The 54,174-nt window shown below is 72.8% G+C and carries 57 protein-coding genes and 2 pseudogenes (1 of these 59 only partly in view); 31 read left to right on the top strand and 28 right to left on the bottom strand.

Translation table 11 applies throughout. The features are described from left to right. Positions 1-1,506 carry the 3' portion of an FUSC family protein gene (locus tag ACWEQO_RS28210; protein WP_452985721.1) on the top strand. Its footprint begins 735 nt before the window's first position, so only the last 1,506 of its 2,241 coding nucleotides appear in the window; its start codon lies beyond the left edge, outside the window; it ends in the stop codon at positions 1,504-1,506. 61 nt (positions 1,507-1,567) lie between these two features. On the opposite strand, the gene ACWEQO_RS28205 is transcribed toward ACWEQO_RS28210, so the two are convergent. The 3 genes from ACWEQO_RS28205 to ACWEQO_RS28195 all read right to left on the bottom strand — a co-directional run bounded on the left by ACWEQO_RS28205 (position 1,568) and on the right by ACWEQO_RS28195 (position 3,628). Next, entirely contained in the window at positions 1,568-1,996 is a 429-nt protein-coding gene (locus ACWEQO_RS28205; protein ID WP_361461043.1) for a hypothetical protein, read from the bottom strand. 83 nt (positions 1,997-2,079) lie between these two features. Then, positions 2,080-2,976: a SigB/SigF/SigG family RNA polymerase sigma factor gene (locus ACWEQO_RS28200; protein ID WP_452985716.1), complete on the bottom strand. Its 897-nt coding sequence runs from the start codon at positions 2,974-2,976 to the stop codon at positions 2,080-2,082. 202 nt (positions 2,977-3,178) lie between these two features. Beyond that, positions 3,179-3,628: an ATP-binding protein gene (locus ACWEQO_RS28195; RefSeq protein ID WP_361461038.1), complete on the bottom strand. Its 450-nt coding sequence runs from the start codon at positions 3,626-3,628 to the stop codon at positions 3,179-3,181. 125 nt (positions 3,629-3,753) lie between these two features. Between ACWEQO_RS28195 and ACWEQO_RS28190 the strand changes: the two genes are divergently transcribed. Both ACWEQO_RS28190 and ACWEQO_RS28185 read left to right on the top strand, forming a co-directional pair. Next, positions 3,754-3,975: a hypothetical protein gene (locus tag ACWEQO_RS28190; protein WP_452985715.1), complete on the top strand. Its 222-nt coding sequence runs from the start codon at positions 3,754-3,756 to the stop codon at positions 3,973-3,975. Between the two features lie 270 nt (positions 3,976-4,245). Next, positions 4,246-4,701, top strand: a complete 456-nt coding sequence (locus tag ACWEQO_RS28185) for a cyclic nucleotide-binding domain-containing protein (protein WP_452985714.1) — start codon at positions 4,246-4,248, stop codon at positions 4,699-4,701. Between the two features lie 58 nt (positions 4,702-4,759). Here the strand turns inward: ACWEQO_RS28185 and ACWEQO_RS28180 are convergent, their stop codons facing one another. After that, positions 4,760-6,127 (bottom strand): MFS transporter, encoded by a 1,368-nt coding sequence (locus tag ACWEQO_RS28180; RefSeq protein ID WP_452985713.1) that lies wholly within the window; start codon positions 6,125-6,127, stop codon positions 4,760-4,762. Positions 6,128-6,204: 77 nt separating this feature from the next. Then, the gene (locus ACWEQO_RS28175) at positions 6,205-6,822 is read right to left on the bottom strand and encodes a LysE/ArgO family amino acid transporter (RefSeq protein WP_202280974.1); all 618 of its coding nucleotides are present in this window, start codon (positions 6,820-6,822) and stop codon (positions 6,205-6,207) included. Positions 6,823-6,891: 69 nt separating this feature from the next. On the opposite strand from ACWEQO_RS28175, the gene ACWEQO_RS28170 reads away from it, so the two are divergent. From ACWEQO_RS28170 to ACWEQO_RS28160, 3 genes are all read left to right on the top strand, one after another. Beyond that, the gene (locus ACWEQO_RS28170) at positions 6,892-7,788 is read left to right on the top strand and encodes a LysR family transcriptional regulator ArgP (protein ID WP_361461026.1); all 897 of its coding nucleotides are present in this window, start codon (positions 6,892-6,894) and stop codon (positions 7,786-7,788) included. Positions 7,789-7,906: 118 nt separating this feature from the next. Beyond that, on the top strand, positions 7,907-8,152 hold the full coding sequence (locus tag ACWEQO_RS28165; protein ID WP_361461023.1) for a WhiB family transcriptional regulator: 246 nt from the start codon (positions 7,907-7,909) through the stop codon (positions 8,150-8,152). A gap of 105 nt (positions 8,153-8,257) precedes the next feature. Then, positions 8,258-8,608 (top strand): DUF488 domain-containing protein, encoded by a 351-nt coding sequence (locus tag ACWEQO_RS28160; protein WP_361461020.1) that lies wholly within the window; start codon positions 8,258-8,260, stop codon positions 8,606-8,608. 41 nt (positions 8,609-8,649) lie between these two features. On the opposite strand, the gene ACWEQO_RS28155 is transcribed toward ACWEQO_RS28160, so the two are convergent. Next, the gene (locus ACWEQO_RS28155) at positions 8,650-10,332 is read right to left on the bottom strand and encodes an FAD-binding dehydrogenase (protein ID WP_452985712.1); all 1,683 of its coding nucleotides are present in this window, start codon (positions 10,330-10,332) and stop codon (positions 8,650-8,652) included. Between the two features lie 17 nt (positions 10,333-10,349). Next, on the bottom strand, positions 10,350-11,009 hold the full coding sequence (locus ACWEQO_RS28150) for a TetR/AcrR family transcriptional regulator (protein ID WP_452985711.1): 660 nt from the start codon (positions 11,007-11,009) through the stop codon (positions 10,350-10,352). A 278-nt stretch (positions 11,010-11,287) separates the two neighbouring features. On the opposite strand from ACWEQO_RS28150, the gene ACWEQO_RS28145 reads away from it, so the two are divergent. Then, complete coding sequence (locus ACWEQO_RS28145) at positions 11,288-12,082, top strand: MBL fold metallo-hydrolase (RefSeq protein WP_452985710.1); 795 nt, start codon at positions 11,288-11,290, stop codon at positions 12,080-12,082. A gap of 286 nt (positions 12,083-12,368) precedes the next feature. Here ACWEQO_RS28145 and ACWEQO_RS28140 read toward each other — a convergent pair whose 3' ends face one another. After that, entirely contained in the window at positions 12,369-13,241 is an 873-nt protein-coding gene (locus ACWEQO_RS28140) for a universal stress protein (RefSeq protein WP_361461010.1), read from the bottom strand. 182 nt (positions 13,242-13,423) lie between these two features. Here ACWEQO_RS28140 and ACWEQO_RS28135 point away from each other — a divergent pair, with 182 nt between their 5' ends. The 3 genes from ACWEQO_RS28135 to ACWEQO_RS28125 all read left to right on the top strand — a co-directional run bounded on the left by ACWEQO_RS28135 (position 13,424) and on the right by ACWEQO_RS28125 (position 16,888). After that, positions 13,424-14,101: an AIM24 family protein gene (locus ACWEQO_RS28135; RefSeq protein WP_452985709.1), complete on the top strand. Its 678-nt coding sequence runs from the start codon at positions 13,424-13,426 to the stop codon at positions 14,099-14,101. 96 nt (positions 14,102-14,197) lie between these two features. Then, entirely contained in the window at positions 14,198-15,157 is a 960-nt protein-coding gene (locus tag ACWEQO_RS28130; RefSeq protein WP_452985708.1) for a threonine/serine dehydratase, read from the top strand. Positions 15,158-15,277: 120 nt separating this feature from the next. Continuing rightward, positions 15,278-16,888 carry a serine/threonine-protein kinase gene (locus tag ACWEQO_RS28125; RefSeq protein WP_361461001.1) on the top strand — a complete coding sequence of 537 codons (1,611 nt, stop codon included), beginning with the start codon at positions 15,278-15,280 and terminating at the stop codon, positions 16,886-16,888. A 34-nt stretch (positions 16,889-16,922) separates the two neighbouring features. On the opposite strand, the gene ssuE is transcribed toward ACWEQO_RS28125, so the two are convergent. The 6 genes from ssuE to ACWEQO_RS28095 form a co-directional block, all read right to left on the bottom strand. Next, positions 16,923-17,474: an NADPH-dependent FMN reductase gene (gene ssuE / locus ACWEQO_RS28120; protein ID WP_361460999.1), complete on the bottom strand. Its 552-nt coding sequence runs from the start codon at positions 17,472-17,474 to the stop codon at positions 16,923-16,925. A 95-nt stretch (positions 17,475-17,569) separates the two neighbouring features. Further along, the gene (locus ACWEQO_RS28115; RefSeq protein ID WP_361460996.1) at positions 17,570-18,004 is read right to left on the bottom strand and encodes an OsmC family protein; all 435 of its coding nucleotides are present in this window, start codon (positions 18,002-18,004) and stop codon (positions 17,570-17,572) included. 63 nt (positions 18,005-18,067) lie between these two features. Then, positions 18,068-19,429 carry an LLM class flavin-dependent oxidoreductase gene (locus ACWEQO_RS28110; protein ID WP_452985707.1) on the bottom strand — a complete coding sequence of 454 codons (1,362 nt, stop codon included), beginning with the start codon at positions 19,427-19,429 and terminating at the stop codon, positions 18,068-18,070. 64 nt (positions 19,430-19,493) lie between these two features. Continuing rightward, positions 19,494-20,615, bottom strand: coding sequence for an NrtA/SsuA/CpmA family ABC transporter substrate-binding protein (locus ACWEQO_RS28105; RefSeq protein ID WP_361460991.1), 1,122 nt, complete (start codon positions 20,613-20,615; stop codon positions 19,494-19,496). A gap of 97 nt (positions 20,616-20,712) precedes the next feature. Then, positions 20,713-21,456 carry an ABC transporter ATP-binding protein gene (locus ACWEQO_RS28100; protein ID WP_452985706.1) on the bottom strand — a complete coding sequence of 248 codons (744 nt, stop codon included), beginning with the start codon at positions 21,454-21,456 and terminating at the stop codon, positions 20,713-20,715. After that, entirely contained in the window at positions 21,453-22,367 is a 915-nt protein-coding gene (locus tag ACWEQO_RS28095) for an ABC transporter permease (protein WP_361460985.1), read from the bottom strand. Before ACWEQO_RS28095 ends, ACWEQO_RS28100 begins: the two co-directional genes overlap by 4 nt. A 634-nt stretch (positions 22,368-23,001) precedes the next feature. Between ACWEQO_RS28095 and ACWEQO_RS28090 the strand changes: the two genes are divergently transcribed. From ACWEQO_RS28090 to ACWEQO_RS28080, 3 genes and pseudogenes are all read left to right on the top strand, one after another. Beyond that, a complete protein-coding gene (locus ACWEQO_RS28090) occupies positions 23,002-23,655 on the top strand; it encodes a GntR family transcriptional regulator (protein WP_452985705.1) in 654 nt (217 codons plus the stop codon). A 92-nt stretch (positions 23,656-23,747) separates the two neighbouring features. Then, a pseudogene (locus tag ACWEQO_RS28085) lies at positions 23,748-24,749 on the top strand (LLM class F420-dependent oxidoreductase). A 98-nt stretch (positions 24,750-24,847) separates the two neighbouring features. Beyond that, positions 24,848-25,273, top strand: coding sequence for an SsgA family sporulation/cell division regulator (locus ACWEQO_RS28080; protein WP_452985704.1), 426 nt, complete (start codon positions 24,848-24,850; stop codon positions 25,271-25,273). Positions 25,274-25,285: 12 nt separating this feature from the next. Here the strand turns inward: ACWEQO_RS28080 and ACWEQO_RS28075 are convergent, their stop codons facing one another. The 3 genes from ACWEQO_RS28075 to ACWEQO_RS28065 form a co-directional block, all read right to left on the bottom strand. Beyond that, positions 25,286-25,783 carry a DUF6328 family protein gene (locus tag ACWEQO_RS28075; RefSeq protein ID WP_452985703.1) on the bottom strand — a complete coding sequence of 166 codons (498 nt, stop codon included), beginning with the start codon at positions 25,781-25,783 and terminating at the stop codon, positions 25,286-25,288. A gap of 109 nt (positions 25,784-25,892) precedes the next feature. Continuing rightward, the gene (locus ACWEQO_RS28070; protein ID WP_452985702.1) at positions 25,893-26,876 is read right to left on the bottom strand and encodes an aldo/keto reductase; all 984 of its coding nucleotides are present in this window, start codon (positions 26,874-26,876) and stop codon (positions 25,893-25,895) included. A 67-nt stretch (positions 26,877-26,943) separates the two neighbouring features. Next, positions 26,944-27,654, bottom strand: coding sequence for a ribonuclease H family protein (locus tag ACWEQO_RS28065; protein WP_361461665.1), 711 nt, complete (start codon positions 27,652-27,654; stop codon positions 26,944-26,946). Between the two features lie 379 nt (positions 27,655-28,033). Here ACWEQO_RS28065 and ACWEQO_RS28060 point away from each other — a divergent pair, with 379 nt between their 5' ends. Next, positions 28,034-29,005 (top strand): SGNH/GDSL hydrolase family protein, encoded by a 972-nt coding sequence (locus ACWEQO_RS28060; RefSeq protein ID WP_452985701.1) that lies wholly within the window; start codon positions 28,034-28,036, stop codon positions 29,003-29,005. 49 nt (positions 29,006-29,054) lie between these two features. Here ACWEQO_RS28060 and ACWEQO_RS28055 read toward each other — a convergent pair whose 3' ends face one another. Then, positions 29,055-29,537, bottom strand: coding sequence for a VOC family protein (locus ACWEQO_RS28055; RefSeq protein ID WP_361461670.1), 483 nt, complete (start codon positions 29,535-29,537; stop codon positions 29,055-29,057). A gap of 225 nt (positions 29,538-29,762) precedes the next feature. Here ACWEQO_RS28055 and ACWEQO_RS28050 point away from each other — a divergent pair, with 225 nt between their 5' ends. Then, on the top strand, positions 29,763-30,416 hold the full coding sequence (locus ACWEQO_RS28050) for an ATP-dependent Clp protease proteolytic subunit (RefSeq protein ID WP_361461673.1): 654 nt from the start codon (positions 29,763-29,765) through the stop codon (positions 30,414-30,416). Between the two features lie 2 nt (positions 30,417-30,418). Next, positions 30,419-31,021, top strand: coding sequence for a ClpP family protease (locus ACWEQO_RS28045; RefSeq protein WP_361461676.1), 603 nt, complete (start codon positions 30,419-30,421; stop codon positions 31,019-31,021). 26 nt (positions 31,022-31,047) lie between these two features. Here ACWEQO_RS28045 and ACWEQO_RS28040 read toward each other — a convergent pair whose 3' ends face one another. Next, positions 31,048-31,491 (bottom strand): helix-turn-helix domain-containing protein, encoded by a 444-nt coding sequence (locus tag ACWEQO_RS28040; RefSeq protein WP_452985700.1) that lies wholly within the window; start codon positions 31,489-31,491, stop codon positions 31,048-31,050. Positions 31,492-31,683: 192 nt separating this feature from the next. Between ACWEQO_RS28040 and ACWEQO_RS28035 the strand changes: the two genes are divergently transcribed. Continuing rightward, on the top strand, positions 31,684-32,571 hold the full coding sequence (locus tag ACWEQO_RS28035) for an RNA polymerase sigma factor SigF (protein ID WP_361461681.1): 888 nt from the start codon (positions 31,684-31,686) through the stop codon (positions 32,569-32,571). A 100-nt stretch (positions 32,572-32,671) separates the two neighbouring features. Here the strand turns inward: ACWEQO_RS28035 and ACWEQO_RS28030 are convergent, their stop codons facing one another. Continuing rightward, positions 32,672-33,127 carry an ATP-binding protein gene (locus ACWEQO_RS28030; protein ID WP_361461683.1) on the bottom strand — a complete coding sequence of 152 codons (456 nt, stop codon included), beginning with the start codon at positions 33,125-33,127 and terminating at the stop codon, positions 32,672-32,674. Positions 33,128-33,289: 162 nt separating this feature from the next. Here ACWEQO_RS28030 and ACWEQO_RS28025 point away from each other — a divergent pair, with 162 nt between their 5' ends. The 3 genes from ACWEQO_RS28025 to ACWEQO_RS28015 all read left to right on the top strand — a co-directional run bounded on the left by ACWEQO_RS28025 (position 33,290) and on the right by ACWEQO_RS28015 (position 35,737). Next, a complete protein-coding gene (locus ACWEQO_RS28025) occupies positions 33,290-33,874 on the top strand; it encodes a PRC-barrel domain-containing protein (RefSeq protein ID WP_361461684.1) in 585 nt (194 codons plus the stop codon). Then, complete coding sequence (locus ACWEQO_RS28020; RefSeq protein ID WP_452985699.1) at positions 33,874-34,323, top strand: PRC-barrel domain-containing protein; 450 nt, start codon at positions 33,874-33,876, stop codon at positions 34,321-34,323. Before ACWEQO_RS28025 ends, ACWEQO_RS28020 begins: the two co-directional genes overlap by 1 nt. A 145-nt stretch (positions 34,324-34,468) precedes the next feature. After that, a complete protein-coding gene (locus ACWEQO_RS28015) occupies positions 34,469-35,737 on the top strand; it encodes a streptophobe family protein (RefSeq protein ID WP_361461690.1) in 1,269 nt (422 codons plus the stop codon). 40 nt (positions 35,738-35,777) lie between these two features. On the opposite strand, the gene ACWEQO_RS28010 is transcribed toward ACWEQO_RS28015, so the two are convergent. Beyond that, entirely contained in the window at positions 35,778-36,188 is a 411-nt protein-coding gene (locus ACWEQO_RS28010) for a hypothetical protein (RefSeq protein ID WP_361461692.1), read from the bottom strand. A gap of 286 nt (positions 36,189-36,474) precedes the next feature. Then, positions 36,475-37,467 (bottom strand): L-glyceraldehyde 3-phosphate reductase, encoded by a 993-nt coding sequence (mgrA, locus tag ACWEQO_RS28005; RefSeq protein ID WP_361461733.1) that lies wholly within the window; start codon positions 37,465-37,467, stop codon positions 36,475-36,477. A gap of 126 nt (positions 37,468-37,593) precedes the next feature. Here mgrA and ACWEQO_RS28000 point away from each other — a divergent pair, with 126 nt between their 5' ends. Both ACWEQO_RS28000 and ACWEQO_RS27995 read left to right on the top strand, forming a co-directional pair. After that, complete coding sequence (locus tag ACWEQO_RS28000; RefSeq protein ID WP_452985698.1) at positions 37,594-38,478, top strand: LysR family transcriptional regulator; 885 nt, start codon at positions 37,594-37,596, stop codon at positions 38,476-38,478. 64 nt (positions 38,479-38,542) lie between these two features. Next, a complete protein-coding gene (locus ACWEQO_RS27995; protein ID WP_361461698.1) occupies positions 38,543-39,058 on the top strand; it encodes a mycothiol transferase in 516 nt (171 codons plus the stop codon). Here the strand turns inward: ACWEQO_RS27995 and ACWEQO_RS27990 are convergent. After that, a complete protein-coding gene (locus tag ACWEQO_RS27990) occupies positions 39,040-40,119 on the bottom strand; it encodes an adenosine deaminase (protein WP_452985697.1) in 1,080 nt (359 codons plus the stop codon). The two genes, ACWEQO_RS27995 and ACWEQO_RS27990, sit on opposite strands and share 19 nt — an antisense overlap. 191 nt (positions 40,120-40,310) lie before the next feature. On the opposite strand from ACWEQO_RS27990, the gene ACWEQO_RS27985 reads away from it, so the two are divergent. Further along, positions 40,311-40,772: a pyridoxamine 5'-phosphate oxidase family protein gene (locus ACWEQO_RS27985; RefSeq protein WP_361461704.1), complete on the top strand. Its 462-nt coding sequence runs from the start codon at positions 40,311-40,313 to the stop codon at positions 40,770-40,772. 50 nt (positions 40,773-40,822) lie between these two features. Here ACWEQO_RS27985 and ACWEQO_RS27980 read toward each other — a convergent pair whose 3' ends face one another. The 3 genes and pseudogenes from ACWEQO_RS27980 to ACWEQO_RS27970 all read right to left on the bottom strand — a co-directional run. Continuing rightward, entirely contained in the window at positions 40,823-42,205 is a 1,383-nt protein-coding gene (locus ACWEQO_RS27980; protein WP_452985696.1) for a phospholipase, read from the bottom strand. 98 nt (positions 42,206-42,303) lie between these two features. Then, positions 42,304-43,212 (bottom strand): glycoside hydrolase family 19 protein, encoded by a 909-nt coding sequence (locus ACWEQO_RS27975; protein ID WP_361461709.1) that lies wholly within the window; start codon positions 43,210-43,212, stop codon positions 42,304-42,306. A gap of 201 nt (positions 43,213-43,413) precedes the next feature. After that, positions 43,414-43,638 (bottom strand): annotated as a pseudogene (locus ACWEQO_RS27970) (LLM class flavin-dependent oxidoreductase); the annotation flags it as partial. A gap of 29 nt (positions 43,639-43,667) precedes the next feature. Between ACWEQO_RS27970 and ACWEQO_RS27965 the strand changes: the two are divergent. From ACWEQO_RS27965 to ACWEQO_RS27955, 3 genes are all read left to right on the top strand, one after another. After that, entirely contained in the window at positions 43,668-44,168 is a 501-nt protein-coding gene (locus tag ACWEQO_RS27965) for a LysR family transcriptional regulator substrate-binding protein (RefSeq protein ID WP_361461712.1), read from the top strand. A gap of 66 nt (positions 44,169-44,234) precedes the next feature. Next, positions 44,235-44,678, top strand: coding sequence for an SPW repeat protein (locus ACWEQO_RS27960; RefSeq protein ID WP_361461714.1), 444 nt, complete (start codon positions 44,235-44,237; stop codon positions 44,676-44,678). A 157-nt stretch (positions 44,679-44,835) separates the two neighbouring features. Further along, complete coding sequence (locus ACWEQO_RS27955; protein WP_361461717.1) at positions 44,836-45,099, top strand: GlsB/YeaQ/YmgE family stress response membrane protein; 264 nt, start codon at positions 44,836-44,838, stop codon at positions 45,097-45,099. Positions 45,100-45,192: 93 nt separating this feature from the next. Here ACWEQO_RS27955 and ACWEQO_RS27950 read toward each other — a convergent pair whose 3' ends face one another. Further along, on the bottom strand, positions 45,193-45,978 hold the full coding sequence (locus ACWEQO_RS27950) for a GNAT family N-acetyltransferase (protein WP_361461720.1): 786 nt from the start codon (positions 45,976-45,978) through the stop codon (positions 45,193-45,195). 141 nt (positions 45,979-46,119) lie between these two features. Between ACWEQO_RS27950 and ACWEQO_RS27945 the strand changes: the two genes are divergently transcribed. From ACWEQO_RS27945 to ACWEQO_RS27930, 4 genes are all read left to right on the top strand, one after another. After that, a complete protein-coding gene (locus ACWEQO_RS27945; RefSeq protein ID WP_452985695.1) occupies positions 46,120-46,605 on the top strand; it encodes a nucleoside deaminase in 486 nt (161 codons plus the stop codon). 123 nt (positions 46,606-46,728) lie between these two features. Beyond that, entirely contained in the window at positions 46,729-48,300 is a 1,572-nt protein-coding gene (locus ACWEQO_RS27940; protein ID WP_361461735.1) for an alpha/beta hydrolase, read from the top strand. Positions 48,301-48,372: 72 nt separating this feature from the next. Then, on the top strand, positions 48,373-49,467 hold the full coding sequence (locus ACWEQO_RS27935) for a baeRF3 domain-containing protein (RefSeq protein WP_361461726.1): 1,095 nt from the start codon (positions 48,373-48,375) through the stop codon (positions 49,465-49,467). Positions 49,468-49,739: 272 nt separating this feature from the next. Further along, the gene (locus tag ACWEQO_RS27930) at positions 49,740-51,188 is read left to right on the top strand and encodes a PP2C family protein-serine/threonine phosphatase (RefSeq protein WP_452985694.1); all 1,449 of its coding nucleotides are present in this window, start codon (positions 49,740-49,742) and stop codon (positions 51,186-51,188) included. Between the two features lie 20 nt (positions 51,189-51,208). Here ACWEQO_RS27930 and ACWEQO_RS27925 read toward each other — a convergent pair whose 3' ends face one another. Beyond that, positions 51,209-52,702, bottom strand: coding sequence for a DNA-binding protein NsdB (locus ACWEQO_RS27925; RefSeq protein WP_452985693.1), 1,494 nt, complete (start codon positions 52,700-52,702; stop codon positions 51,209-51,211). A gap of 234 nt (positions 52,703-52,936) precedes the next feature. Between ACWEQO_RS27925 and ACWEQO_RS27920 the strand changes: the two genes are divergently transcribed. After that, the gene (locus tag ACWEQO_RS27920) at positions 52,937-54,076 is read left to right on the top strand and encodes an aminoglycoside phosphotransferase family protein (RefSeq protein ID WP_452985692.1); all 1,140 of its coding nucleotides are present in this window, start codon (positions 52,937-52,939) and stop codon (positions 54,074-54,076) included. The last annotated feature ends 98 nt before the right edge of the window (positions 54,077-54,174 follow it).

Raw genomic sequence — 54,174 nt, 5'->3', positions numbered from 1 at the left:
CGCCGGATCGCGGACGCCGAGATCGCCGCCGAGCGGCTGGGCCTGCTGCTGCTGTCCGCCCGCAGCGCCGAACGCGCGGACACGCTGACCCTGCACCTTCCGGGCGCTCCCGCTCCCGAGGCGGGCCGGGCGGCACCGGACGAGGCCGCCTCCGCACTGCGCCGCGATCTGCTCGCGCTGCGTACGCTGGTCCTGCTCGCCGGGCCCGAGGCGCCGGGGACGGCGGTCACCGCCGTGCGCAACCGCCTGCTCGCCTACCGGGACGAGGAGAACCTGCCGTCGTGTTCCCCGGCCCTCCAGGACGTGTTCCGGGCCGTCGGCGAGTCGGCCCGCTCGGTGATGGGCCTGCGGATCGCCCTGGGCGGCCCGCAGGACGAGTCGGACGACACTCCCGCCGCGGCCCGCTCCCGGGAGGAGCTGGACGCCGAGGACGCCTCCATCGACGCCGGGAAGGACCGGACGGCCGAGGAGGAGACGGGGCTGCGACGGCCCACCACCCGAGCCGCCGTACAGGTCACCGTGGGTTCGTCACTGGCCATCGTCGGCGGTGAGCTGCTGTCCGCCGAGCGCTGGTACTGGGCGGTCCTGACGTGCTGGATCGTCTTCATCAACACCTCGTCGACGGGCGAGATCCTGGTCAAGGGCTACCGGCGGCTGCTGGGCACCGTCCTCGGCGTGGTCGCCGGCATCGCGCTGGCCACGGTGGTGGGCGGGCACACCTGGCCGACGTTCGGCCTGATCCTGGTGCTGATCTTCGCGATGTCCTACACGGCGCCGCTCTCGTACACGCTGATGTCGTTCTTCGTGACGGCGATGGTGGGGCTGCTGTACACGCTGTTGCACACCTACAGCTGGGAGGTGCTGGTGCTGCGCGTGGAGGAGACCGCGCTGGGTGCGGCCTGCGGGGTGGTCGCCGCGGCCCTGGTCCTGCCGGTGCGCACGGACCGGCGCACGAACGAGCTGCTGGGCACCGTGCTGGAGCGGCTCACCGAGGTCACCGAGGCCGCCGTCGACCAGCTCAGCGGCGGACCCGCCGTCGATCTGCTGGACCGGGCGCGGGAGCTGGACCAGGCGCTGGGCGATCTGCGCTCCGCCACCCAGCCGCTCACCCATCCGGTCACTCCGCTGCGGGGCCGGCGGGACACCGCGCGGTACGTCGTGGCGCTCCTGGAGACCTGTGCGTACCATGCCCGCTCGCTGGCGGCGACGGCCGAACTGCTGCAGGCCCACCCCTCGATCGCGGCGGATCCACGGCTGCGCGGGGCGACGGGGCGCACGGTGCGCAACATCGCGGTGATCGCGGCCCGGGTCGCGGGCGAGGACGGTGCGGGCCGGATCGAGACGGGGCCGAGCTTCGCCTCGTTGCTGGGCGGTTCCGGTGGGGACGGCGCCCTGCGCTACGGCCGGATCACCGGCCGGGTGCTGCGGCATCTGGAGCGGTTGGACGAAGCGGTAGTGGGTCTCGCGCGCCCGCTGGGCGTACCGCTGGCGACGCGCGAGCGGTGACGGGCCTTTCGCGGCGGGCGGGCGGGCCCGCGGCCTCGTGCGCTCCGGCGGGCAGGTCCGCTCAGAAGTCGGTGGGCAGGCCGCTGGCCTCGGCGATGCCGCGCAGTTCGTCGTTCTGCCGGTGCCGTTCCCTGATGTAGTCGGCGATCTCGTCGAGCCGGGACGGGTCGGCGGCCGTGGCCGCGTCGGTGACCACGCGCACCGGTCCGCTCTCGTCGACGTCCAGCTCCACCACCTCGTTGTCCATGCGGCCGGTGACGGCTGTGGCGATGACGAGGGCGGCCTCGTCGCGGACCTCCTGGGGCAGTTCGTCGTCCCCTCCGTCCAGGGCGACGTCGAGACCGGACAGGCGGTGTTCCTCGATCGCCCGGAGCACCGGCTCCACCACACGGAGCAGCAGGCGGTAGTCCTCGGTGTCCATCCGGATGCGCAGCAGGTCGAGGTAGACGTCCACGGGTCGGCCGTCCGGCGGGATCTCGGATTCACTCATCTGCACCGTGTTCCCTTCTTGCGGTCGCTCGTACGACTGGCGACTGAGGACTGGCGATGGCACGGCCGGCGGCGGTACGGCGCTCAGGCGTGGCCCCGGTGGGTGGCCGTCCGCCTGCCCATCGCGTCGGCGCGCACGCGGGCGCAGCTGCGGCTGATGAGCCGGGAGACGTGCATCTGGGAGATCCCCAGCTGGTCTGCTATGCGGCTCTGGGTCATGTCCTCGAAGAAGCGCATGTACAGGATGGTGCGCTCGCGCTCGGGCAGGCGGCGCAGTCCTTCCTTGGCGGACTCGCGGTCGACCACGACGTCGTAGGCCGCGTCCGAGGCGCCCAGGGTGTCGGCCAGGCTGTAGCCGTCGTCGTCGGGCGACATCTCCGCGTCCAGTGACAGGGTGCTGAAGCTCTCCAGCGCCTCCAGCCCGGCCCCGACCTCTTCCTCGGTCAGCCCCGTGTGCTCGGCCAGGGCGGCGGGCGAGGGCTCGGGGCTGCCGGGCGTCTGGGCGAGGTCCCGCCGGGCGATCCGTACCTTGTTGCGCAGTTCCTGCACCCGGCGGGGCACCCGCAGGGCCCACATCCGGTCCCGGAAGTGCCGCTTGACCTCGCCGGTGATGGTGGGGACGGCGTAGCTCTCGAAGGCTCCGCGGGCCGGGTCGAAGCGGTCCACCGCCTTGACCAGTCCGAGGGCGGCCACCTGGCGCAGGTCCTCGACGGATTCGCCGCGGTCGCGGAAGCGGCCGGCGATGCGGTGGGCCATGGGCAGCCACGCGGTGACGAGTTCGTCGCGGACGGCCTCCCGCTCGGGGCCATCCTCCAGGGAGGCCAGCCGGGTGAACAGGGCCGCGGTGTCCGGAGCGTCCTCGTGGCGCCTGCGCGCGTCGCGGGCCGCGGGGGCGGCCTCCGGCGCGGTGGCGGCAGGATCCTGGCTGGTGGTGGTCGTGGCGGCGGGGTCGGGGCGGTCGGTGGGCGTGTCTATGAGCATGCGATTTCGCTCCCGAACAGTGGATTTCAGGGTGGTCTACCGCGGGACGGCCGCTGCGGGGACGTCCGGAGGGAATTCCTCAGCAGCCGTGTCGCTCCCGCTGGCGCGCCTCCGGTCCGAAGCACGACCCTCCGACTGCCCTCCCGCCGGGGGCGCAAACTCCGCTTCCCGGAACAATCCGCCGGGCGGACTCGGCGGGCCTTCAGGGCAGGGGGACCACGGCGGTGATGCACTTGCCGCCCGTGGGCAGGTCGGCCACCCGCACGTCGCGGCACAGCCGGCAGACGATGGGCCAGCCCCGGCCGCCCGGCGTGGAGCGTCCCTGCCGGTCGGTCGTCGGCCGCGCGACGGGCAGTTCCGCGCTGCGGTCGCTCACCGAGACGCGCACTCCGGGACCGGTGACGTCGACCTGGAAGTCGGTGATGCCGCCGCCGTGCAGGATCGCGTTGGTGGTGAGTTCGGAGGTGACGAGCAGCGCGTCCGCGAGGGCCTCGGCGTCGCACGGGGTGTGCGTGGCGCGGCAGCGCTCGCACACCGCCTGCCACACGGCACGGCGCGCCTCGGCCGGCCGCGGCCGGTACGGTCGCCGCGTGTCGGCGCGGTGAGTGCCGGGCGGGACGGTGTCGGTTCCGGTCGTGCGCTCCTCGCACATCGTTCGGCTCCCTGTTCGATGAGGAATGTCGTCTCTTTCGGCTCACCTGCCCCGGCACCGACAAACCTTCCGACCTTTTTCCGGACGCCTGCCATTCCTGCGGCGCAACGGGGTAGGCGGAGGTCATGACCGGTGTGGTGGACTCGGACGAACTGGTACGGCGGATCCAGCGGGCGCGGGCTCGCGCGGCCCACGAGGAACGGCTGTGGCGGACGAGGAGCGCCGAACTCGAACGGGCCGATCCCGCGGAGAAGGGCACCGCCGACATGCACAGGCTGGCGTACGAGGCCGTACTGCGGGTGCTGGACGAGATCCTGACTCCGGGCAAGTCCGATGTGCGGGGCTGACCGGTCGGCTCCGGGGCTGTTCCCGGGTCGGCGGAAGTGAAACAGGTCACGTGCCCTGATTCCGGCGGCACATATTCGCACAGATGGTTTATCGTTCACTCATAAGTGGTGACGGAGTCGACGCCCGTCCTCCCTCCACCACCTTTTACCGCCCTGGCTGGCTTCCCCCGTCCAGCCAGGGCTTTTATCTGCCGACATGCCCCGGACGGCGGCAGCGGCTCCAATGGACGTAGGCACCGGTACCGAATGCCCGGCAAGGAGCCCTGCTTCATGACCAACGCGATCAAACTCCTGACGGCCCTCCCCCCACCGCAGCGTCAACGTCTGATGGCGCTCGCGCGGGAGGTGTCCTTCGCGGAGGACACCCGGATCTTCGAGGCCGGGGGCGTCGCCGACCGTTTCTGGGTCGTCCGTTCCGGTGCGGTCTCCCTGGACCAGCGGGTGAACGACCTGCGCAAGGTGACGGTCGCCACCCTCGGCTCGGGCGACCTGCTGGGCTGGTCCTGGCTCTTCCCGCCCCACCGGTGGGACTTCGGCGCCGAGGCGTTCAGTCCGGTCCGCGCCTACGAGTTCGACGCGGCGGCCGTGCTCCGGCTGTGCGAGGAGGACCCGGCGCTCGGGCTGACGCTGGTGCGCTGCGTCGCCGAGATCCTCGCGCACCGGCTGGAGGCGACGCGGACCCGGTTGATGGAGCCGCACACCACGCGCGGGCACCACGTGCTGTGACCCGGTACGGCCCCGGGGCCTCGTACGGCCCCGGCACCTCGTACGGCCCGGCCGCGCCTCACACGCGGTAGCGGCGCAGCGCCGGCACCGCGGCGGCCAGGGCGAGCATCACCACGACGACCAGGAGCCCGCCGCCCGCCACCGCCGTACGGGGGCCGAAGGCGGACCCGGCCGTGCCGTGCAGGACGTCGGCGAGCCGGGGGCCGCCCGCGACGACGACGGTGAAGACGCCCTGCATCCGGCCGCGCATCTCGTCGGTCGCTGCGGAGAGCAGGATCGCCCCGCGGAAGACCATCGAGACCATGTCCGCGATCCCGGCGAGGGCGAGGAAGGCCACGGCGATCCAGAGGCTGTCGCTGAGCCCGAACCCCGTGACGGCGACGCCCCACACCACCACGGAGCCGATGACCATCCAGCCGTGCCGGCGGGCCCGGGAGAACGTGCCGGAGAGCAGTCCGCCCGCCACCGCGCCGATCGGGATGGCGGCGAACAGCAGCCCCAGCGCGAACCCCTCGCCGTAGGGCGCGTAGGTCTCGGCGGCGAGCTGCGGGAACAGGGCCCGGGGCATGCCGAGGACCATGGCGACGATGTCCGCCACGAACGACAGCAGCAGCACCGCATGCCCGGAGATGTAGCGGAATCCGTCCAGGATCTCCCGGAGGCCCGCGCGCCGCGCCACCGTCGCGTCGAGCGGCGGCAGGGCGGGCAGCCGGTGGACCGCCCACACCGTGACGCACAGCGCCAGCGCGTCGATCAGATAGAGCTCCGCCAGCCCGACGACCGGGATGAGCGCACCCGCGAGCAGCGGTCCGGCGATCTGGCCGGTCTGCATGACGGTGGAGCCCAGGGCGTTGGCGGCGGGCAGCTCCTCCTCGGGGACCAGGCGGGCGATGGAGGCGCTGCGGGCCGGGGCGTTCAGTCCCCAGAACGCCTGCTGCACCGCGAGCAGGACCATGAGCACGGCGACGGATTCCAGCCCGGTGACGGCCTGCGCCCAGAACAGGACCGAGGTGGCGGCGATCCCCGTGTTGGTGATCAGCAGGAGTTTGCGGCGGTCCATGGCGTCGGCGATCGCGCCGCCCCACAGGGCGAACACGATCAGCGGCAGCAGACCCGCCAGGCTCGCGGCGCCGACCCAGGCGGAGGAGCCGGTGATGTCGTAGATCTGCTTGGGCACGGCCACGGCGGTGAGCTGGCTGCCGACCGCCGTGACGGCGGTGGACGCCCACAGCCGGCGGTAGGCCGGGCGGCGCAGGGGGCGGGTGTCCATGGCCCACCGGCGCAGGCCACGCGGCCGGGGCCGTCCGGAAGGGCCTGTCGTACGCGACGGGCCTGACGTACGCGACGGGCCTGACGGACCCGGCACGGCCCTCTTGGGCGCGGGCTCCTCGGCCTGGGGTTCGGTGCTGCTCTCGCTGGTGTCCACGACCGTCCCGGTTGGTGACTACATCTTTTTGCCGGGTTTCACTATGGCAGGACCGGTGACGGCGCCCGTCCCCCGTGTCAGCTGCCGGCGATGAGCGTGCCGCCGAGGACGATCATGGTGGTCGCGACCAGGCCGTCCAGGATCCGCCAGGCGGTGGGCCGGGCCAGGAAACGGCTCAGCAGCCTGGCCCCGAAGCCGAGGGCGGCGAACCAGCAGAGGCTGGCCAGCACGGCGCCGAGGCCGAACGTCCAGCGCAGCGGCCCGTGGTCGGCGGCGACCGACCCCAGCAGGAACACCGTGTCCAGGTAGACGTGCGGGTTGAGCCAGGTCATCGCCAGGCAGGTGAGCACGGCACGACGGCGCGAACGCACCGCCTCGCCCTCCGCCCGCAGCCCGGCCTCGCCCGGCCGGACCACCCGGCGCGCGGCCAGCAGGCCGTAGCCGAGCAGGAACAGGCCGCCGATCCAGCCGACCGCCGTCAGCGCGCCGGGCCATGCCACGACCAGCGCGCCGACCCCGCCGACGCCCAGGGCGATGAGGGCCGCGTCGGACACCGCGCAGATGCCGACGACGGCGAGGACCGCCTCCCGGCGGACGCCCTGGCGCAGGACGAAGGCGTTCTGGGCGCCGATGGCGACGATCAGGGAGAGGCCGGTGCCGAATCCGGCGGCGGCCGTGGTCAGGGCGCTGTTCATGCCGAGGACGCTAGAGGCACCGCCTGGCGTAGTACAGCTAATGTTTCTTACGTACCCTTAGCCGATGTGATGGACGACCTTCCGCTCGACCAGGTGCGGACCCTGCTCGCCGTGGTGGACGAGGGCACGTTCGACGCGGCCGCGGCGGCCCTGCACGTGACGCCCTCCGCGGTCAGCCAGCGGGTGAAGGCGCTGGAGCAGCGCACCGGACGGGTACTGCTGCTGCGCACGAGGCCGGTGCGGCCCACCGAGTCGGGAGAGGTGCTGGTGCGGCTCGCCCGCCAGGTGGCCCGGCTGGAGCGGGACGCGTACGCGGAGCTGGGGCTGGGCTCCGGCGGGGAGCCGACCCGGGTGTCGGTGGCGGTGAACGCGGACTCCCTGGCGACCTGGTTCCTCGGGGCCCTCACCCGGGTGCCGGACGAGCCGCGCCTCTTCTTCGAGTTGCGCCGCGAGGACGAGTCCCACACCGCGGCCCTGCTGCGCGAGGGAACGGTGATGGCCGCGGTGACCTCGTCTCCGGAGGCGGTACCGGGCTGTTCCGTGCGGCTCCTGGGGCGGATGCGCTATCTCCCCGCGGCCCGACCGGAGTTCGCCGCGCGGTACCTCACGGTGCCGCTGGAGGAGACGCTGCCGCGGGCCCCCGTGGTGACCTTCGACCGGCGGGACGACTTCCAGGACGCCTTCGTGCGCCGGCTCACCCGCGGCCGCACCGGGGCGAGCCCGAGCCGGCACCTCGTTCCGACCTCGGAGGGGTTCGCCGAGGCGGTCGCCGCGGGCCTGGGCTGGGGCATGGTGCCCGAGACGCAGGCCGAGCCCCTGTTGCGGGCCGGCCGGCTCGTCGTCTTCGCCCCGGACCACGTGACCGAAGCGCCCCTGTACTGGCAGCAGTGGAAGCTGGACTCCCCCGCCCTGGCGGCGGTGGCCGAGTCGGTGGCGGCAACCGCCGCGACGGCGCTGCGGAGTTGAGGGGGCGTCACACCCGTCCGGCGCCGACGCGGCTGTTTCATCGCGCTCCGACAGGTGACCCGTAACGGGACAGGGCACCCGAAGGGTGCGTATCCATTCCGATCACAGGTGGTTTCCCATGGACGACTGGCGGACCCGCGCGGCCTGCCGGAACGAGGATCCCGATCTCTTCTTCCCGATCGGCACCTCCGGCCCGGCCCTTCTCCAGACGGAACGGGCGAAGGCGGTGTGCCGACGCTGTCCCGTCCGGGAGCAGTGTCTCGACTGGGCCATGGACTCGGGCCAGTCCCTCGGGGTGTGGGGCGGCATGAGCGAGACGGAGCGGCATGCGCTGAAACGCCGCCTGAAGGCGCGGCGCGCCTGAGGCGGGCGGGCCCTTGTTCCGGCCCGACCGCCCCTCGTCCTGTTCGCCGTGCCCGGTCCGGAGGACGGCGTTAGTCTCGCGGGAGACCACGGGAAGGGGCCGACCATGAGCGTGCGCGTGCGCCGTGTCTACGAACCGCCTGAGCCGGACGACGGTGTCCGTGTCCTGGTCGACCGGTTGTGGCCGCGCGGCCTGGCGAAGGACATGGCACGCGTGGACGAATGGCCCAAGGGGCTGACCCCGTCGACCGAACTGCGCCGCTGGTACCACACGGGCGAGCGGCCGTACGAGGAGTTCCGCGGACGCTACGAGGCAGAGCTCGCCACCCCCGAGGCAGCCGAACTCTTGGACCGTGTACGGGATTTGGCGACCAAGGGGCAGGTGACCCTGCTGACCGCGGCCAGGGAGCCGGCGACCAGCCACGCCGAGGTGCTGGCCCGCCTCCTCGACGACTGACGCGCCCTGCCCCCCGTCCTCCGGCCTCCCTGCCGCGCCGGCTACGCCGTCTGCCGCGCCGCCGCCCGTCCCGCCGCGCGCCCCGAGAAGAGGCAGCCGCCGAGGAAGGTGCCCTCCAGGGCGTTGTAGCCGTGGACTCCGCCGCCGCCGAAGCCCGCGACCTCGCCCGCCGCGTACAGCCCCTCGATCGGCTGCCCCGCGCCGTCCAGCGCGCGGGAGTCGAGGTCGGTCTGGATGCCGCCGAGGGTCTTGCGGGTCAGGATGTGCAGCTTGACGCCGATCAGCGGGCCGGCCGCGGGGTCGAGGATGCGGTGCGGGGCGGCCACCCGGCCGAGGCGGTCGCCGATGTAGCGGCGGGCGTTGCGGATGCCCTGCACCTGGGCGTCCTTGGCGTAGGGGTTGGCGATCTGCAGGTCGCGGGCCTCGATCTGGCGGCGGACGACGGCCGCGTCGAGCAGGGGCTTGTCGGTGAGGGCGTTCATCTTCTCGACGAGTCGCTCCAGGGTCGGGGCGGTCACGAAGTCCGCGCCCCGGCGCAGGAACGCGTCGACCGGGCCGGGGGCGCCCTTGCCGAGCACGCGTTCGCGCAGGAACCCGGCCCGGTCCCTGGCGGTGATGTCGGGGTTCTGTTCGGAGCCCGACAGCGCGAACTCCTTCTCGATGATCTTCTGGGTGAGGATGAACCAGGAGTGGTCGTGGTCGGCGATGTCCTCGGTGGTGCGCAGGTGTTCGAGCGTGCCCAGGGTGTCGTACCCGGGCAGGCAGGGCTCGGGCAGCCGGCGGCCGAGGGCGTCGAACCACATCGAGGACGGTCCGGGCAGGATGCGGATGCCGTGGCCGGGCCAGATCGGGTCCCAGTTCCGTATGCCCTCGGTGTAGTGCCACATGCGGTCCCGGTTGACCAGGCGCGCGCCCGCGCGGGCGCTGATGTCGAGCATCCGTCCGTCCACGTGGGCCGGGACTCCGGTGACCATCTTCCGGGGCGGGGTACCGAGCCGCTCGGGCCAGTGGCGGCGGACGATGTCGTGGTCGGCGCCTATGCCGCCGCTGGTGACGATCACGGCCTGGGCGGTGAGTTCGAAGTCGCCGATCGCCTCCCGGCTGGAGGCGACACCGCGCGGTGCGTCGTCCCGGGCCAGCAGGGCGCCCCGCACTCCGCGCGCGGTGCCGTCCTGGACCACCAGTTCGTCGACCCGGTGGCGGTGGTGGAAGGTGAGCAGCCCGTCGCGCGCGGCCTGCCGGGCGTGGCGTACGAAGGGTTCGACGACGCCGGTGCCGGTGCCCCAGGCGATGTGGAAGCGGGGCACGGTGTTGCCGTGGCCGTCCGCGCGGAGGTCGCCGCGCTCGGCCCAGCCGACGGTGGGCAGGAACGAGATGCCGTGCCCGTCCAGCCAGGACCGCTTCTCCCCGGCCGCCCACTCGACGTAGGCACGGGCCCAGCGCACCGCCCAGGAGTCCTCGTCCTGGTCGTCCTGGAGCCGGTCGAATCCCGCGCTGCCCTGCCAGTCGCTCCAGGCGAGCTCGAAGGAGTCCTTGATGCCCAGACGCCGCTGCTCCGGGGAACCGACGAGGAACAGCCCGCCGAAGGACCAGAAGGCCTGCCCGCCGAGGTTGGCGGCGTTCTCCTGGTCGACGAGGGCGACCCTGCGGCCCCGGCTGGTCAGTTCGTGGGCCGCGACCAGGCCCGCGAGGCCCGCTCCGACGACGATGACGTCGGCATCCATGGCGAGAAGTCCCTTCCTCATCCGCGTCGGTGCGCGGCCGGTTCGGTGCTGCCCTCGGTGAGCAGCGCGGTCAGCAGTTGTTTCAGCCAGGCGCGGGCGCCCGCGACGTCCCGGTCCAGCAGCAGTTGGACGGTGACCCCGTCGTAGGCGGCCACCACGGCGTGCGCGGCGTCCTCGGCGGTGCCGAGGACCGCGGGCGGTTCGGTGTGGCCGCGGGCCCGCGCCAGCCGGTCCGCGACGGCCCGGCGCAGCCGCGCGCGGTGTTCCAGCAGGCTGCGGGAGACCTCGGGGTCGCGGGCGGCGTGCACCAGGAAGTCGGTCTTCACCAGCAGCCAGTCCCGGTCGAGCAGCAGCACCTCGGTGACGCGGTCCACGGCGGCGGGCACGTCGAGGTCGGGGCCGCCTTGGGCGAGGGCCGAGGAGACCTGCTCCGCGATGAGCTCGGCGCGCTCCGCGTACAGGGCGAAGAAGAGCTCGTCCAGGTCGGCGAAGTTCGAGTAGAAGGCTCCCCTGGTGTAGCCGGCGGCCTCGCAGACCTCCTCGATCGAGACGTGCCCGAAGCCCTTGGCCGCGAACACGGAGAACGCCGCCCTCAGGAGGTTCGCGCGCGTGCGGGCCCGGCGTCCGGTCACCCGCCGCCCGGTCACCGCCGCTTCGGACACGCCGTCCACGGTCATGCCGCCCCCTCCTCCGTTCGATACGCGAACGTATCCGATACACCGGTGTATCCAGAAGGGTCCCGCCGGAATTCGGAGCGCCCGGGTGAACATCGCTGCCTCGCCGGAAGCCTGTCGCCCCCTGCCCCGCTCCCCCACACCGGACCCCACACCCGCGGGGAGGCCGGACGGACGCGGACACGGCCGGGTCCGTCCCGGCCGCCGGTGTCCTGATCTGCTTTGCTGGTGCCCTTCGGGCAGGAGGCCGGGGCACCGGGACGGCAGAACGCGGGGCGATCATGCGGGCGGATGTGCGGCACGTGGCGGACGGCACCCACCTGGTGCACGGCTCGAACACCAACTGGGTGATCCTCCGGGAGGGGGACGCCGTCACCCTGATCGACACCGGCTACCCCGGTGACCGCGAGCAGCTCCTCGCGTCCCTCGCGCAGGTGGGCAGCGCGCCGGAGGCGGTCACGGCCGTCCTGATCACCCATGCGCACACGGACCACCTGGGCTCCGCGGAGTACCTGCGGGCCGTCTACGGCACCCCCGTGTACGCCCATGAGGCCGAAGTCCCGCACGTCCGCCGGGACTTCCTGCACCAGGTGACCGTCGGGCAGATCCTGCGCAGCGCCTGGCGGCCGGGGGTGCTGCCCTGGGCCCTGCACGCGCTGCGCTCCGGCGGCACGGCACACGTGCCGGTCACCGCCCCCGAGCCGTTCCCGCGGCCCGAACCTCGGCCCGAACCACGGTCCGACGCGCCCGCTCCGCCCCGCCCGCTCGACCTGCCCGGCCGGCCGGTCCCCGTGCACACGCCCGGCCACACCGACGGGCACTGCGCCTTCCACCTCCCGGAGAGCGGGGCGGTGGTGTCCGGCGACGCCCTGGTGAGCGCTCACCCGACCTCCCGGGCGAGCGGACCGCAGCTGCTGCCCGACATGTTCCACCACGAGCGGGCCGCCGCCCTCGCCTCGCTGGACATCCTGGCCGGGCTGGAGAGCGACCTCCTGCTGCCCGGCCACGGTCCCGCCCACGCGGGGTCCCTGCGGAACGCGGCGCTGCTGGCCCGGGAGCGCGCGCACCGGCGCTGACGCGCACATGGATCGGCTCCCAGGTCACCGGGCCCCGGCATCTTCGATGTGCCCGCCCCACGGCGGGCGGCGAAGCCGCCCCGGGCCGCTCGCCCGTGACCTCGTCCCATGGACTCCGGCGCGGCGGCACAGGGCGGTCACCAGGCGTCCCCGAGGCGTCGAGCCCGCCACCGCAAGGCAGGCAGGGATCTGCCGGCTTCGGCCGGGAGATCACCTCACCTCGGGAACGTCCTGCCCCGGACCCGGGAGGCGCCGCTGCCCCCGGCCGGCTGAGTCAGGGTCAGGGTCAGGCCGGCGGCACCACCGCCACCGGGCAGTCGGCGTGGTGCAGGACGCCGTGGGCGACCGAGCCGATCCGGGCGCCGACGGCGGTGCGTCGCGCGCGACGGCCGACGACCATCAGCTGGGCGGTGCCGGCCACCGACAGCAGCACCTGCCCGGCGCTGCCCATCTCCACGTGCTCGACGACGGGCACGTGCGGGTGACGCTCGCGGAACGGCGCGAGGGCCGCGGCCAGCGCCTTCTGCTCGTACTGCTCCAGGCCCCCGGCCTCGTCGATCTGGCGCAGCACTTCGGGGCTGTAGACGAACATCGGCGGCAGGGTCCAGGCCCGTACGGCGCGCACGGTGGCGCCCCGCGCGGCGGCCGTCTCGAAGGCGAGGTCCAGCGCGGCGGCGCTGTCCTCCGGGTCGCCCTGCTGGCCGACGACGATCTCCCGTCCGGCGACCTCGCCGGACGCCCGGTCCCCGGCCCGCACGAAGACCACCGGCCGGGTGGCGTCGACGATCACCTGCTGGCCGACCGAGCCGACCAGGAAGCCGATGATCCGCCCGTGCCCGCGCGAGCCGAGCACCAGCATCTCCGCGTCCGCCGCGGCGCCGGCCAGGGTCTGTACGGCGTCCCCCTCCAGGACGTCGGTGGTCACCGCGAGGTCCGGGTGGCGTTCGGTGATCCCGCGGACCGACTCGGCCACCGCGTCACGCACCCACTGCCCCTGGGTGGCGGCGTCACCGGCGTCGATCCCCTCGTGTGTCTGGAAGCGCCAGGCGTGCACCACCCGCAGCGGCCGTCCTCGGCGGACCGCCTCCCTCGCCGCCCAGGCCAGTCCGGCGAGGCTCTCCTCGGTTCCGTCGACCCCTGCCGTGATCGGGCGCGTCATGCGGTTCCTCCTGTGTCGTGTTCACTACGCGCTGCCCAGTCTTCCCCAACCCGTCTCCCCTGCTCTCCTCGCGTCCCGCCCGAAGCAGCCCGTGCCCCGGGCTGACGCACGCGCCGGCGCCCCCAGGTCCGGCTCCGGGCGGGATCTTGGCGGAGGCGGACCCTCCGGGTGAGGATGCCCCCATGAAGGGTGATCTGTTTTCCAGCCTGCACATGGTGCGGCCCGCCTCGGCCCCGGGCATGACGGTCGAGAACGCCACGTGCATCCGGTACGTCGTCGACGGCGAGATGCACGCCCGGCAGGGTTCGATGATCGCCTACCGCGGCGGGCTCCAGTTCGAGCGCAAGGGCCAGGGCGTGGGCGGCATGCTCAAACGCGTGGTGACGGGCGAAGGGCTGCCGCTGATGGCGGTGCGGGGGCGGGGCGAGGCCTGGTTCGCGCAGGAGGCGCAGAACTGCTTCATCGTCCAGGTCGAGCCGGGCGACGAGTTCACCGTCAACGGCCGCAACGTCCTGTGCTTCGACTCCACGCTGTCGTACCGCATCTCGACCGTGAAGGGCGCCGGCATCACCGGCGGCGGCCTGTTCAACAGCGTCTTCACCGGGCACGGCCTGCTGGGCCTGGTCTGCGAGGGCTATCCGCTGGTCCTCCCGGTGTCGCCGCAGGACCCGGTCTACGTCGACACGGACGCGATCGTCGGCTGGACGGCGAACCTGGCGACCTCCCTGCACCGTTCGCAGTCGTTCGGTTCGATGCTGCGCGGCGGCTCGGGCGAGGCGGTGCAGCTGATGCTGCAGGGCGAGGGGTACGTCATCGTGCGGCCCAGCGAGACCACGCCGCAGAAGCCGCAGCAGCACTGAGGGACGTACCGCCGGAGGAGCCCTGTTGACGTCGGCGGCCGGCCGGGTCAGGGTTCGTCACGGCGCGGATCACGTCCCGCGCCGGAAGGGGTTGTCATGATCGGGATGCCGGAGATCGAGGCCGCGGCGGAGCGGATCGCCGGACACGTGGTGCGGACGCCGACGGTGCCGAGCCCCGGGCTGTCGGCACTGCTCGGCGCCCCGGTCACGGTGAAGCTGGAACTGCTGCAGCGCACCGGGTCGTTCAAGGCGCGCGGCGCGGTGGCGAAGCTGCTGTCGCTGGACGAGGCGGAGCGGGCCGCCGGGGTCGTGGCCGTGAGTGGCGGCAACCACGGGATCGCCGTCGCGGTCATGGCCTCCGCGCTCGACGTCAAGGCCACGGTGGTGATGCCCCGGTCGGCCCCCGCGCGGGCGGTCGAGGTCGCGGAGACGGCCGGTGCGTCGGTGCGGCTGGCCGACGACATGGACGGCGCCTTCGCGCTGATGACACGGCTTCAGCAGGAGGGGCTGACCCTGCTCCATCCCTTCGACGACCCGGTGGTGATCGCCGGGCAGGGCACCGTGGGGCTGGAGTTCGCCGACGACGCCGGTGACCTCACCGACGTCCTGGTGAGCATCGGTGGCGGCGGGCTGATCGCCGGTGTGGCGGCGGCCCTCAGGGCCCGGCGGCCCGGTGTCCGGATCTGGGGCGTGGAGACGGAGGGCGCCCAGGCCATGTCCGCGGCGCTCGCGGCGGGCGGTCCGGTGCCGGTCGCGCTGTCGTCGATCGTCTCCACGCTCAGTGCCCCGGCCGTGTCGCAGCTGACCTACGAGCATGTGTCGGCGCTGGTCACCGAGGTGCTGGTGGTGCCGGACCGGGAGGCCGTGCAGGGCTCTCTGGACCTCGCGGACCACGCCAAGCTGTGGACGGAGCCGGCCGCGGGCTGTCTGCTGCCGGCGGCGCGCCGGGTGCTGGAGCGGGTCGGTGAGGGGGCCCGGATCGGACTGGTGGTGTGCGGGGGCAACGCGGCCCCCGGCGACATGACCGCCTGGGCCTCCCGTTTCGGGCTGTGCTGAGCCCCCGTCGGGCCCCGGAGGTCCGCATCCGCTCGCTCCTTCTTTCGAATTGAACAAAAGGCGCCCGGTCGCGCGTACTTCTGGCAAAGGCGGAAGCAGCGGCTCGGACGAGGGATGGCCATGGGCAGGGCGCACGTCTTCACACACCAGTCGATCGCCGGGAGATACCGGCTGGTCGAGGTCGTCCACAGCGAGCCCCGGCACGTCTGCTGGTACGCCGACGACCTCGAGACGGGGCGTCCCTGTCTGGTCACGCAGATCGCGCTCCCGGAGGGTCCCCCCGAGCTTGCGCACCACGTCTCCTCCCGTGTCCTGCGCACGAGCGAGGACATGGCGCGGTGGTGTCCCGGGCGGATCGCCACCGTCGTCGACGCCGTCGACGAGGCCGGCTTCCTGTGGACCGTCACCACCTGGATCGACGGCACACCGCTGGGCGAACTCCTCGGCGAGGAAGGCCCGTTCAGCCATGTGCGGGCCGCGCGCATCGGGCTGGAGCTGCTCGACGTGCTGGATGCCGCGCACGCGGCGGGCGTGACACACGGCGAACTCAGCCCCGGCCAGGTGTTCGTGCGGGAGACCGGCCCGGTCGTGGTCGCCGGGTTCGGCCTGGGCGGCTCGACCCCGGTCCCCCGCCTCACGTCGCCCTCGTACGCCTCCCCCGAGCAGGCCCGCGACGAGCACGTCGGTCCCGCCGCGGACCTGTGGACGCTGGGCGCGATCATCTACACGATGGTCGAGGGGCGCCCCCCGTTCCGCGACCGGGGACGGCCCGAGTCCACGCTGAAGGCGGTGGACCGACTGCCGCTGCGCACGCCCGTGCGCGCGGGGCCCCTGACCCAGGTCGTCCAGGACCTGCTCCGCAAGGACATGCGGGAGCGGCCGACCCGGCAGGCGGTCCGCGAGGCGCTCACCGGTGCTCTCGGCGAGGACCCCGGCGCGGCTCTGGACGCGGTGCCGGGCCTCCGGCCGCGCGGCGCCCTTACCGCCCCCCTCAGGAGTGTGGGCCGGGGGTGGGGCGGACGGACGAGGGTCCTCGGCACGGCCCTGGCCGTCGTCGTCGTGGCGGCCGTCGTACTCGCCGCGGTCCGAGGGCTGTCCACAACCGGCTCCGACTCCGCCGCCGACGTGCCGGACGCGCCGTCTGCCTCGGCCCCCGCACCGGCTCCCCCGGCCCCGTCCGGGGCGGCCGAACCCGGCGGGCCGGGCGAGCCGGACGCCTCCCCGCCCTCCTCCGCGCCCGCCCCGGCCCCCTCGGGCACGGCGGGTCTTCCGGCCGGCTACCGCCTCCACCGTGCGCCGGAGGGGTTCTCCGTCGCGCTCCCCGAGGACTTCGAACGGCTGGACACCTCCCGCATGTCCGACCTCGCCTACCGCGTCACCTTCGGCGTGGCCGGGAGCACCCGCACCCTCGCGGTCACCTACAGCGAGCGGATCGGCCCGGACCCGGTGGCCGTGTGGCGGGACGACGTGGAGCCGCCCCTGGAGCGGACGGACGCCTACGAGCGGATCGGCGCGATCCGCGCGACCACGTACCAGGGGCGCGAGGCCGCCGACATGGAGTGGCTGTCGGCGGCCGACGGCTCCCGGGTGCGCACCTTCGGCCGCGGCTTCCTGCTGGGCGGCGGGCGCGGCTTCTCGCTGCGCTGGACGACTCCGGCCGCGGACTGGGAGAGGGCGGAGAACCAGGAGGCGCTGCGGACGTTCCTGCGCACGTTCCGGCCGGGCTCCTAGGGTCCCCTCCGCGGGGGAAGGTGCCCGCTCCCGGTCAGCCGACGGCCAGCAGGGTACTGCGTTCGAGGGCGGTGGCGAAGCCGTCGACGACGCGCTCGAGGTGGCGGGCGGTCTCCGCTTCGATGTCCAGGGTGCCGTCGGGGGCGGTGGCCAGGTGCTTGTCGAGGACGAACCAGCCGGGGGTGATGTGCTCGGCGCCCATCGAGGCGAGGACCGGGCGCAGTGCGTAGTCGACGGCCAGGACATGGGCGGTGGAGCCGCCGGTGGCCAGCGGCAGTACGGTCCGGCCCTCCAGGGCGTACTGCGGGAGCAGGTCCAGCAGGCACTTGAGCAGGCCGGAGTAGGCGGCCTTGTAGACGGGGGTGCCGATCACGACGCCGTCGGCGCGTTCGAACAGGGCGGTGGCCTCGCGGACCGCGGGGTGGCCGAAGTCGCCGCCGAGCAGCGCCTCGGCGGGCAGGGTGCGTACGTCCAGCGGGATCACCTCGTGTCCCCTGTCGGTCAGTCGCGCGTCCAGGTGGCGCAGCAGGCGGGCGGTGCGGGATGCGGCGGAGGGACTGCCGGAGACGGACAGGACGGTGGCCACGGTGATCACCTTCGGGTGTGCGTGCGGGGGGCGGGGTGCTGTGGGGCGGGTCCGGGCGCCGGGGAGCGGCGCCCGGACCCGGGTCGGCCGGTTTCTCAGGCTGCGCCGGCGAGCGGTTCCTGCACCCGGGCGGCCACCTCGACGTGGCCGCCCCGGCGCAGGGTGTTGTAGATCGGGCAGCTGCCGGTGAAGAGCCCGACCAGGATGTCGGCCTCTTCCTGGCCGACCCCTTCGAGCAGCAGCTCGATCCGCAGGTAGGCGTAGCGGGTGGGGTCCTGCGGGTCCCGCTGGTAGCTGATCTCGGCCCGGCCGCCGGTCAGGCCGGAGCCGCGTTCCTCGGCATGGAGCTGGATGTTGCTCAGGGAGCAGGAGGCCAGGGCGGACAGCAGCAGCTCTCCCGCCCCGACGGCCTCCCCCGGCCCTGTGCGGGCGTCGGAGACGAAGTGGTTGGTCCGGGCGGTCACCAGGAAGCGCCCCTGGGTGTCGGTGGTGCGGCCGGTGATGCTCGTGATGTCGCCTGCTGCTGTCATGCCGTGAGGTCCTTGGTGTCGCTGTGCGGAACCCGGTGTGCGGGGTGCGGGGTGTGGTGCGGGTCAGCCGTTGTCGCCGTTGCGGCGGTTGCGCCACTGCCCGGTCTCGGGGCGCTCCAGGCCCAGGTGGTCGCGGAGGGTGGTGCCCTCGTACTCGGTGCGGAACAGGCCGCGGCGCTGCAGGTCGGGCACCACCTGGCGGACGAAGTCCTCGAAGGCGCCCGGCGTGTGGACGGCGCCCACGGTGAAGCCGTCGCAGGCGCCCTCGGTGAACCACTCGGCCATGCCGTCGGCGACCTCGGCCGCCGTGCCGACGAAGGAGCCCTCGGTGCGGCCGCCGTAGCGCTTGCCCAGCTCACGCAGGGTCAGCCCCTCGCGCCGGGTCATCTCCACGACCTCCTGGTAGTGCCCCTGGACGCCGGGGACGTCGACGTCGGGCAGCGGCTCGTCGAGCGGCAGCTCCGAGAGGTCCACGTCCAGGTGGTAGGCGAGGGTCGACAGGCCGGCCAGCGGCGGGACCAGGTCCGCCAGGCGCTGCTCGGCCTCGCGCGCGGCCTCGGTGGTGGGGCCGATGATGGGGGTGGCCATGGGGAGGATCTTGATGTCCTCGGCACGGCGGCCGTGGCGGACCGCCCGGGCCTTGATGTCCTGGTAGAAGTCCTTGGCCGACTCCAGGGAGGCGTGGCTGCAGAAGATGACGTCGGACCAGCGCGCCGCGAAGTCACGGCCCTTGGGGGACGCCCCGGCCTGGATGATCACCGGGTAGCCCTGGGGCGGGCGGGGGGTGTTCAGCGGGCCGCGGACGTTGAACCACTCCCCCTTGTGGTCGATGGCGTGCACACGGTCGGGGTCGGCGAAGAGGGGGGCCTCCGGGTCCGCCACGAGGGCGTCGTCCTCCCAGCTGTCCCACAGCTTGCAGGTCACCTCGAGGAACTCGTCGGCCCGCGCGTAGCGCTGGTCGCGGTCGATGTGCCGGTCCTCGCCGAAGTTGCGGGCCTCGGAGTCCTGGAAGGAGGTCACCACGTTCCAGGCGGCGCGGCCGTCACTGAGGTGGTCGAGCGTGGCGAAGGAGCGCGCCACGGGGAAGGGGTCGAAGTAGCTGGTGGAGATCGTGGCGGCCACGCCGAGCCGGGTGGTGGCGGCGGCGACCGCGGACAGCACCGGCGTCGGATCCAGCCGCAGGGAGCCGAGCGCGCCGTAGCGCAGCTGGCTGTCCATGCTGCCGCCGAGGCGGTCGGGCACGGACAGGATGTCCGGGAGGAACATCAGGTCGAACTTGCCCTGCTCGAGCACGCGGCCGATGTGCTGGTAGTAGGAGGCCGACAGCCAGCCCGGCTCGGACCCGGGGTGGCGCCAGCCGCCGGGCCGGCCGGGGCCCGCGGTCACGAAGGCCGCGAGGTGCATCTGGTTCTCGGGGGTGCTCACTGCGTGTTCTCTCTTCCGTGCTGTGGTGCTGTCGTGGGGTGTGTCCTGTGGTGCGCCCTGCCGGTCACTCGGCCAGTTCGGCGGCCACCGCCTTCTTGACCGTGTCGAACCGGGAGTCCCGCAGGAACCCGGTCACGTCGATCTTCGAGGGGTAGACGCCCAGGGCGTGGAAGCTGTCGGCGAGGTCCTGGGTGTTCTCGATCGCCTTGCGGTCCACCGGAGCGAGTTGGTCGGCGTTGGAGTCCGAGAGCCTCTTCTCCTTGGTCAGCTCGAGGAACACCTCGCGCTCGAGGTCCTCCGAGCCGAATCCGCCGATCTTGTCGAAGAACTCGACGCTCGCCTCGGGCCGGGCGTTGACGCGGCGCTGGGTGTCCCGGATGACGCGCACCGCCTTCGCCGCGGCCTCGGGGTACTCCTCGGCGAAGGACTCACTGGCCACGTAGAAGGAGTAGTCGTAGGTCTTGACGTTCGGCAGCCTGCGGGCCTTGTGCCGGGCCCGGCCCAGGCTGATGGCCGGCGTCCAGCTGATCCAGGCGTCCACCTTGCCGTTGGCGAAGGCCGACTCGGCGTCGGCGGCCGGCAGGTTGACGTACTCGACGTCCTCCAGCCGCAGGCCGGCGGTCTGCAGGTACTTGATGAGGCTGTAGGTGCCGGTGGTGCCCTGCTGGTCGGCGACCCGCTTGCCCTTGAGATCGGCGGCGCCGCGGACGGTCGAGTTCTGGGGGACGAGGATCTCGACCTCGTTGGCGGGCAGCGGGTAGGCGGCGAGCGGCACGATGGGCACGCCCCCGCCGATCGCGTAGGCCACGGCGGTGGCGGTGGCGAAGGTGAAATCGACGCTGCCGGCCTTGAGCGCCTCCATCACCGGCAGCGAGGCGGTGAACCCGGACGGCCAGCTGACGGTGGTGCCGCCGAGTTCCTTGCCCAGGTCCACGCCGTCGAACTTGTAGCGCAGGGCCGCCGGGGTGCCGAGCCTGCCGCTGCCGATGACCGCGTAGCGGAGCTTCTGCGGCACGCCGTCGGCCAGTGCCGTGTTGCCCGGCCGCGATCCGCCGCCGCAGGCGGCCAGCGCCGGGGCGAGGGCGGCGGCACCGCCGACGGCCAGGACGCGGCGGCGCGAGACGTTTGTGGACAGGAGCGGGGAGGCTCCTGTGGTCGATCGGGAGAACGGGCGGTTCACGGTCACGGTCGGGTTCTTTCTCGGTGCGCGTTGCTCGGGCGGGCGGGTTCGGGGGGGGCGGCGGTGCGGGCGGGTTCAGGGGCGGCGGGGGTGGGGCGCGGGATCAGGCGTCGACCGGGACGGAGGAGTGCGGTTCGAGGAGGCCCTGGAGCAGTTCCTCCTTCCAGGCGACGAGGCGGGGGTGGCCGCGTCGCTCCCCGCGGGGCAGGTCGACGCGCAGGTCGCGGCCTACGGCGCCGTCGGCCAGCACCAGGACGCGGTCGGAGAGCACGAGCGCCTCCTCCACGTCATGGGTCACCAGCAGGACGGTGCGCGGCTGCTCCAGCCACAGGCGTTCCAGGAGCTGCTGCATGGCGATCCGGGTGATCGCGTCCAGGGCGCCGAACGGCTCGTCCAGGAGCAGCAGTTCGGGGTGGTGGAGCAGGGCGCGGGCCAGGGCGACGCGCTGCCGCTGTCCGCCGGAGAGCTCGGCCGGCCAGGCGCTTCCGCGGTCGGCCAGTCCCACGGCCTCCAGCAGGGCGCGGGCCTCGTCCCTGCGGCCCTTGACGCCCAGCAGCACGTTGGCCTCGACCGTGCGCCAGGGCAGCATCCGGTCCTCCTGGAACATCATCCGCACCATGGGCGGTTGCGGACCGGCTCCGTGGAGCTGGACGGTCCCCGTGCTCGGCTCCTCCAGTCCGGCGACGATCCGCAGCAGGGTGCTCTTGCCCGCGCCGCTGGGGCCGAGGAAGGAGACGAAGGAGCCGGCTTCGATCTCCAGGTCGAGGTTCTCCAGGACCCACCGGCCGTCGTACTGCCGGCCCAGGCCGTCCAGAGCCAGCCGGGCGCCTGCTCGCGCCGGGGTCACCGGTTCGCCTTGGGACGGTAGTTCGGGTGCCACCGGAGCACCCTCCTTTCGATGAGCCTGGTCAGGAGGTCGGCGAACAGACCGGCCAGTGCGTACAGCACGATGGCGAGGACGATCTGGTCGGTGCGCAGCAACTCACGGGCGTTCTGGGCGAGGTAGCCGATCCCGTCGCTGGCCGAGATGGTCTCGGCGACCACGAGGGTCATCCAGGCGACGCCGAGGGAGTACCGGATGCCGGACAGGATGGTGGGCATGGCCCCGGGGACGGCGATGTCGCGCACCAGGCGCCACCGCCCCAGTCCGTAGGAGCGGCCGAGCTGCAGCAGCTTGGGGTCGACCCCGCGGATGCCGGTCACGGTGTTCAGGTAGATGGGGAAGAAGGTGCCCAGTGCCACGAGGAGGATCTTGGGCTCCTCCCCGATGCCGAACCAGGCGATCATCAGCGGCACCAGAGCCAGGTGCGGAATGGTGCGCACCATCTGCAGGGTCCGGTCGAGGAGGATCTCCGTCACCTTCGACATGCCGACCAGGAAGCCCAGGATCAGGCCGGTGGCCGCGCCCAGGGCGAATCCCTGCAGGATGCGCCGCAGGCTGGTGAGGATGTGGAACTGGAGTTCTCCGGTGGCGGCCAGATCGCTTCCCGCCCGCAGCACCGCCCCGGGGGCGGGGAGGACGGACGGCGGCAGGATGCCGACCGCGGCGGTCCACTGCCACACCAGCAGGACCAGCAGGGGGACGGCCCAGGGGCCGACCGTGCGGGCGGTGCGCAGCAGCGCCCGGCGGTTGCGTCCGGCGGAGGACGGCCCGGCCGCCTCCTTCCTCGGTGCGCCGGGGCGTCCGGCGGGACCGGCAGGACCGGCAGGACCGGGATGCGGTGGTCGGTCCTTGGCGAGCAGCGTCTGCTCGGGCATGGGAGATCCCCTTCAGGAGTGGTTCGGCCGCCCGTCCGACCGCTCGGCCGGTGGGGAGCGGCAGCCGGGAGGGACTTTCGGGGCCGTGTGGCGGTGAGGCCTCGGTACGGCGCCCGAAGCCTGCTCCCGGAGCCGTACCGAACAGCGGGCTGGGCGGGGCGAGCCGGGGCTGGAGGCGGGGCGCGCCTGCGGTCGGGCCTGACACGGCCGCGCCCGCCGCTGCTTCAGCGGCGGGAACGCGGCAGGCGGAGTGTGTGTGAGATCAACAACAGCCCGTGCTGACGGCGCGCATGAGGTCGATGTGCCGACGGCTCGTCAGGCTGGTGCAGAAACGGGAGGCCGGCTCGGCTACCGGGTGCGCCGGGTGGGCGGCGTATCGCCCCGGCTGCGCGCCACGATGCATCAGAAGCTCCCGAAATCCCGTCAGACGTGCATGGGCCATGCACTCGAAGGCGGACCCGGACCCGAGGACTCGACGGCCTCATGTCCGGATTCAACTGCAAGCAACTGTATACACATGGAGACAGTGGCAGACTATGGCCGTCTCGAATCGCGAGAACGTTTGTCCGCCGAGAGCACCGCTTCGCGTGCGCCGACGACGGGCCGGCCCTCGCACGGAAGGGGAGCGACCAGTTTGAGCACCGCACGGGGAGACCGGGGCGCCGACACGGGCGCGGGCAGCCACTACGCCCGGATCCGGCAGAGCATCCTCGACGGCCAGGCGCCTCCCGGAACCGTCCTGATCCCGACCGGTCTCAGCACGCAGTTCAACGTCTCGCGCACTCCTGTCCGGGAGGCGCTGATCCGGCTCGAGCAGGAGGGCCTGGTGACCCGGGCCACTCGCGGCTACGTGGTGCGCACCCGCACCCCCCAGGAGATCCTGGAGATCTGCGAGGCGCGCATCGCCCTGGAGTCGTCGGCCGCGCAGGCGGCCGCGACCCGCCGGACCGAGCTCGACCTGGCCCGACTCGTCCACGTCCACGAGTCCGCCGCGGCGTCGACGGACCCCGCGGAGCTGCAGGAGCTCAACCAGCAGTGGCACCGGGTGCTGCGTGAGGCGGGACACAATGCGACGATCATCGAGCTGATGGACCGTCTGGACGCCCAGCTGAAGGTCTACGACTCCGGCACCACCACCCGGCCGGACAACCTCACCCTGATCCTCGAGGAGCACACCCTGATCCTGGACGCGATCCGCCGCGGCGACGCGGCGGCCGCCCGGCAGCACGTCGTCGAGCATCAGAGCCGCACCCGCGACCTGCGCCTCGCCGCCCTGGCGCGCTCCTGAGCCCGCCTCCGCCCCGGTCACCGTGCACCGGTCACCGGTCACCGGTCACCGGCCCGCCGTTATCGTTGCCTCCGGCCGGGGACCCGGCGGTCATGACACACATCGGATACACGATGATGACCGAGCAGAGCGGGCCCCGTGAGCTGGTCGGCCATGTGGTGCGGGCCGAGGAGGCGGGCTTCGACTTCTCCGTGACCTCGGAGGCCTAGGACCACTTTTTCCCCCGGCTGCGGCCGCAGGGCCACGCGCCGTACGCGTGGAGCGTGCTGGGCGCGGCGGCCCAGGCCACCTCGCGGATCCCGCTGATGACGTATGTGACGTGTCCCACGTTCCGGTACCACCCGGCGGTGGTGGCGCAGAAGGCCGCGACGATGCAGCTGCTGTCCGAGGGCCGGTTCCGGCTGGGCCTCGGCTCGGGAGAGAACCTCAACGAGCACGTGGTGGGCGGCGGCCGGCCGTCGGTGGACGTGCGGCACGAGATGCTCGAGGAAGCGGTGGAGGTCATCCGTGCGCTGTTCGAGGGCGGGCATGTGAACCACCGCGGCACCCACTTCGACGTCGAGTCGGCCCGGCTGTGGGACCTGCCGGACCAGCCGCCGCCGATCGGTGTCGCGGTCTCCGGGGAGCGGTCCTGCGCCCTCGCGGGCCGACTCGCGGATCTGGTGATCGCCACGGAGCCGGAAGCCGGGCTGCTCGAATCGTTCGACCGGCACGGCGGCACGGGCAAGCCCCGGGTGGGGCAGTTGCCCGTGTGCTACGACCCCGACCGCGACACGGCCGTCGAACGCGCTCATTCCCAGTTCCGCTGGTTCGGCAACGGCTGGAAGGTCAACTCCGAGCTGCCGCACCCGGACTCCTTCGCCTCGGCCACCCGGTTCGTACGGCCCGAGGACGTCGCCGGCTCGATCCCCTGCGGCAGCGACCCGGCGGACTTCGTCGAGGCCGTCCGCGCCTACATGGAGGCCGGTTTCACCGAGATCGCCCCCGTGCAGATCGGCGGCGACACACAGCCGGAGTACCTGAACTGGTCGGAGAAGACCCTGCTGCCGGCGCTGCGGAGCGCCTTCGGCCGAGCGGCACCCCACCGGGGCTAACCGGGCGCGGCGCCGAGGAAACACCCGAAGGGATGAGCATACGGCCCGGTTGCGGGGTACCAGATGGCTCTGTGTCGGTACTTCCCGGAGGCCCTCTCGTGAACTCGTTCGTGCACAAGACCCTGGTGGTGGAGATCCAGGCGGGCGCCGCGGACCGCATCCCCGGGCTCGCCCATCTGGGTTACGACCCCGCGGACCCCTTCGCCGTCACCGTCGTCTTCAGCCACGAGGGCCGGATCCTCGCACGCTGGCAGCTGGACCGGGAGATGCTCTTCGACGGCCTCACCCGACCGACCGGGATCGGTGACGTGCGGCTGCGGCCGGAGTCCCCGGGCGTGGGGCGGGAACTGCGGATGGAGTTCTTCGGTACGGCCCGCGCCGACGGCGGCCGGCACCACGCGGTGGTGTTCGTGTGGGCCGAGGCCGTCGGGGACTTCCTGCGCGAGACGTACCGGGCGGTCGCACCGGGGGACGAGGAGGTCCGCCTCGACGACTTCCTCGCGGACGTCCTCGCCGGCGGCTGAGGGACGACCGTTTCACCGTGCCGTGTGCCGGTGCCGGGCCCACAGGGGGAGCCCGAACCAGCACACCAGGTACCAGGTGACCACCCCGACGACCAGGTACGGGACGAAGTCGTCGTGGGTCGCCACCCGCAGGATCAGCAGCAGTGCGGCGCTGGTGGTGGCGAGCAGCAGGACGAGGCCGAGCAGGGTCAGCCGGGACGCCCACCGCACCGCCTGCGGTTTGACGCGCCGCCCGGAGACGAGCCGGTGCAGCGAGACGGGGCCGATGAGCGCCCCGGTGGCGCAGGCGCCGAGGACGACCGTGACGATGTAGATCGTCTGGTCCGTCTCGGACAGTTGCGCGTACCTCGGGGTGAACACGACGGTCAGCAGGAATCCGAAGAGGATCTGGACGCCCGTCTGCGCGACGCGGACCTCCTGGATGAGCTCCTGCCACATCCGGTCCGCCCGCTCCTCCTCGCTCTCGTCGCGCCCCCTGCGCCTGCTCTCACCCTGCTCCGGGTCCGGCACGGATGCCTCCTGGGTCGAACGGCCTCGGTCCCTCTCCTCCCGCCTCTTCCCCGTCCACGGCCGTTCTCCCCACTTCACCGCGCGTGACCGGGGAGCCTGCCGGGGACTCCTACCAGCGGGACTCCACCTGGTCCTTGATCCGCCGTGCGTAGAGGTCGTCGATCGCGGTGAGCGTCCGCTCGGACAGCTCCGGGAGCCGGGCGGCGTGCGCGTTGGCGCGGGCCTGCTCGGGCGAGCGGGCGCCGGGGATGACGGTGGTGACGCCGGGCTGCCGGACGATCCAGCGCAGGGCCAGCTGGGCCGGGGTGCAACCCTCGGGGGCGAGCGCGGCGAACTCGGCGGCGGCCTCGACGCCGGTCGCGTAGTCCACCCCGGAGAAGGTCTCGCCCTGGTCGAAGGACTCACCGTGCCGGTTGAAGGTGCGGTGGTCGTTCTCCGGGAAGACGGTGTCCTTGGTGTACCTGCCCGACAGCAGCCCCGAGGCCAGCGGGACGCGGGCGATGACGCCGACGCCCGCCGCGCGGGCCGCCGGGAGCACCTCGGCCAGGGGCTTCATGCGGAACGGGTTGAGGATGATCTGCACGCTCGCCACGTTCGGCCGGGCGATCGCGGTCAGTGCCTGGGCGCAGGTCTCCACGCTGACCCCGTAGGCGGCGACGCGCTCCTCCGCCACCAGGGTGTCGAGGGCGTCGAAGACCTCGTCGGAGGAGTAGACGGGCGTCGGCGGGCAGTGCAACTGCACCAGGTCGATGCGGTCGACGCCGAGGTTGCGCCGTGAACGGTCGTTCCACGCGCGGAAGTTGTCCAGCACGTAGTTCTCCGGGAGCTGTTCGGCCCGGCGGCCCATCTTGGTCGCGACCAGGACGTGCAGATCGGGCCGGCCGCTGAGGAACGACGCGATGGTCTGTTCGCTGCGCCCGTCGCCGTACACGTCGGCGGTGTCGAAGAAGGTGACCCCGGACTCGGCGGCCGCCTCCAGGACCGCGAGGGCCTGCTTGTCGTCGACCTCCCCCCAGTCCGCCCCGAGTTGCCAGGTGCCGAGACCGATCACGGAGGCGTGCTGACCCGACCTGTCGAATGTGCGCTCGTCCATGGCGTCAGTCTGTCATCCGTCGCGGTTCGAGGGGGACGGGGAGACGGTGGGACGGGCGCGGTCCTGTTCAGACGCTCGCGGCCGTGCGGCATTCGGGGTGGCCCCAGCCGCTGTCGTTCTTGGCGATGGGCTCGCCGGCCGCGTAGGAGCGGCCGCAGAGGCAGCGGCCGGGGAACTTCGCCTTGATCGTGCGGGCCGAGGAGCCACCGCGCGACCGGGAGGACGCCTTGGCCGCGGAGGAGCGGCGCTTCGCGGCGCCGGCCGACGGGGTGTCCGGGGAGGGCGGCGGCTCGGGCGAACCCGCGTCGCTGCCCGCGTCCTGCTGGACGGTGGCCGCCTGGCTGGCGGCCCGGTCGGCGAAGTCGTTGAGCCGGTCGCCGTCGACCTGGTGGGCGGGGACGTAGCGGAACTCGACGGAGCGGCCCTGCAGGAGTTCGTCGATGCCGACGACGAGTTCCTGGTTGGCGACCGGTTTGCCGGCCGCGGTGCGCCAGCCGTTGCGCTTCCAGCCGGGCAGCCAGGTGGTGACCGCCTTCATGGCGTACTGCGAGTCCATCCGGACCTCGAGCGGCACAGCGGGGTCGGTCGCCGCCAGCAACCGCTCCAGCGCGGTGAGTTCGGCGACGTTGTTGGTGGCTCTGCCGAGTGCGCCCGCCTGCCAGCGGACCGGGGTCTCGGAGGCGTCGGCGATCACCCAGGCCCAGGCGGCGGGTCCGGGATTGCCCTTGGAGGCCCCGTCGCACGCGGCCACAACTCGTTCACGCATGCGCCCGATCATGTCATGGCCGGGCAGTGCGCCGGTCCGGGCGGGCTCCTCGGGCGACGTCCGTCGTCCCGGGCGTCCCGCCCGTCGTGGTCGTGAGGAGGCGCCGAAGGTCCGGCCCGGGACGTCCCCGTGGAAGGCCTTGGCGGTCTCGACGTCGTCGAACGTCGCGTCGGCCCAGCAGGGTGTTCCCTCGAGTCGTACGGCCCTGGTGGCGTGCCCCGTCCGGACGGCCGGCCGGTCCCTCGCGACACGCTGGTCACCTGTCCGGGCCCGCGCGCCGGGCAGGGGCCGCGCGCCCGGTGGACGGCCTTTCCCGAACCGTGTCTTCCCCGCTGGGCTCTGATGTGCTTGCCTGGGAGCCGTTTTCGCCGGGCGGGGCGGGGGTCGCCGTATGCGCAAGCCGTGGGTCGTGGGGGTGGTGCTGGTCGCCGTGCTGCTCGGCGCGTGCGGGGACCCCTCGTCCGAGCCCGGGGCCGGGCCGCCACCGCCCGCGCCCGTGGCGTCGGCCACCACGCACCAACGGGCCGCGGCCACGCCCGGCGCCTCTTCGCCCGGTGCGGCCGGCGCCGGGGACGTCTCCCCCGGCGCCGCGTCCGGCGAGCCGCCCGAGCCGCCCGAGCCGCCCACCGTGCTGTACCTCGGGGACTCACTCGCGATGGAGAACCAGAAGGTCCTCGGACGGGAACTGCGCAAGCAGCTGCGCGCCCGGTACACGAGCGCGCCCTACTCGGGTACCACCCTCTGCGACTACCTGGAGGGTTCCGCACAGCGGTCCCTGGTCCCGGCGGCGGACAAGGCGGCGGCGCTGGTGCGCTCGCTGCGGCCGGACTACGTGGTGCTGCAGTTCTGGGGCAACGCCTGGGACTACACCCCCTGCATGGACGGCGTCACCTACGACGCCTCGCCGGAGGAGTACTTCGAGCGGTACGCGTCCGCCGCGCGCCGGCTCACCGAGCAGATCCGCACGGCCGGTGCGGCCCGACCGCCCCGGCTCGTCTGGGTGCTGCAGGGCCCCGACCCGATCACCCCCGACCGGGTCCGCCGGGTGAACACGCTCTACGAGGAGCACGCCGCCGCCTCCGGCGGCCTGGTGGCCGACGCGGGCGGCGCGGTGAGTCCGGCCGGGGCGCGTTACACCTGGTCGCAGTACCTGCCGTGCGACGCCTACGAGCGGGCCCATCCCGAGTACTGCACCCAGCAGGACCGGGGCCGCACCGCCCTGCACCTGGACGACGACTACCTGCACTTCTGCCTGGCGCCCACGACGTCGACGCCGAAACCCTGCCCGGTCCGCTCCCCCGGCATCCTGCGCATCGCGCGGGAGATCACCCGGGTGCTCGGGGAGCACGTCCGCTCCCGCTGACGGAACGCGTCAGAACCGTCCGCGACGACGGGCACGCTCCCCGCCGGTGTCACTCGCCCGCGTACGCCTTCTCCAGAGCGGCGATGTCGAGCTTGCCCATCGACAGCATGGCCTTCATGGCCCGGTCCGCCTTCTCCGGGTCCGGGTCGCTGATCAGCTCGGTCAGCCGCACCGGGGTGACCTGCCAGGACACGCCGAACCGGTCCTTGAGCCAGCCGCAGGGGCCGTGCTCCCCGCCGCCCTCGACGAGCTTGTCCCAGTAGTGGTCGACCTCCGCCTGGTCGGCGCAGTCGATCTGGAAGGAGATCGCCTCGCTGAACGTGAACTCGGGTCCGCCGTTCAGCGCGACGAACTTCTGTCCGTTGGCCGTGAACTCCACGGTGAGGACGGAGCCCGTCGTGCCGTACCCGGACTCGGTGTACCGGAGGATCCGGCCGACGCTCGAGTCCTTGAACACGGAGACGTAGAAGTCCGCTGCCTCTTCGGCCCGGCCGTCGAACCAGAGGCACGTGGTGAATCCGTCGGTGGTCATGGATGTCTCCCGGGGTGTGGAAGGGGCGTGGAACGCGGTCTGTCGGTGTGGACCGGCCCACGCCTCGGAACTCATCGGTCGGCGGCGCTCTGCCCCTGGCGAATCTGCCGCGGGCAGAGAAATCCCCGCGGGCCGCCGCAGCCGGTCGAGAGTGGGGACACACGGTCGCACCGGCCGTGCGCCGAAGTGCAACACGGCACCACCACCGACACCACGGGAGCGCCGATGTCTCCACTCACCGCCGGCCGGCCGCCGGCTTTGCTGCCCCGGGCCGAGGAGGGCGACACCCCTTCGACCCGGTTCGACGACCATCTGGCCGCGCAGCTCCTCGCGCAGCGGATCGTGCTGCTCGGGACCCAGGTCGACGAGGTCTCCGCCAACCGGGTGTGCGCGCAGCTGCTGATCCTGTCCGCCGAGGACCCGCGCACCGACATCAGCCTGTACGTCAACAGCCCCGGCGGCTCCGTGCACGCGGGCCTGGCGATCTACGACACGATGCGGCTGATCCCCAACGACGTCTCGACGCTCGCCATGGGGTTCGCGGCCAGCATGGGCCAGTTCCTGCTGAGCGTCGGCGCGCCGGGCAAGCGGTACGCCCTGCCCAACGCGCGGATCATGATGCACCAGCCGTCCGCCGGGATCGGCGGCACCACCGCCGACATCGAGATCCAGGCGGAGAACCTGGAGTTCACCAAGCGGGCCATCGAGCGGATCACCGCCGAGCACACCGGCCAGTCGGCGGAGACGATCTCCCGGGACGGCGACCGCGACCGCTGGTTCACGGCCGAGGAGGCCAGGGAATACGGAATGGTGGACCGGGTGGTGGAGTCGCTGGACGATGTCCGGCCGGCCGCGACGCGACGCCGGATGGGGCTGTGACGATGGGTACGTACACGATTCCGAACGTCGTCGAGCGCACCCCGCAGGGCGAGCGGTCCTACGACGTGTTCAGCAGGCTGCTGTCCGAGCGGATCATCTTCCTGGGCACCGAGATCGACGACGGGGTGGCCAACGTGGTCATCGCGCAGCTCCTCCATCTGGAGTCGTCGGCGCCGGAGAGCGAGATCGCGGTCTACATCAACTCCCCGGGCGGCTCGTTCACCTCGCTCATGGCGATCTACGACACCATGGCGTTCGTCCAGGCGCCGATCTCGACGTACTGCGTCGGTCAGGCGGCGTCCACGGCTGCGGTACTGCTGGCCGGCGGGGACCCGGGGCGCCGGTTCGTGCTGGAGCACGCGCGGGTGCTGCTGGGCCAGCCGGCCACGGGCGGGCGGCGGGGCACGGTCTCCGATCTGTCGCTGCAGGCCAAGGAGATGCTGCGGATCCGTGCACAGGTGGAGGAGGTGCTGTCCCGGCACACGCACCACGACGTGGCGACGCTGCGCGCGGACATGGACCGCGACAAGGTGTTCACCGCGCGGGAGGCCGTCTCCTACGGCCTGGCCGACGAGGTGCTGAGCCGGCGCCTCGTGGGCGGGTGAGGCGCCGGGCCCGGCACGGTCTCGCCTCAGGCGGCCAGGCACAGCCCGTCGTACGAGGCGCGGGGGGTGCTCCGGTTCGTCCCCCGGCCGACGGGAGCCCGCAGGGCGGTGACGCGGACGAGTTCTCCCTGCACCCGTGACAGCAGGTCGCCCAGGCCCAGACCGAGGGCCTGGGCGGCGGCGGCGAGGACCTCCGACGAGGCCTCCTTGCGGCCCCGCTCCACCTCCGACAGGTACGGCATGGAGATCCGGGCCGTGTCGGCGACGTCCTTCAGCGTCCGTTCCTGGGCGAGCCGCTCACGCCGCAGCACGTCACCGACCAGGTCGCGCCAGAGCGGCTCCCTGGGGGCCGGAGCGGGGGCGGTGGGCGCCGGGCCCGGCGGGGCCGCGGCCCGGCGTGCGGGCTTCGGGCCCGCGGTCGCGGGCCGCAGGGGGATGACACGGGCGTCGAGGGGCGCTTGATTGCTCACTCCTTCAGCCTAGGAATCCCCGCCCCGAGGGGAAGGGAGCGGCGTTCCGCCCTGAGTGAAGGGGCGGAACGCCGAGCCTCTGCGGAGGCCCTCGAAAAGTCGGGGGGAGTGTTCGGTGAAGGGCTGGGTACCAGCACCTCCGAAGGACCGACGCACATCCGCCCGTGCACGTTCGTGGGGAGAGGTAAAGGTATGGAGACCGCCGTGATCCGGCCGCAGGCACAGGTCGTCGAGAAGAACGCCGAGGCCGGGACGGGTGACGGGAGCCTGCCGGGGGTGGTGGATCCCCGAACCGTCGCTCCGCGCGATGCCAAGGAACTGTCCCGCCAGTTCTTCCGTCGTCTGGCGGAGCTGGAGGAGGGCACACACGAGTACCAGTACGCGCGCAACACTCTGATCGAGATGAACATGTCGCTGGTGCGGTTCGCGGCCGGACGGTTCCGCGGCCGTGGCGACGACATGGAGGACATCGTCCAGACCGGCATGATCGGTCTGATCAAGGCGATCGACCGGTTCGAACTGTCGCGTGAGGTCGAGTTCACCTCCTTCGCGCTGCCGTACATCGTCGGCGAGATCAAGCGCTTCTTCCGTGACACCACGTGGGCGGTGCATGTGCCGCGGCGGCTCCAGGAGCTGCGGGTGGAACTGGCCAAGGCCCGTGAGGAGCTCTCCAGCCGACTGGACCGCGATCCCACGGTCGCCGAGCTCGCCACGTTGATGAACATCACCGAGGAGCAGGTCCTCGAGGGACAGCTCGCCGCGAACGGCTACAACTCCTCGTCGCTGGACGCCGCCCTCACCGGTGACGGACCGGAGAACGGCGAGGCCGTCCTCGCCGACTTCATCGGTATGGAGGAGGAGGGGCTGCGGCTCGTGGAGGACTTCCACGCGCTCGCGCCGCTCATGGCCGAGCTGAGCGACCGCGACCGCGAGATCATCCGCCTGCGGTTCGTGGAGGAGGCCACCCAGGCGGAGATCGGCGAGCAGCTCGGGTGCTCGCAGATGCACGTCTCCCGGCTGATCAAGCGGATCATCGGCCGTCTGCGCGAGGGCATGCTGGGCGAGCTGGGCTGCGCCTGACACCCCCAAAGGACGCACACCGTACGCGCCTGCCGGCCCCCTGCGAGGGGGCCGGCAGGCGTTCTCGACCGGGCTTTCGCAGCCGACGCGGGCCGCCGGTTCAGCCGGCGTCGAGGCTCAGCACCGCGCCGACGCGCTTGCCGACCGGTACCCGCTCCACGAAGAGGTCCCGCGCCAGGGCCCGGACGATCTCCAGTCCGTGGCAGCCGACGCGCCGGGGATCGCGGGGGAAGACCCGGGGCAGGGTGCCGCTGCTGTCGTACACGGCGACCGTGATCGCCTCGTCCGTGCCCTCCAGCTCCAGGATGTACGGTCCGCCGCTGTGCCGGTCGGCGTTGGTGACCAGTTCGCTCACCACCAGGAGTGCCGCGCCGTCGGTCCGTCGGCCGATCGTGGCGCACCACTCGGTCCTCAGCTGTTCCAGGAAGCGCGCGGCGAAGTCGCGCGCTTCGGCGATGCATCCCGGCTCGCCGGTGAAGTGTGCCGTCCGCCGCAGCGGTTCCACGGGCACGTCGAAACCAATCGGTATCACTGCCCCGTCCAGGTGATCGATCATGCGTTTCTCTCTGGGAAGCCGGACTGGCCGGACGCTCTGCACCGGTGCACCTACCCCGAGTCGGACGGCGCAGTCCCCTGATCGGTGTTCGTCGTGCCACACGGCGGGCACCCGGATGCGCGGGTGCGGGACGGGGGCCGCCTCCGGTGGGAAGGGTGAGCCATGAACGAACTGCTGGCGGTGCGATGCCTGCGGACGCTGCCCGTGGTGACGCTGGGCGGCGATGCGGTGGCCCATGTCAAGGACACGGTCCTCGACGCCACGGCCGGGCGCGTCATCGGCTTCACGCTCACCGGCCGGACCCTGCTGTCGGGCCCCCTGCCCCGGGATCTGCCCTGGCCCGCGGTGCACTCCCTCGGCCGGCACGCGGTCATGGTCCGCGACGAGAGGGCGCTGTGCCACGTGCCCCTGTCGGTGGCCCGCCGCGACGCCCTGCACGGGCGGCTGCTCAGCGCGCAGGTCCTCACCGACGAGGGCGACGCGGTCGGCACGGTGCTCGACGTCCTGGTCGAGGGCGGCACCAGCGGCCGGATCGTCGCCTTCCGGCTCGCCGCGCGCCGGGAGTTGGTACCGGGCTCGAGACACCGCCGGCACCGGGTGTACGTGCCGCGGGGCGAGGCGGTCTCCGTCTCCGGTCGGTCGCTGGTCATCCCCGCGCACGCCACCGCCTACGTCACCGACGATCTGCCGGACTTCGTGGCGCGGGTCGGCGCGTCCCGTGCCCGGCGGACGGGCGCACTGCCGTGATGCTGTTCTCCCGGATGCGGGGGCTGCCGGTGCTGGCCCGGGGGGACGGAAGCCGGCTCGGCACCGTGCGGGCGCTGACCGTCGACGCGGCATCCGGCACGGTCACCCATGTGCGGGTACGCAGCGGGCGCCTGCACAGGGAGACCGTGCTGGCCTGGGAGGACGTGGACGCGGCCGGTCCGGGCATGCTGATCGGCCTCCCGCCGTCCTCCGCCTCGGCCGAGCCCCCACCGCATCACGATCTGCTCGGCAGCAGGGTCCTCACCGAGGACGGCGAGGAGCGCGGCACCGTGCTCGACGCGGCCTTCGACCCGCTCACCGCCCGCATCGAGGCGGTCCTCACCACGCGCGGCGAACTCCCGGCCGAGCGCCTCCTGGGGCTGGGCGACCACGCCCTGGTGATCCGCGCCCGGAGTGCCGGGCACGGGACACCGGCACCCCACGGCTGACCGGGCGATCTGCTGGGCGCCGCCGGCAGCGGCGGCCGGGGCCTCGTTCATCTGATCGTGTGTTCCGGTGGCGCACCGGTCGCGAGCCGACGCGGACGGACCTTTCGACAGGCGCCCGGTGCGAAAGCCCGCTTAGCGTGCAGGGGTGAGCTCACGTACCGCCTCCGACCGGGTGACCGCTCGCCACGGCTGGACGCAGGCACTGGTCACGGTGGTGGGCGGACTGCTCGCCATGGGCGTCGTGGCCGCGCTCGGACTGTGGGCGGCCGGTGCCGCGGACCTCCCCGACGGTTCCTTCCCCAAGGCGGTCGCGGCGACGGTGGTCACCGCCGTGGGCGGCTCGGTGCGGCTGTCCGGGAACGCGGGCGGGCTGGCCGAGGTGGAGGGCGGTCTGACGGTCATGCCGCTGTCCGTCACGCTCACCGGGGCCCTGCTCGTCGGCCGGGGCTTTCTGCGTCCGCTGCGCCACCGGGCCGTCGCGGGAGCAGCCGAGCTGACCGGGTGGGGCGCGCGGATCGCCGCCCTGTGGCTGCTCGCCCTGCTCGGGCCGGCGGTCGCCGCCCGGCACACCTTCGAGGTCCCGCTCGGGGACGGGCCCCTGGATGATCTCGGGGACCTGTTCGGGATCTCCCCCGAGGTCGGTTTCGCCGCCGATGTGCCGTCGACCCTCCTCATCGGCCTGCTCTGGCTGGCGGGTGTGCTGGTGCTGGCCCTGCTGGTGTCGCGGGGCGCCCCGCTGCCGGGCCGGCTGCTCCGGTTCCAGACGGCGGTGCGGCCCCCGGCGCGCGCGATGCTGCGGCTGCTGTTGGCCTCCGTCGTCATCGGCGCCGTGATCGCGCTGGTCGTCGCCGCGACGCGGGGGCACCCGGCGGACACGTTCGCCGTGATTCTGCTGGGCCTGCCCAACGTGACCTGGCTCGCGCTCACCATCGGGCTCGGCGCCACCTGGGACGGCAGGGTGGAGGGACCCTTCGGGCTGCCCATGCCGCATGTGCTCGACGAGGTGCTGCGCACCGAGGACGTCTCGACACTGAACCTGAGCACGCTCGCCGAGCACGACGGCAGGGTGTGGTGGCTGCTGGTGGCCGACGCGGTGCTGCTGCTGGCCGTCGCGTTCGTGATGGCGGCCCGGTCACCGGCCCGGGTCCGGGCCTGGCAGCACGCCGTGCGCCTGGCGGTGGCTCTCGCGTTGACGGTTCTGATGATCTGCCTGGTCGGCCGGATCTCCGCCCGGATCGGCCTCTCCGTGCTGGGCATCGGCGACCTCGGCGCCGGACTCTCCGGTCAGGTGCTGCTCGAACCTCGTCCGGCGGGCGCACTGGGTCTGGCCCTCCTGTGGGGCCTGGTCACCGGTTTCGTGGGCGCGTTGCCGGCGCGGGGGAGGCGGCGCGGCCCGGACGGGCCGGGCCGCTGACGGGACGCGCCGGGCCGCCGGCGGTGCTCCGCGTCCGCGGTCAGGCGACCTGGACGCCCAGCACCGGGGCGGTGCGCTGCATCCGCAGGGCGTCCACGGATTCGGCCAGCAGTTCGTACTCGGTGGTGTCGTCGCCGGTGGCGAGGCGCACCATCTGTCCGGCTGCCAGCGCCTCCGCCATCTCCTCCTGCCGGGCGGCGTCACCGCACCAGGCGCGCAGTACCGCGGGCACGTCGGGCACACCGTCCGCGACGGGGACGAGGGCGCCCGGGGGTAAGTGTTCGGCCTCGGGCTGCGGGTCGAGGCGCTCGGCGATCCACGAGGCGCGATCGCGCAGCCACCAGAGGGCCAGGGCGAGGGTGGGTGCGCGATAGGTCCCGAGGGGTACGCCGATGCGCCGGCCGTCGCAGACCCCGTACGCCGTGACGTGGCACAGGAACTCGTCGTGCACGGTCCTCTCCCCCCGTTGCGTTGCCCGGCGGCCGACCGCGCTCGCTCTCCGGCGGGTCGCGTGCTGTCCGTGAGGGCGCCGTCGCGCGGGGTGAAGCGCTCTCGTTGTCGAGTATGTTCACCGCTGAATCACTGTCACCATGCCTTTCCGGCCACTCTCCTGACATATTCACCCCTTCCGTTGGCCGGAATGCGGCGCGCACGGCGGCAGAGGCGGGTCGCCCGCCCGGTCGTGTCGGGCGGGCGACCACGACGCGGCCGGGCGGGCGACCCGCTCGAGCAAGGGGCTACCGCTTGACCACCGCGTCGATGCGGGCCAGTTCGTCCGCGTCGAAGTCGAGGTTGCGGGTGGCCGCGACGCTGTCCTCGAGTTGCCGCGGGCTGCTCGCCCCGACCAGGGCCGAGGTCACGCGCCCGCCGCGCAGCACCCAGGCCAGCGCCATCTGCGCGAGGGTCTGGCCGCGGGACTCGGCGATGCCGTTCAGCGTGCGCAGCCGCTCCACCAGTTCGCCGGTGACGGCGTCGGCGCCCAGGAACGGGCTGTCGCTCGCGGCCCGCGAGTCCTCGGGGATGCCGTCGAGGTAGCGGGCGGTCAGCAGGCCCTGCTCCAGCGGGGAGTAGGCGATGGAGCCGACCCGGAGCTCGTCCAGGGCGTCCAGCAGGCCCTCGTCCTCCGGCCGCCGGTCGAGCATCGAGTAGCGCGGCTGGTGGATCAGCAGCGGGGTGCCCAGCTCGCCGAGGATGCGGGCGGCCTCCCGGGTCTGCTCCGCGGAGTAGTTGGACACGCCGACGTAGAGCGCCTTGCCCTGCTGGACCGCGGAGTGCAGGGCCCCCATCGTCTCCTCCAGCGGAGTGTCGGGGTCGAAGCGGTGCGAGTAGAAGACGTCGACGTGGTCCAGGCCCATGCGGCTCAGGCTCTGGTCGAGGGAGGACAGCAGGTACTTGCGTGAGCCCCATTCGCCGTACGGGCCGGGCCACATCAGGTGGCCGGCCTTGGTGGAGATCACCAGTTCGTCGCGGTACGGCGCGAAGTCCGCGCGCAGCGCCTCGCCGAGGGCGCTCTCGGCGGCACCGGGCGGCGGGCCGTAGTTGTTGGCGAGGTCGAAGTGGGTGACGCCCAGGTCGAAGGCGCGGCGCAGGATGGCGCGCTGGGTCTCCACGGGGCGGTCGGGACCGAAGTTGTGCCACAGGCCGAGCGAGAGCGCGGGAAGCTTCAGGCCACTGCGTCCGGTGCGCCGGTAGGGCAGGTCCGCGTAACGGTCGGGGTGCGGGGTGTACAACACGACTCCAGGGGATCGGCACAGGGGTGTCCGGTTCCGTCGAACCGGGGCTCCACTCTGTCCCGCACCACGGGCAGCGGTCCAACAGGAGAATCCGATGGAATTCAGCGGATACGCTTCTCAATCATGGAACTGCGTCACCTCCAGCATTTCGTCGCCGTCGCCGCGGACCAGCACTTCACCCGGGCGGCGGAGCGGCTGCTGGTCTCCCAGTCGGGCCTGTCGGCGTCGATCCGCGCGCTGGAGCGCGAGCTGCAGACGCCGCTGTTCGTACGGACGACCCGGAGGGTGACGCTGACGGAGGCCGGGCGGGCCCTGCTGGTGGAGGCCGAGCGCGTCCTGGCCCAGGTGCGGACCGCGCGCGAGGCGGTGGCCGCGGTGCAGGGGGTGCTGCGCGGCACGCTCGCGGTGGGCACCGAGCAGTGCATCGCCGGGGTGCACGTGGCGGAGCTGCTGGCCGCGTTCCGGCGGCGTCATCCGGACGTGGAGATCCGGCTGCGGCAGGGGGGCTCGGCGGCCCTGGCCGAGGAGGTCGCGGCGGGACGCCTCGACCTGGCCTTCGCCTACCGGACCCGGACGGACCCGGAGCAGCTGCGGCCGGTGGCACTGGCCGGTGAGCCGATGACCGTGCTGTGCCATCCCGAGCACCGGCTCGCGCGGGCCGGGACGCCGCCGACCCCGCACGACCTGGGCGGCGAGGTGTTCGTGGACTTCCATCCCGACTGGGGGCCGCGCCGGGCCACCGACGCCGCCTTCGCCGCCGCGGGGGTGCGGCGCACGGTCGCGCTGGAGGTGAACGACGTGCACAGCCTCCTGGACCTGGTCGACCAGAACCTCGGCATCGCCGTCGTCCCCCAGCACTTCCGGCACAAGCGTGCGGCACTGACCGCGCTGCCGTTCGAGGACACCGGTGAGCCGGTGTACGAGACCGTGGCGCTGCTCCCGCCGACGGAGGCCACCAGCCCCGCCGCGCGGGCGCTGATGGCCCTGCTGGACCACGCGGACGCGTGAGCGGGGCCGGTCCCCCGCGGGAGAACGGGGCGCGGGCGGAGGCGGGATGCGCGAGGGTGGACCCATGCACGCCAAGGACATCCTCATCGACGGCTTCGGCAGGGTCCGCGAAGAAGTCCACGCCGCGGTGGCCGGGATCGGCCCCGAGACCCTCAACGCCCGGCCCGCGTCCGGCGCCAACTCCATCGCCTGGCTGGTCTGGCACCTCACCCGGATCCAGGACGACCACGTCGCGGACGCCTTCGGACTCGACCAGGTGTGGCTCGCCCAGGACTTCGAGAAACGGTTCGCGCTCGGTCTGCCCCGCGGCGACACCGGGTACGGCCACACCCCGGCGCGGGTCGCCGAGGTGCGGGTGGACTCGGCCGACCTGCTGACCGGCTACTACGACGCGGTGCACGCGCAGAGCCTGGAGGCCCTGCGCGCGCTGCGGGCCCAGGACCTGGAGCGCGTCGTGGACGAGCGCTGGGACCCGCCGGTGAGCCTCGGGGTGCGGCTGGTCAGCGTCCTGTCCGACGACCTCCAGCACGCCGGACAGGCGGCCTATGTGCGCGGGCTCCTTCAGAGCACGGACGCGTAGCCGGGCAGCACCACGTCCCGCAGGAGGGCGTTGCGCTCGTCGAACGGGAGGAACGCGCTCTTGACGGCGTTGACCGTGACGGTCCGCAGGTCCCGGGCGGTCCACCCCGCCTGCTCCACCAGCAGGGACATCTCGCGGGTCATGGTGGTGCCGGAGACCAGCCGGTTGTCGGTGTTGAGGGTGACCCGGAAACCGAGGTCCTTCAGCGCGGTGACGGGGTGCGTGGCGATCGAGTCGGCGGCGCCGGTCTGGATGTTGGAGGTGGGGCACATCTCCAGCGCGATCCGGCGGTCGCGGACCCAGCCCGCGAGCCGGCCGAGCTTGCCGGCCTCGAGGTCGGGGATGTCCTCGGTGATCCGCACACCGTGGCCGAGCCGCTGCGCGCCGCACACCTGGAGGGCCTGGTGGATGCTGGGCAGGCCGTGGGCCTCGCCGGCGTGGATGGTGAACGGCACGCTCTCGCGGCGCAGGTGCTCGAAGGCGTCCAGGTGGTCGGCGGCGGGGAAGCCGTCCTCGGCGCCGGCGATGTCGAAGCCGACGACACCCGCGTCCCGGAACGCCACCACCAGGTCGGCGATCTCCCGCGTCCGGTCGAACATCCGCATGCCGCACAGCAGCGTCCCGACCCGCACCGGCGTCCCCCCGGCGGCGGCCTTGGCCATACCGGCGGCGAGTCCCTCCTGCACGGCCTCGACCACCTCGGGCAGGGCCAGTCCGCCCTTGGTCATCAGCTCGGGGGCGTAGCGGACCTCGCCGTAGACGACGCCGTCGGCGGCGAGGTCGAGCACGTACTCCTCGGCGGCGCGCAGCAGGCCCTCGCGGCTCTGCATGACGGCGAGGGTGTGCTCGAAGGTGGCTATGTACCGCACCAGGTCACCGGAGCCGGCGGCCTCGACGTACCAGGCGGCGAGCTCGTCGGCGTCGGTGGTGGGCAGGGTGTGGCCGACCGTCTCCGCCAGCTCCACCAGGGTGGCGGGGCGCAGGGCGCCGTCGAGGTGGTCGTGCAGGACGGCCTTGGGCAGCCGGCGGAGGGTGTCGGTGTCGAGGCGGGGCGTGGTCATGGGCGGTGCGTTCCTCAGCAGTTCGGTGGTGAAGTGCGGGTCACCCGGCGGGGGTGGGACCGATCGGCAGAGGTTATACGTAAAACTTCAGTACGCGCCAGTTCCGCTCCGGCGGCGCCCCGGACCTGGTCCCGAAGACCTACGACGGCGGACCGAGGCGCCCGGGCGGGTCGCCGGGCTACCGTCCGCGCATGAAGATCACCGAGTTACCGCAGCGGAGTCGGGAGCGGCGCAGAAGGGATCTCCTGGACCGGCTGGAGCGGGAGATGGACATCTGGGTGGCCTCGGCGGACGCCGAGGGGCTGCCCTGCCTGGTGCCGTTGTCGTTCGTGTGGGACGGCGAGGCCGTCTGGCTGGCGACCCGGCCGGCCAACCCCACCGGCCGCAATCTGCGGGAGGGCGGCCGGACCCGGCTGGCGCTCGGCGACACGCGGGACGTCGTCCTGATCGACGGCGAGGTGGAGACGTACGGCGCGCGGGAGGTGCCGCCGGCGGCGGCGGAGGCGTTCCGGGAGAAGACCGGCTGGGATCCGCGCGCGGACCGTGCCGTCCACGCGTTCTTCCGGGTACGCCCCCGGGCGGTGCAGGCCTGGCACGGGGTGCGTGAGATGCCGGAGCGGCATCTCATGCGGGACGGGATCTGGCTCGTGTAGGGCGCCTCGCGGCGCCGGCCCCGCGCCGGCCCTTCCCGTCCCGCACGGGGCTACGGATAGGTGTACGTGTTGAGGGCGGCGACGGCCGCTGCCGGGTTGCCGAGGTCGTAGCGGTCCACGGCCAGGAAGTTGGGCTTCTTGCGGGCGGCCGGCTGGCAGAACCGGCGGGCGCGGTCGGCGAGTTTGGCGTTGTCCGTGCCGGCCGTGTCCGCGATCGCGGTGTCCCGGAAGTGGTTCATGACGAAGAGGGGCCGGAAGCCCGGCTCGGTGCGGGTGAGCGGGATGTCGGCGCCGGCGCCGTGCCAGCGGCTGTAGCAGGACCAGTCGGAGGTGCCGACTCCGGGGCCCATGGACCAGTGGTTCTCGACGGTCCACTCCCGCTGGTACATGACTCCGAAGCTGTCCCGGGTCAGCCCCGCGGACTGGTCGGCGGAGCGGCTGTGGTCGCTGAAGATCAGCAGTCGCTTCCCGGTGGCGGTCAGCTCCGCCATCGTCGGCCAGCCGTGCTCGCGCACCCCGCTGCGGTCCGGCCGGTGGAGGACGTCCGACAGGCCGGTGACCCGGGCGAGTTCGGCGCGCAGTACGCCCGGGTCGACGTAGTCCTCGAGGAACACGGTGACGACCTGGTCGGGGTGGGCCTTGAGGAAGTCCACCATGCGCTGGAGGTCCACCCACAGGGCGACGGGCCTGCTGACCAGGGTGCAGCTGTTGTGGCAGAGGATCGCGCCGTCCGGGGTCTGGTGGATGTCCAGCATGAATCCACGTACACCATCGGCGAGTTGGCGTTCGATGCCGCGCGTCTGGTTGGGGAAGAGGTTGATGAACGGCGGGGCGAAGCCGCCGTCGACCCCGTTGGCGTACGCGTTGTGCGAGGTGAGGAAGGTGACCTGGTCCAGGGTGCGGGTGTCCTGGGGCGGCATGGGCCGGGTGGTGGGAGCGACCGGGGTGAGATACCAGTGGGCGAGGTCCCCGGAGCCGCCGGCGACGGCGAGTCGGGCGGGGTGGTCGGCCCCCGCGGGTCCGGGGGCGACGGTGAGGCGGCGGTCGGTGCCGGGGACGCCGAGGGTGTAGCGGTCGGCGCCGACGGGGGTGATCTCCCAGGCGGCGTCCGCGCTCGTACAGGCAACGGTCCCGGCCAGGTCGCCGGCACGGCCGAGGCAGCTGCCGGGGGCGTCGGTGTTCTCCAGGAGATACGAGGAGCCGTTCACCCGCAGTGTCCACTGCTGGCGGTCCTCGTCGCCGCGCGGCCGGTGCTGCTCGACCGCTCCGGCGCTGTCGGCCGCGTTGAGTCCGGTGGTGGCGCTCTGCACGTAGTGGGTGGTGCCGGGCGGCGGAACCGCGTCGGCCCCCGCCGCGGGCGTCGGCGCCACGACCGCCGCGACCAGCGCGGTGGTCGTGGCGGCCGTGGCGAGCAGGGTGTGGGGGGTGCGCATGGTGGATGCCCCTTCGTCCGAAGGACGGCCGCGTGCACGAGGGCACGCGGCCGGTCACGGATGGTCAGGAGCATGACACCACGCCCCGCGGTCCTGCGTCAGCAGTACAGGTTGCCGCCGGGTGACGTCCCGAGGATCTGGGTGAACTGCTGATAGGTGGTCACCCTGCTCTGCACCTGGGCCGGGTTGCGGCCGTCGCACTCCAGGGAGCCGTTGATGCTGCGGATCGTCTGGCCGAAGCCGGCCTGGTTGACCATGGCGTTGTGCCCCGTCATGCTGCCGGGACCGGACTGGGTGTTCCAGTACCACAGGGCCGTCTTCCAGGCGACGGACGCGTCGTTCTGCACCAGCCAGGGGTTGTTCAGCAGATCGATGCCGAGCGCGTCGCCCGCGGCCTTGTAGTTGAAGTTCCAGCTCAGCTGGATCGGCCCGCGCCCGTAGTAGCCGGACTGACCGGCCGGGCAGCCGTACGGCTGTCCCCAGTCGCAGTAGTGCGAGTAGTTGGCCGTGTTCTGCTCGACCACGTGCACCAGACCACCGGTCTCGTGGCTGACGTTGGCCAGGAAGGCGGCGGCCTCCTGCTTCTTCACCGTGTCGCTGCCCGTGTTGGCGAAGCCGGGGTAGGCGCTCAGGGCCGCCTTCAGCCCGCTGTAGGTGTAGAAGGAGTTCCGGTTCGGGAACATCTGGTTGAACTGCGCCTCGGACACGACGAAGTTCCCGACCGGCGTTCCGGGGCCGTTGTCACAGGAGTACGGCTCCCAGTACCAGGTACTGATGATCGGGTCGTAACCCGGGTTGGCGTGCTCGGCTATGTAGGTGCGGCCGTCGGTGTAGCGGACGATGTCACCGGCGTTGTACCACTGCCCGGCCACCCAGTTCGGATAGCTGGAGCACGCGGCGGCGGCCGACACCGGAGCGGCGGAAGCGGTCGCGGCCGGGAGCAGCACCGGTGCGCTGCCGGCGATGACGACTGCGGCCAGCACGGCGGACATGCGGCGTCTCGACAAGGGATCAACTCCTCTGCGAAACACGGCCGCTCCCGGGCGGGGACATGCTTGAGCGAACTGTCGCCGCACGCGCGCCGGTTGAGCCGGTCACGGTGTGGGGGGCGGCCGTGGTGGGGGGTGTCGGGCACACTTAACCGCATTGGTCTGTACCAGTCAAGCCGCGGGCCGGCCGGGCACTTCACCCCCACCACACATCAACTCCTAATAAAAAAGCGGCACTTGATTGACGGCTGCGGGTTCCGCACCTTCCCGGAAGGGATGCCGCCACAGCCCCTGTGCGACAAGGCGGGACAGGACGCCCTCACCGAACCAGTAGGGCCTCCTCCAGTGCGGACGGCCGAAGAGGACGAACTCCCCCACGCCCAGGGCGTGATGCTCCTCGATCCGCTCGGCGACCTCGTCGCGGCTGCCGACCGGAGCGGTGCCGCACCACCGAGCCGCTGCGCGGTCGGTCCGTGGCGTGTCCGCGGGCGGACAGCCCGCCGGCGGCACGGGCGGAGATCTCGAGGGAGGAGTTGCTCGCCGAGCCCTTGATCGCGATGCGCTCGGGCTGTGTGATGCACCGCTGTGCGCACCGGCTCCCGGAGGGCCGCTCGCCGGCGTTCGCGTACTCCACCGACGGGGCGGAGACGGGCGAGCCGATGGTCGCCGAGGGGCTCGGCGTGACGGTGCTGCCGGAGTTCAGTGTCGTCGGGGACCCACTGGAGCGGCAGGGCGCGATCGCGTGCCGGCCCCTGGTCGACGACCGGGGGCGGGTGCTACTCGTGCTGCGAAGGCGCAGGTCGGAGGCGGCTCCGCCGACCGCCCGAGCCCTGCACGACGCCTTCGTGCGCCAGGCCCGACGACTGGGCGGCGGCGGTGCGGGCCGGGCTCGCGGCACGGAGGAGGACGGGTCGGGTCGGGGCGGCCACCCCGCCCCGACCTCTACACATAAAGGAAAAATAAGAGCAGAATGACGTCAAGCGACGTTTGCCGCATACCGCCCACAGGCGGTCAGGCCTGCTAGTCGAAGGAGACGACTCATGGCCAACGTCTCGCATCCCCGCGGTGACATCACCAGCCACCCCGACGCCCCAGAAATGCGGGCACGGTACGACCGCATGCTCGGCGGTCGTGATGTGGTGCTGGTCGACGGACCGGTCTTCCTGCTCGGCCTCTACTGCGCGGTGTCCCCCTGGATACTCCACTACACGACGAGCCAGCCCGCGCTCGTGCCCCACAACCTGATCATCGGCATCGCGATCTGCCTGCTCGCCATCGGGTTCACCGTCTCTCCGGCGCGCATGTACGGCCTCAGCGGAGCCATGTGCGCCCTCGGCGTGTGGATGATCATCTCACCGTGGATCGTCGGCACCGGTCCGGACGCCGGCGTCATCTGGAACAACGTCGTCATCGGCGCGCTGACCCTGCTGCTCGGTGTCATGTGCGTCGCCACGGCGGCCAGGACCACCCCCGCCAGGACCTGATCGCCCCCCGGAAAGGGCACCGAGGGCGGGGCCCGGTCCGCGTCCCCCGCGGACCGGGCCCCGCCCTGTGCGTACCGCCCCTTCCCGGCGCGGGTGACTGCCGCCGCCGCCCGGGGGCACAAGTCCTTCAGCGGGGGTTCCGAGAAGGAGGGGCGAAATGGAGATCGGCGGCATCATCAGTGCCATCGTCATCGGCATCGTCATCGGCGTCCTGGGCCGGCTCGTGGTCCCCGGGCGTCAGCGCATCGGGGTGCTGTGGACGATCCTCGTCGGCATCGTCGCCGCGCTGATCGGCTCGGCGCTCGCCGCGGCGCTCGGGGTGGCCGACACCAAGGGCGTCGACTGGATCGAGTGGCTCATCCAGATCGGCCTCGCCGCACTCGGGGTGGCCGCGCTGGACCGTGTGAAAGCCCTGCGCTGACTGAGCGGTGCGGTGGCTCGGGCGGTGTACGGGCGCAGGGCGGGTCCGGCAGGAAGCACCCCTGAGGTGCCGGCCCGCCGGACCCGGGAAGCCCTACGGGACGTACGCGTACGGTGTCGTCGTGCCGAGCGGGACGAAGCCCAGGCGCTCGAGGATCGGGCGGCTCTGCCCGGACGCGTCGACCTGGAGGTAACGGCAGCCGCGCTCGGCGGCGACGCGGGCCCGGTGGGCCACCAGCGCACGGTAGACGCCCCTGCCCCGCCACGCCTCGACGGTGCCGCCGCCCCAGAGTCCGGCGAACCGGGTGCCCGGCACGAGTTCCATCCGGGCCGCGCTCACCGGCTCCCGGCCGGCCAGGGCCACCACCGCGACGACGGTGTCGGGTTCGGCGGCGAGCCGGGCGAGCATGTGGTGGCGCAGCCAGGACGCGTCGGCGTGGAAGGCCTTCTCGTGCACCTCGGCCATGAGATCGACACCGGCCCGGTCGGCGACGGGGACGACGCGGACGCCCTCGGGCAGCGCGGCCTGCCGGGTGTCGAGGAGTAGCTCGCCGACCTCGCCGACCATCAGCGTCTCCTCCGGTCCGGGCGTGAACCCGGCCGTCACGAGCCGCTGTCCGAGGTCCGCCGGCAGATCGTGGCCGTACAGCTTCCACTCGAACGCGAGGCCCAGCCCGGTGAAGTGGGCGATCTGCCCGGCGATCGCCGCGTCCGCGTCCGTGTCGTCCAGGGCGGACCAGAGGACGCCGTTCCAGCCGTGTCGCGGTGCGGTCTGCCGCACCACGCGGCCGGTGCGCTCGACGCGGGCTCCGGGGCCGTCGGGCCGTGCTCCTTCGCGCAGGTCGCGGTCGAACAGGGCGAGTACCGCAGCGTGATCCATGCCGCTCACTCCAGCACGGGCCCGAGGCCCGGGCAACGGGTTTGCGGGGCGCCGGCACACCGTGTTTCGCGTCCTTGATCGGGTGAGCCTAAGGTTGCCGTGACCGGTGATCCAGCCGTAGTCGTGAGAAGGGTGGCACCCATGGCTGTCGCGGATTTCGAACTGCCCCATCTGCGTCGCTGCGTCGAGCTGGCGACCGAGGCGCTGGAGGCCGGGGACGATCCGTTCGGTTCGGTCCTGGTGGCCGGCGACGGGTCCGTGCTCGCCGAGGACCGCAACCGGACGGCTGCCGGGGACCGCACCCGGCACCCCGAGTTCGAGCTGGCGCGCTGGTCGGCCGCCCACATGACTCTCGGGGAACGGGCCGCCGCCACGGTGTACACCTCCGGCGAGCACTGCCCGATGTGTGCGGCGGCGCATGCCTGGGTGGGCCTCGGCCGGATCGTCTACGTCGCCTCCTCGGCGCAGCTGCTGACCTGGCTCGCCGAGCTGGACGTGCCCGCTCCGCCGGTGCGGCCCCTGCCCGTCGCCGAGATCGCGCCGGGCGTGACCGTGGACGGCCCGGTTCCCGAGCTGACGGAGGCGGTACGGGAGCTGCACAGGAGGTTCCACAGCGCCCGCGGCTGAGCGCCGGGCCCCCCGCCACCGCCGCCGCAGGGCCGTCCGGCCGACAGGCGGGGCATCCGGGGCCCCCTTATGGTGAGCGAGGGCGCCGTGTCCGGTCCGCTCTGGGGCGTCCTGGAGGCATCGATGCTGGCCAAGCCGTCAACGCGCCCCTCGGTCCGGCACCGCGTGGTCACCGGAGCAGCCGGACTGGTCCTGCTGAGCGCGGGCCTCCCGGCCGCCGCCGCCGCGGACGGGGACCTCGACCGGTTCTACGACCAGAAGATCACATGGTCCGCGTGCGAGAGCATGAACATGCTCAAGGACCTGCAGTGCGGGAAGATCACCGTCCCCGTCGACTACGCCGAGCCCGGCAAGGGCTCTCTCGACCTGGCCCTCGCCCGCTACCGGGGCACCGGCGACCCTCGCGGCTCGGTGGTGCTGAACTTCGGCGGGCCGGGGGGTTCGGGCGTCCTCGGACTCGCCCGTGCGGGCAAGGAGTTCATGGGTCTCACCGACGGGTACGACGTGGTGTCCTTCGACCCTCGCGGTGTCGGCCGCTCCTCACCGGTCAGCTGCGGCACTCAGGCCACCGCTCAGGCGCTGGAGGCGACCGGCGGCGGGGACACCTCCGATCCGCGGGACGTACTCACCCGGTTGCGCGAGGTGGCCGCCGAGTGCGCCGAGCACTCGGGCCCGGTGCTCCCGCACATCGGCACCGTGAACGTCGCCCGGGACCTGGACGTGCTGCGCGAGGTGCTCGGCGACAAGAAGCTCAACTACCTGGGGTTCTCCTACGGAACCCGGCTGGCCTCGGTCTACGCTTCCCGGTTCCCCGAGAAGGTGGGCCGGTTGGTGCTGGACGGGGTGGACACCCTGACCGAACCACTGGCCGAACAAGGGCTGGCGGGCGTCAGGGGTCAGCAGCTCGCGCTCGAGCACTTCCTGACCTGGTGCACCAAGGACATCGCCTGTCCGTTCGGCCAGGACCCGCGCGGAGCACGGGAGTTGGTCGTGAAGCTGGTCGCCTCGCTCGACGAGGACCCGGTACCGACGGACTTCGGCCAGGAGTTCACCGGCCAGGACCTCGCGGGCGCCATGGCGCAGGGCCTCTACAGCAGGCGACTGTGGCCGTTGCTGCAACGGGCGCTCGCGCAGCTGATGGAGGACGGGGACACGCGCGGGGTGGAGGCCTTCGCCACCGGCGGGGTGACGCTCCCCGTGCCGCGGGGCAACGACCCGCTCGTCGACGAGGAGGACGTCCCCCTGGACAACCTCCCCGCCGCGCTGATGGCGGTGAACTGCGCGGACGATCCCGACCGCCCGGCCGCCGGGCAGGTGACCCGGGACCTCTCCCGGCTGCGCACCGCCTACGAGAAGGCCTCACCGGTCTTCGGCCGCTACCGGCTCGCCCAGGTGCTGATGTGCCACGGCCGCCCCAAGGGGACCGACTACATCCGCGAGGAGGTCAAGAACGTCGACACCCCGAAGATGCTGCTGGTCGGCACGCGGGGCGACCCGGCCACGCCGTACCGGTGGACGGTGGAGACGGCCGAGCGGCTCGGCCCCTCGGCGGTGGTGCTGGACAACCGGGGCGAGGGCCACACCGGCTACGGATCGTCCGACTGCGTGCACCGCAAGGTCGACGACTTCCTGCTCTACGGTTCGCTGCCGCCCAGCGGCAGCTCGTGCGGCTCCGAGGACGACTTCCGGGAATGAGTCCGCCCGCGGGGCGGCGGCGTCCCGATTGCCCCAAATGCCCTCTCGGCGAATCGGCCCTATGGTGCTTTCATGGAGCACGATCTGAGTCCCGCGACCCTTGCCGAGCTTCGTCGCCCGCGCCCCTACCCCGCGGTGTCGGTACTGACGCCGACCCACCGGCGCGAGCCCCTCAACGCCCAGGACCCGGTACGGCTGCGCAACGTGGTGGCCGAGGCCAAGAAACAGCTGGAGGCCGATCCCGCGGTCACCCGGGACCGGCGCAGCGAGGTCGCCCTGCAGCTCGACCGGGCGCTGTCCGAGGTCGATCTGGCGCACGCCGAGGACGGGCTGGTCATCTTCGCCGCTCCGGGTGAGCACCAGGTGTGGTCGCTCGCCCGTTCCGTCCCGGAGCGTGTGGTGCTCTCGGACACCTTCCTCACCCGTAACCTGGTCTCCGCCCACACCGCGGAGCGCCCCTTCTGGGCGCTGTCCCTCTCCCCCGACCGGGTCACGCTGTGGAGCGGCGGCGTGGACCGGGTCACCGAGGAGCACATCGGCCCCTTCCCGCTGGTCCGGAGCGTGGAGAACTTCGACCCCGAGCGCCTGGAGCGGGTCGGTGACCAGCCGAGCGCCTACCGGGACGAGAGCACCCGCCGGTTCCTGCGCGAGACCGACACCGCGATGCGCGCGGTGCTGCGCGAGCATCCCCGGCCCCTGTACGTCACCGGCGAGCCGGCCGCGCTGTCCCTGCTGGGCGAGATGGGCGGCGTGGCCCGGGAGGCCGTGCAGGTCCAGCACGGCGGGCTCGCGCACGGCACGCCCGACGCGGTGTGGCAGGCCCTGCTTCCAGTGCTGGAGAGCGAAGCGCGCAAGCGCACCGAGGAGGTCGTCCAGGCCCTGGAGACGGCCCGCGGGCGCAAGGAGTTCGCGGCCGGCGTCGACGAGCTGTGGCAGAACGCCCGGGACGGCCGGGTGCGGCTGCTGGCCGTCGAGGAGAACTTCCGGGTGACGGTGCGCGACACGGGTGAGCATCTGATCCTCGCCGAGACCGGCGACCTGGACGCCCGCGAGGACATCGTGGACGAGATCGTCGAGCAGTGCCTGGAGACCGGCGCCGAGGTCCGCTTCGTCCCGGACGGGACACTGGGGAACGCGGACCGGATCGCGGGCGCGCTGCGGTACTGAGTACGGACGGACGCCCGCCCGTCGAACAGGTGAATGAGCGATGGTCGGGCGCCGAACGCTCCGTCAAGTAACCTTCGCACCAACGGAGTTGATCCAACCGACGGGCATCCGGCACCTACCTCCGGGTAACCCCGTGAAGACGGTGACATATGCCCCCGACATGACCTTGGGGCGTCTTGCCGAATCCCTTACAGGGCGTGGCGCACTGTGCCAGAGTCGTAGCGGTCCCTCCGTCCGCCTCTGGCCCGAACCGTCCCACATCGGAGTGCGTCATGCCGTCCCACCTCTTTGCGGACCGCTCGGCCGCCCAGCCGCCAGGACGCGGCCCGGTCGACGCGCTCATCTCGCAGACCCGGCGGCTCAGGGGCGACGTGGACGCCGTACGGCGCGGCACCGCGGCCGACGCCTCGGACCCGAAGGACCGCTGGCAGCGCGCGCTGTACGATCTGGCGCTGCACCAGCTCAACGACCTGGACGAACACCTGGCCCAGCTGCGGGACGGCCCCCTGCCCGTACCCGCGCCGGCCGGCTCCGGGCCCGCCGCACCGCCCCGGCCCGACTCCCCGCTCGGCCGGGTCGGCAGCGCCGAGTGGAACCTGCTGACCGACGAGGCCAGTTGGTCCGGGGAGCTGTACCGCATCCTGGACCGCGACCCGGCCGCTCCTCCGCTCACCCTCGACGAACTGCCGTCCCTGGTGCACGACGAGGACCGGCCGAAGCTCACCGCGATGGTCACGGGCTGTCTCGTCGACGCCCGGCCCATCGACGGGGAGTTCCGGCTGCTGCGTCCCGACGGCAGCGTCCGGACGGTGCACATGACGGGCGAACCGGTCCTCGGAGCCGACGGCAGCACCGCCTCGATGTGGGCCGTGCTGCGGGACGTCAGTGAACTGCGCCGCTGCCGGCGGGCGGTCAGCGAGACCCGTGAATCGTTGCACCACCAGCAGGCCGCGGCGCGCACCGGGCAACGGTCCGGGCCCGAGCCGCCGGAAGCCGTCCCTCCCCCGTGGCACGGCTCCCTGCCCTTCGCGCGCCGGGGCCCGCGAACCCTGGACCTCGCCGCCCGGCACCTCCCGTCCCCTGCCGGAGCACCGTCCGGGGGCGCCTGGTACGACACCCTCGAACTGTCCGACGGCACCGCCCTGCTCAGCGTCGGCGAGCTGACCGGGCAGGGCGCCGGCCCGTCGCCGGGCACGACGATGCTGCTCGGCGCGATGCGCGGCATGGCGATGGCCGGCACCGCACCGGGTCGGCTGCTGGCCTGCCTCGACCGGTTGCTCGACGCCACCGGGCAACCGGCCCTCGGCAGCGGCCTCTGCCTGTACTACCGGCCCGACACCCGCTCGCTGGTGTGGGCGCGGGCCGGACGCCCCGTCCCGCTGCTGTTCCGCGGCGGAAGGGGGCGCGCCCTGGAGATCCCGGAGACCCCGGAGACCCCGGAGACCCCGGAGACCCCGGGGGGCGACCGGCCCGGCGCCTCCCCGGCCGCCCGCTACGGGCAGGCCGAGGAGACCCTCGAAGTCGGCGATGTGCTGGTGCTGCACACCGCCGGGCCGGCATCCGGGCGGGCCGGTGCCGCCGCCGTCCGGCATCTCCTCGGGCTGGCCCCGCAGTTCTCCGGTGACCGCACCGCGCGGGACTGCCTGCCGGCCGTACTGCGGGAGCTCGGCGGCACCGCGCGGGAAGAGGCCTGCGTGCTCGTCGCCCGCGTGACCTCGTAGGAGGAACCTTCACCCCTCCGTCATGCCGGTGCGCTGCCGCCCTTCCCCCGGGGCCTCGGCAGGGCCTGCCTGATCTCCTCCCGCAGTTCCTGGATCCTCGGGTACGAGGAGTACTCGGCGGTGAGCCGGTACATCTGGCGCAGCCGGTCCCAGGTGCGGCGCGAGGAGTTGGAGCCCATCGACATCAGCGCGAGACGCGCGTACCGGTCGGCCTGCTCCGGGTCGTTCGCGATGAAGCAGGCGGAGGCCATGGAGAGGTGGTCGAAGATCTTCGACCGCTCCCGGCCGTCCACCCGCAGGGACAGCGCCTTCTCCGCGTAGTGCTGGGCGTGCGCGGCCGCGTCGGGCTCGAACTCGGCCAGCGTGCGGTAGGCCAGGGCCTGCATGCCGTACAGATCCTCGTCCTTGAAGGTCTGCATCCAGTCCGGCTGCTCCTGGTCCGCCCCCCGGTCGGAGACGAACAGGTCCTCGGCCCGGCCCAGGGTGCGGCGCATCGCCTGTCCCTTGCCCATCGACGCCTGCGCCCAGGCCTCGATGGTGTGGAACATCGCGCGGGTGCGCGGCAGCAACTCCTCGCCCGACCCGGACCGGGCGAGCTTGAGCAGGTCCAGGGCGTCGTCGGGCCGGCCCAGGTGCACCATCTGGCGGGCCGCCCGGGACAGTGCCTCGCCCGCGCGCGGCCGGTCACCGCCCTCCCTGGCGGCGTGCGTCGCGATGACGAAGTACTTCTGGGCCGTGGGTTCCAGACCGACGTCGTGCGACATCCAGCCCGCCAGGACGGCGAGGTTGGCGGCGACGCCCCACAGGCGCCGCTGGAGATGGGGTGGGTGGTGGTAGGCGAGCATGCCGCCCACCTCGTTGAGCTGGCCGACCACCGCCTTGCGCTGGAGGCCGCCGCCCCGGGCGGCGTCCCAGGCGCGGAACACCTCCACGGAGCGCTCGAGTTCCTCGATCTCCTGAGACCCGATGGGAGCGGCCTCGTAACGGTCGAACCCGACGGAGTCGGCGTGCAGCGGATGGTCGATTCGGGGAGCGTCGGTGGTCAGTGCCGGATCGGCGTGCAGCCAGTCGTGCATGGCGCCGCTGAGTGCGGATCCGGCGGAGAGCGCGGCGCCCGCGCCCACCAAGCCGCGTCGGTTGAGCATGAGGTCCATTCCCGTGAATTCGGTGAGGACCTCGGCTGTCCGCTCGGGCGCCCACGGCACTCCGTCGGGATGTTCCGCACTCCCGCCGCGTGGCCGTTTCCCCGCACGCCCGTGCCGGACCAGACCGAGATCCTCGATGGTCACGACACGGCCGAGACGCTCGGTGAACAGGGCCGCCAGCACCCGCGGCACGGGATCGCGCGGGATCTCTCCCATGTCGATCCACCGCCGCACCCGGGAGGTGTCGGTCGCCAGCTGGGGGTGGCCCATGGCCGCCGCCTGCCGGTTGACCAGCCTCGCGAGTTCGCCCTTGGACCAGCCGGCCAGGCCGAACAGGTCCGAGAGCCGGGTGTTGGGTTGTCCGCTCACGTCAAGCCCCCAGGTTCTCGGCTGAGTTGACAGTAGCCCCGGGCGAGTTGCCGGGCGACTATTCGCCAGGGTTCGCCAGGGTTCGCCAGATGGTGTGCCAGGGGGCATCGGGTGTCGAGTAGGAACGCGCCACCACGACCCGGTCTCCGCCGGGACACTCCCCAGGGTGCGCCTGGGCGACCGGGCCGTGTGGCGCGCTGACGTCGCAGGCACACGAAGGGATCTGTATCGCCCATGTACGCAGCATCGTCCTCCGTGTCCGCACCGCCCAGGCCGCTGCGTCCGCGTCCGTCGGACAACGGCCCCTACCTCGCCCCCGCGCGCCCGGCGGTCACCGTGCCGGGGCCGGGCACGGTGCGGCGCGCTCCGGGCGCCGGCCCCCAGCCGCTCAGCGGCAGACTCGACCTGTCCGGTCCCCAGGGCGCCCAGTTGCGCACGGCGATCGCGTCGGTGCACCGCATCTGCCCGGAGTTCGCGCCGGTGCAGGTGCTGCGCCGCAGCGGCCGGTCCATCCTCCTGGTCGGGACGACCGGCCGGAGCACCGCGGTGGCCAAGTGCTTAACGGACCACTCCCCCGTCTGGTCCGAGCGGTTCCGGCACGAAATAACGGCGTACCGCTCGTTCGTCCGGCATCGCCCACCCGTGCGGGCGCCCCGGCTGATCGCGGCGGACCCGGACAACTGCATCCTGGTGATCGAGCGGATGCCCGGCCGGGTGGCGGCACTCCAGCGGCACCCGGTGGAGGCACCACCGCGAGCGGACATCAAGGCGGCACTCGGCGCGGTCTGCCGGCTGAACGGGTGGCGCCCGCCGGCCAAGACCTTCGACGCCCCGCTGGACTACGCGGCACGGATCGCCCGCTTTCACGAGCTGGGCCTGCTCACCGACCGGGACATGGGCGATCTGCAGAAACTGCTGCACGGCATCGCGCACGCGGCCGGGCGCCACGACATGCGCCAGTTCTGCCACGGTGACGCGCTGCTCTCCAACATCCTGATCTCACCGGCCGGTCCAGTGCTGGTGGACTGGGAGCACGCGGGCTGGTATCTGCCGGGCTACGACCTGGCGACCCTGTGGGCGGTGCTCGGGGACGCACCGGCGGCCCGACGGCAGATCAGCCAGATCGCGCAGTCGGCGGGCCACGCCTCACGCGACGCGTTCCTGGTGAACCTGATGCTGGTGCTGACACGTGAGATCCGTACCTACGAGACGGCCGTGCAGCGTTCGATGCGCGAGGGGGGACCGGTGGGTTCGGGTCCGGCCCAGCAGGGCGCTCTGCCGTCCGGCGAGGAGCAGCGGCTGCTGCTGCGGCGCCTGCACGACGACTGCCAGATGGCCCGCCGGGCCGTGCGCGCGGCGGTCGGCACTCGCTGACCGGGACGGGTGAGAGGTCCGCGGCGTCTTCCCCTTCGGAAGACGCCTGACCGCCGACAGGCTGATCTGGAAGTCCCCCGTGGATTCCCGGCCGGCGC

It is taken from the genome of Streptomyces sp. NPDC004051 (genome assembly GCF_053604275.1).
Note: the sequence above shows the minus strand (reverse complement) of the source record. Positions and strands in the feature narration are given on the sequence as shown.

Bases quoted from the DNA above. Each gene is read 5' to 3' on its own strand.
- ACWEQO_RS28160 (WP_361461020.1), top strand. From the start codon at position 8,258: ATGAGCGTGCGCGTGCGCCGTGTCTACGAACCGCCTGAGCCGGACGAC.
- ACWEQO_RS28205 (WP_361461043.1), bottom strand. From the start codon at position 1,996: ATGAGTGAATCCGAGATCCCGCCGGACGGCCGACCCGTGGACGTCTAC.
- ACWEQO_RS28045 (WP_361461676.1), top strand. From the start codon at position 30,419: ATGGGTACGTACACGATTCCGAACGTCGTCGAGCGCACCCCGCAGGGC.
- ACWEQO_RS28140 (WP_361461010.1), bottom strand. From the start codon at position 13,241: ATGACGCGCCCGATCACGGCAGGGGTCGACGGAACCGAGGAGAGCCTC.
- ACWEQO_RS28030 (WP_361461683.1), bottom strand. From the start codon at position 33,127: ATGATCGATCACCTGGACGGGGCAGTGATACCGATTGGTTTCGACGTG.
- ACWEQO_RS28200 (WP_452985716.1), bottom strand. From the start codon at position 2,976: ATGCTCATAGACACGCCCACCGACCGCCCCGACCCCGCCGCCACGACC.
- ACWEQO_RS27950 (WP_361461720.1), bottom strand. From the start codon at position 45,978: ATGGATCACGCTGCGGTACTCGCCCTGTTCGACCGCGACCTGCGCGAA.
- ACWEQO_RS28195 (WP_361461038.1), bottom strand. From the start codon at position 3,628: ATGTGCGAGGAGCGCACGACCGGAACCGACACCGTCCCGCCCGGCACT.
- ACWEQO_RS28115 (WP_361460996.1), bottom strand. From the start codon at position 18,004: ATGACAGCAGCAGGCGACATCACGAGCATCACCGGCCGCACCACCGAC.
- ACWEQO_RS27920 (WP_452985692.1), top strand. From the start codon at position 52,937: ATGTACGCAGCATCGTCCTCCGTGTCCGCACCGCCCAGGCCGCTGCGT.
- ACWEQO_RS28000 (WP_452985698.1), top strand. From the start codon at position 37,594: ATGGAACTGCGTCACCTCCAGCATTTCGTCGCCGTCGCCGCGGACCAG.
- ACWEQO_RS27990 (WP_452985697.1), bottom strand. From the start codon at position 40,119: ATGACCACGCCCCGCCTCGACACCGACACCCTCCGCCGGCTGCCCAAG.
- ACWEQO_RS28150 (WP_452985711.1), bottom strand. From the start codon at position 11,009: ATGACCGTGGACGGCGTGTCCGAAGCGGCGGTGACCGGGCGGCGGGTG.
- ACWEQO_RS28135 (WP_452985709.1), top strand. From the start codon at position 13,424: ATGAAGGGTGATCTGTTTTCCAGCCTGCACATGGTGCGGCCCGCCTCG.
- ACWEQO_RS28155 (WP_452985712.1), bottom strand. From the start codon at position 10,332: ATGGATGCCGACGTCATCGTCGTCGGAGCGGGCCTCGCGGGCCTGGTC.
- ACWEQO_RS28145 (WP_452985710.1), top strand. From the start codon at position 11,288: ATGCGGGCGGATGTGCGGCACGTGGCGGACGGCACCCACCTGGTGCAC.
- ACWEQO_RS27945 (WP_452985695.1), top strand. From the start codon at position 46,120: ATGGCTGTCGCGGATTTCGAACTGCCCCATCTGCGTCGCTGCGTCGAG.
- ACWEQO_RS28170 (WP_361461026.1), top strand. From the start codon at position 6,892: ATGGACGACCTTCCGCTCGACCAGGTGCGGACCCTGCTCGCCGTGGTG.
- ACWEQO_RS28050 (WP_361461673.1), top strand. From the start codon at position 29,763: ATGTCTCCACTCACCGCCGGCCGGCCGCCGGCTTTGCTGCCCCGGGCC.
- ACWEQO_RS28130 (WP_452985708.1), top strand. From the start codon at position 14,198: ATGATCGGGATGCCGGAGATCGAGGCCGCGGCGGAGCGGATCGCCGGA.
- ACWEQO_RS28095 (WP_361460985.1), bottom strand. From the start codon at position 22,367: ATGCCCGAGCAGACGCTGCTCGCCAAGGACCGACCACCGCATCCCGGT.
- ACWEQO_RS27940 (WP_361461735.1), top strand. From the start codon at position 46,729: ATGCTGGCCAAGCCGTCAACGCGCCCCTCGGTCCGGCACCGCGTGGTC.
- ACWEQO_RS28125 (WP_361461001.1), top strand. From the start codon at position 15,278: ATGGGCAGGGCGCACGTCTTCACACACCAGTCGATCGCCGGGAGATAC.
- ACWEQO_RS27995 (WP_361461698.1), top strand. From the start codon at position 38,543: ATGCACGCCAAGGACATCCTCATCGACGGCTTCGGCAGGGTCCGCGAA.
- ACWEQO_RS27980 (WP_452985696.1), bottom strand. From the start codon at position 42,205: ATGCGCACCCCCCACACCCTGCTCGCCACGGCCGCCACGACCACCGCG.
- ACWEQO_RS28035 (WP_361461681.1), top strand. From the start codon at position 31,684: ATGGAGACCGCCGTGATCCGGCCGCAGGCACAGGTCGTCGAGAAGAAC.
- ACWEQO_RS28055 (WP_361461670.1), bottom strand. From the start codon at position 29,537: ATGACCACCGACGGATTCACCACGTGCCTCTGGTTCGACGGCCGGGCC.
- ACWEQO_RS28175 (WP_202280974.1), bottom strand. From the start codon at position 6,822: ATGAACAGCGCCCTGACCACGGCCGCCGCCGGATTCGGCACCGGCCTC.
- ACWEQO_RS28070 (WP_452985702.1), bottom strand. From the start codon at position 26,876: ATGGACGAGCGCACATTCGACAGGTCGGGTCAGCACGCCTCCGTGATC.
- ACWEQO_RS27985 (WP_361461704.1), top strand. From the start codon at position 40,311: ATGAAGATCACCGAGTTACCGCAGCGGAGTCGGGAGCGGCGCAGAAGG.
- ACWEQO_RS28165 (WP_361461023.1), top strand. From the start codon at position 7,907: ATGGACGACTGGCGGACCCGCGCGGCCTGCCGGAACGAGGATCCCGAT.
- ACWEQO_RS27955 (WP_361461717.1), top strand. From the start codon at position 44,836: ATGGAGATCGGCGGCATCATCAGTGCCATCGTCATCGGCATCGTCATC.
- ACWEQO_RS28025 (WP_361461684.1), top strand. From the start codon at position 33,290: ATGAACGAACTGCTGGCGGTGCGATGCCTGCGGACGCTGCCCGTGGTG.
- ACWEQO_RS28060 (WP_452985701.1), top strand. From the start codon at position 28,034: ATGCGCAAGCCGTGGGTCGTGGGGGTGGTGCTGGTCGCCGTGCTGCTC.
- ACWEQO_RS27935 (WP_361461726.1), top strand. From the start codon at position 48,373: ATGGAGCACGATCTGAGTCCCGCGACCCTTGCCGAGCTTCGTCGCCCG.
- ACWEQO_RS28020 (WP_452985699.1), top strand. From the start codon at position 33,874: ATGCTGTTCTCCCGGATGCGGGGGCTGCCGGTGCTGGCCCGGGGGGAC.
- ACWEQO_RS28065 (WP_361461665.1), bottom strand. From the start codon at position 27,654: ATGATCGGGCGCATGCGTGAACGAGTTGTGGCCGCGTGCGACGGGGCC.
- ACWEQO_RS28190 (WP_452985715.1), top strand. From the start codon at position 3,754: ATGACCGGTGTGGTGGACTCGGACGAACTGGTACGGCGGATCCAGCGG.
- ACWEQO_RS27930 (WP_452985694.1), top strand. From the start codon at position 49,740: ATGCCGTCCCACCTCTTTGCGGACCGCTCGGCCGCCCAGCCGCCAGGA.
- ACWEQO_RS28185 (WP_452985714.1), top strand. From the start codon at position 4,246: ATGACCAACGCGATCAAACTCCTGACGGCCCTCCCCCCACCGCAGCGT.
- ACWEQO_RS27960 (WP_361461714.1), top strand. From the start codon at position 44,235: ATGGCCAACGTCTCGCATCCCCGCGGTGACATCACCAGCCACCCCGAC.